This window comes from Sphingopyxis selenitireducens (genome assembly GCF_051550705.1).
In the GTDB taxonomy this organism is placed as follows: domain Bacteria; phylum Pseudomonadota; class Alphaproteobacteria; order Sphingomonadales; family Sphingomonadaceae; genus Sphingopyxis.
In genome coordinates, this window is sequence record NZ_JBPULG010000002.1 from 512,088 (window position 1) to 569,527 (window position 57,440).

50 protein-coding genes (2 of these 50 cut by a window edge) are annotated in these 57,440 nt (G+C 63.9%); 30 read left to right on the forward strand and 20 right to left on the reverse strand.

Features of this window, described 5'->3' with window-relative positions; genetic code table 11:
• The 5 genes from ACSYDV_RS08285 to ACSYDV_RS08305 form a co-directional block, all read right to left on the reverse strand.
• A protein-coding gene (locus tag ACSYDV_RS08285) for a hypothetical protein (RefSeq protein ID WP_438323320.1) crosses the window boundary here: on the reverse strand, positions 1-200 show its start. It extends 247 nt beyond the left edge of the window; 200 of the gene's 447 nt are visible here — the first part of the coding sequence; the start codon lies at positions 198-200; its stop codon lies beyond the left edge, outside the window.
• A gap of 114 nt (positions 201-314) precedes the next feature.
• A complete protein-coding gene (gene rsmA, locus ACSYDV_RS08290; protein ID WP_438323321.1) occupies positions 315-1,154 on the reverse strand; it encodes a 16S rRNA (adenine(1518)-N(6)/adenine(1519)-N(6))-dimethyltransferase RsmA in 840 nt (279 codons plus the stop codon).
• Positions 1,151-2,170, reverse strand: coding sequence for a 4-hydroxythreonine-4-phosphate dehydrogenase PdxA (pdxA, locus tag ACSYDV_RS08295; protein WP_438323322.1), 1,020 nt, complete (start codon positions 2,168-2,170; stop codon positions 1,151-1,153). Before pdxA ends, rsmA begins: the two co-directional genes overlap by 4 nt.
• Positions 2,170-3,510, reverse strand: coding sequence for a peptidylprolyl isomerase (locus tag ACSYDV_RS08300; protein WP_438323323.1), 1,341 nt, complete (start codon positions 3,508-3,510; stop codon positions 2,170-2,172). Before ACSYDV_RS08300 ends, pdxA begins: the two co-directional genes overlap by 1 nt.
• Before the next feature lie 190 nt (positions 3,511-3,700).
• Positions 3,701-5,983, reverse strand: a complete 2,283-nt coding sequence (locus ACSYDV_RS08305) for an LPS-assembly protein LptD (protein ID WP_438323324.1) — start codon at positions 5,981-5,983, stop codon at positions 3,701-3,703.
• Positions 5,984-6,142: 159 nt separating this feature from the next.
• On the opposite strand from ACSYDV_RS08305, the gene ACSYDV_RS08310 reads away from it, so the two are divergent.
• From ACSYDV_RS08310 to ndk, 4 genes are all read left to right on the forward strand, one after another.
• A complete protein-coding gene (locus ACSYDV_RS08310; RefSeq protein WP_438323325.1) occupies positions 6,143-7,600 on the forward strand; it encodes a leucyl aminopeptidase in 1,458 nt (485 codons plus the stop codon).
• A gap of 20 nt (positions 7,601-7,620) precedes the next feature.
• Positions 7,621-8,070 carry a DNA polymerase III subunit chi gene (locus ACSYDV_RS08315; RefSeq protein ID WP_438323326.1) on the forward strand — a complete coding sequence of 150 codons (450 nt, stop codon included), beginning with the start codon at positions 7,621-7,623 and terminating at the stop codon, positions 8,068-8,070.
• 91 nt (positions 8,071-8,161) lie between these two features.
• The gene (locus ACSYDV_RS08320; protein WP_438323327.1) at positions 8,162-8,689 is read left to right on the forward strand and encodes a hypothetical protein; all 528 of its coding nucleotides are present in this window, start codon (positions 8,162-8,164) and stop codon (positions 8,687-8,689) included.
• 87 nt (positions 8,690-8,776) lie between these two features.
• Positions 8,777-9,199 carry a nucleoside-diphosphate kinase gene (gene ndk, locus ACSYDV_RS08325; RefSeq protein ID WP_088473235.1) on the forward strand — a complete coding sequence of 141 codons (423 nt, stop codon included), beginning with the start codon at positions 8,777-8,779 and terminating at the stop codon, positions 9,197-9,199.
• 138 nt (positions 9,200-9,337) lie between these two features.
• On the opposite strand, the gene purN is transcribed toward ndk, so the two are convergent.
• Positions 9,338-10,288 carry a phosphoribosylglycinamide formyltransferase gene (gene purN / locus ACSYDV_RS08330; protein WP_438323328.1) on the reverse strand — a complete coding sequence of 317 codons (951 nt, stop codon included), beginning with the start codon at positions 10,286-10,288 and terminating at the stop codon, positions 9,338-9,340.
• Between the two features lie 113 nt (positions 10,289-10,401).
• Positions 10,402-11,508, reverse strand: a complete 1,107-nt coding sequence (gene purM / locus ACSYDV_RS08335; RefSeq protein ID WP_438323329.1) for a phosphoribosylformylglycinamidine cyclo-ligase — start codon at positions 11,506-11,508, stop codon at positions 10,402-10,404.
• 98 nt (positions 11,509-11,606) lie between these two features.
• Here purM and ACSYDV_RS08340 point away from each other — a divergent pair, with 98 nt between their 5' ends.
• Genes ACSYDV_RS08340 through ACSYDV_RS08355 form a run of 4 tightly spaced genes read left to right on the forward strand, consistent with a single transcriptional unit; the run spans position 11,607 to position 17,194 of the window.
• Positions 11,607-12,881 carry a heavy-metal-associated domain-containing protein gene (locus ACSYDV_RS08340; RefSeq protein WP_438323330.1) on the forward strand — a complete coding sequence of 425 codons (1,275 nt, stop codon included), beginning with the start codon at positions 11,607-11,609 and terminating at the stop codon, positions 12,879-12,881.
• Positions 12,881-13,537, forward strand: a complete 657-nt coding sequence (locus tag ACSYDV_RS08345; RefSeq protein WP_438323331.1) for an HdaA/DnaA family protein — start codon at positions 12,881-12,883, stop codon at positions 13,535-13,537. Before ACSYDV_RS08340 ends, ACSYDV_RS08345 begins: the two co-directional genes overlap by 1 nt.
• A complete protein-coding gene (locus ACSYDV_RS08350) occupies positions 13,528-15,705 on the forward strand; it encodes an RNA degradosome polyphosphate kinase (RefSeq protein ID WP_438323332.1) in 2,178 nt (725 codons plus the stop codon). Before ACSYDV_RS08345 ends, ACSYDV_RS08350 begins: the two co-directional genes overlap by 10 nt.
• A 4-nt stretch (positions 15,706-15,709) precedes the next feature.
• Positions 15,710-17,194, forward strand: coding sequence for a Ppx/GppA family phosphatase (locus ACSYDV_RS08355; RefSeq protein WP_438323333.1), 1,485 nt, complete (start codon positions 15,710-15,712; stop codon positions 17,192-17,194).
• 3 nt (positions 17,195-17,197) lie between these two features.
• On the opposite strand, the gene rnd is transcribed toward ACSYDV_RS08355, so the two are convergent.
• The gene (gene rnd, locus ACSYDV_RS08360) at positions 17,198-18,388 is read right to left on the reverse strand and encodes a ribonuclease D (RefSeq protein WP_438323334.1); all 1,191 of its coding nucleotides are present in this window, start codon (positions 18,386-18,388) and stop codon (positions 17,198-17,200) included.
• A 465-nt stretch (positions 18,389-18,853) separates the two neighbouring features.
• Here rnd and aspS point away from each other — a divergent pair, with 465 nt between their 5' ends.
• From aspS to ACSYDV_RS08380, 4 genes are all read left to right on the forward strand, one after another.
• A complete protein-coding gene (gene aspS, locus ACSYDV_RS08365) occupies positions 18,854-20,635 on the forward strand; it encodes an aspartate--tRNA ligase (protein ID WP_438323335.1) in 1,782 nt (593 codons plus the stop codon).
• A gap of 3 nt (positions 20,636-20,638) precedes the next feature.
• Positions 20,639-21,526 (forward strand): alpha/beta fold hydrolase, encoded by an 888-nt coding sequence (locus tag ACSYDV_RS08370; RefSeq protein ID WP_438323336.1) that lies wholly within the window; start codon positions 20,639-20,641, stop codon positions 21,524-21,526.
• Positions 21,527-21,587: 61 nt separating this feature from the next.
• Entirely contained in the window at positions 21,588-22,373 is a 786-nt protein-coding gene (locus ACSYDV_RS08375) for a polyphosphate kinase 2 family protein (protein ID WP_438323337.1), read from the forward strand.
• 54 nt (positions 22,374-22,427) lie between these two features.
• On the forward strand, positions 22,428-22,964 hold the full coding sequence (locus tag ACSYDV_RS08380; protein ID WP_438323654.1) for a J domain-containing protein: 537 nt from the start codon (positions 22,428-22,430) through the stop codon (positions 22,962-22,964).
• A gap of 31 nt (positions 22,965-22,995) precedes the next feature.
• On the opposite strand, the gene trpC is transcribed toward ACSYDV_RS08380, so the two are convergent.
• The 5 genes from trpC to ACSYDV_RS08405 are packed head-to-tail and all read right to left on the reverse strand — an operon-like array spanning position 22,996 to position 28,842.
• Positions 22,996-23,781 carry an indole-3-glycerol phosphate synthase TrpC gene (trpC, locus tag ACSYDV_RS08385; protein WP_438323338.1) on the reverse strand — a complete coding sequence of 262 codons (786 nt, stop codon included), beginning with the start codon at positions 23,779-23,781 and terminating at the stop codon, positions 22,996-22,998.
• Positions 23,778-24,776 carry an anthranilate phosphoribosyltransferase gene (gene trpD / locus ACSYDV_RS08390; RefSeq protein WP_438323339.1) on the reverse strand — a complete coding sequence of 333 codons (999 nt, stop codon included), beginning with the start codon at positions 24,774-24,776 and terminating at the stop codon, positions 23,778-23,780. The genes trpC and trpD overlap by 4 nt, the downstream gene beginning before the upstream one ends.
• Positions 24,773-25,363, reverse strand: coding sequence for an anthranilate synthase component II (locus tag ACSYDV_RS08395; RefSeq protein ID WP_438323340.1), 591 nt, complete (start codon positions 25,361-25,363; stop codon positions 24,773-24,775). Before ACSYDV_RS08395 ends, trpD begins: the two co-directional genes overlap by 4 nt.
• A gap of 6 nt (positions 25,364-25,369) precedes the next feature.
• On the reverse strand, positions 25,370-26,887 hold the full coding sequence (trpE, locus tag ACSYDV_RS08400) for an anthranilate synthase component I (RefSeq protein WP_438323341.1): 1,518 nt from the start codon (positions 26,885-26,887) through the stop codon (positions 25,370-25,372).
• A gap of 8 nt (positions 26,888-26,895) precedes the next feature.
• Complete coding sequence (locus ACSYDV_RS08405; RefSeq protein ID WP_438323342.1) at positions 26,896-28,842, reverse strand: peptidylprolyl isomerase; 1,947 nt, start codon at positions 28,840-28,842, stop codon at positions 26,896-26,898.
• A 177-nt stretch (positions 28,843-29,019) separates the two neighbouring features.
• On the opposite strand from ACSYDV_RS08405, the gene tpiA reads away from it, so the two are divergent.
• The 10 genes from tpiA (at position 29,020) to ACSYDV_RS08455 (ending at position 41,974) form a co-directional block, all read left to right on the forward strand.
• Positions 29,020-29,772 (forward strand): triose-phosphate isomerase, encoded by a 753-nt coding sequence (tpiA, locus tag ACSYDV_RS08410; protein WP_438323343.1) that lies wholly within the window; start codon positions 29,020-29,022, stop codon positions 29,770-29,772.
• A gap of 146 nt (positions 29,773-29,918) precedes the next feature.
• Positions 29,919-30,347: a preprotein translocase subunit SecG gene (secG, locus tag ACSYDV_RS08415; RefSeq protein WP_438323655.1), complete on the forward strand. Its 429-nt coding sequence runs from the start codon at positions 29,919-29,921 to the stop codon at positions 30,345-30,347.
• 115 nt (positions 30,348-30,462) lie between these two features.
• On the forward strand, positions 30,463-32,094 hold the full coding sequence (gene pyrG / locus ACSYDV_RS08420; protein ID WP_438323344.1) for a CTP synthase: 1,632 nt from the start codon (positions 30,463-30,465) through the stop codon (positions 32,092-32,094).
• A 27-nt stretch (positions 32,095-32,121) separates the two neighbouring features.
• Positions 32,122-32,805, forward strand: a complete 684-nt coding sequence (locus tag ACSYDV_RS08425; RefSeq protein WP_438323345.1) for a Crp/Fnr family transcriptional regulator — start codon at positions 32,122-32,124, stop codon at positions 32,803-32,805.
• A gap of 1,110 nt (positions 32,806-33,915) precedes the next feature.
• Entirely contained in the window at positions 33,916-35,166 is a 1,251-nt protein-coding gene (locus ACSYDV_RS08430) for a lipoprotein-releasing ABC transporter permease subunit (protein ID WP_438323346.1), read from the forward strand.
• Positions 35,159-35,836 (forward strand): ABC transporter ATP-binding protein, encoded by a 678-nt coding sequence (locus ACSYDV_RS08435; protein ID WP_438323347.1) that lies wholly within the window; start codon positions 35,159-35,161, stop codon positions 35,834-35,836. The genes ACSYDV_RS08430 and ACSYDV_RS08435 overlap by 8 nt, the downstream gene beginning before the upstream one ends.
• 30 nt (positions 35,837-35,866) lie before the next feature.
• A complete protein-coding gene (locus ACSYDV_RS08440) occupies positions 35,867-36,343 on the forward strand; it encodes a glutathione peroxidase (RefSeq protein ID WP_438323348.1) in 477 nt (158 codons plus the stop codon).
• 39 nt (positions 36,344-36,382) lie between these two features.
• Positions 36,383-39,871: a DNA polymerase III subunit alpha gene (gene dnaE, locus ACSYDV_RS08445; protein ID WP_438323349.1), complete on the forward strand. Its 3,489-nt coding sequence runs from the start codon at positions 36,383-36,385 to the stop codon at positions 39,869-39,871.
• 4 nt (positions 39,872-39,875) lie between these two features.
• Positions 39,876-40,283, forward strand: coding sequence for a GFA family protein (locus ACSYDV_RS08450; protein ID WP_438323350.1), 408 nt, complete (start codon positions 39,876-39,878; stop codon positions 40,281-40,283).
• A 92-nt stretch (positions 40,284-40,375) separates the two neighbouring features.
• Entirely contained in the window at positions 40,376-41,974 is a 1,599-nt protein-coding gene (locus ACSYDV_RS08455) for a long-chain fatty acid--CoA ligase (RefSeq protein WP_438323656.1), read from the forward strand.
• Between the two features lie 148 nt (positions 41,975-42,122).
• On the opposite strand, the gene ACSYDV_RS08460 is transcribed toward ACSYDV_RS08455, so the two are convergent.
• The 4 genes from ACSYDV_RS08460 to ACSYDV_RS08475 form a co-directional block, all read right to left on the reverse strand.
• Positions 42,123-43,211 (reverse strand): PA0069 family radical SAM protein, encoded by a 1,089-nt coding sequence (locus ACSYDV_RS08460; RefSeq protein WP_438323351.1) that lies wholly within the window; start codon positions 43,209-43,211, stop codon positions 42,123-42,125.
• A 125-nt stretch (positions 43,212-43,336) separates the two neighbouring features.
• Complete coding sequence (moaB, locus tag ACSYDV_RS08465) at positions 43,337-43,864, reverse strand: molybdenum cofactor biosynthesis protein B (RefSeq protein WP_438323352.1); 528 nt, start codon at positions 43,862-43,864, stop codon at positions 43,337-43,339.
• The gene (locus ACSYDV_RS08470; RefSeq protein ID WP_438323354.1) at positions 43,854-45,617 is read right to left on the reverse strand and encodes a lytic transglycosylase domain-containing protein; all 1,764 of its coding nucleotides are present in this window, start codon (positions 45,615-45,617) and stop codon (positions 43,854-43,856) included. The genes moaB and ACSYDV_RS08470 overlap by 11 nt, the downstream gene beginning before the upstream one ends.
• A gap of 3 nt (positions 45,618-45,620) precedes the next feature.
• Entirely contained in the window at positions 45,621-46,418 is a 798-nt protein-coding gene (locus ACSYDV_RS08475; RefSeq protein ID WP_438323355.1) for a uracil-DNA glycosylase family protein, read from the reverse strand.
• 118 nt (positions 46,419-46,536) lie between these two features.
• On the opposite strand from ACSYDV_RS08475, the gene ACSYDV_RS08480 reads away from it, so the two are divergent.
• From ACSYDV_RS08480 to ACSYDV_RS08515, 8 genes are all read left to right on the forward strand, one after another.
• Complete coding sequence (locus tag ACSYDV_RS08480) at positions 46,537-48,192, forward strand: electron transfer flavoprotein-ubiquinone oxidoreductase (protein ID WP_438323356.1); 1,656 nt, start codon at positions 46,537-46,539, stop codon at positions 48,190-48,192.
• A 91-nt stretch (positions 48,193-48,283) separates the two neighbouring features.
• Positions 48,284-49,852, forward strand: coding sequence for a tetratricopeptide repeat protein (locus ACSYDV_RS08485; RefSeq protein WP_438323357.1), 1,569 nt, complete (start codon positions 48,284-48,286; stop codon positions 49,850-49,852).
• Between the two features lie 7 nt (positions 49,853-49,859).
• Positions 49,860-50,711: a 4-(cytidine 5'-diphospho)-2-C-methyl-D-erythritol kinase gene (locus ACSYDV_RS08490; protein WP_438323358.1), complete on the forward strand. Its 852-nt coding sequence runs from the start codon at positions 49,860-49,862 to the stop codon at positions 50,709-50,711.
• The gene (locus tag ACSYDV_RS08495; RefSeq protein ID WP_438323359.1) at positions 50,708-51,439 is read left to right on the forward strand and encodes an N-formylglutamate amidohydrolase; all 732 of its coding nucleotides are present in this window, start codon (positions 50,708-50,710) and stop codon (positions 51,437-51,439) included. Before ACSYDV_RS08490 ends, ACSYDV_RS08495 begins: the two co-directional genes overlap by 4 nt.
• A gap of 59 nt (positions 51,440-51,498) precedes the next feature.
• Positions 51,499-53,349 carry a dihydroxy-acid dehydratase gene (gene ilvD, locus ACSYDV_RS08500; protein WP_438323360.1) on the forward strand — a complete coding sequence of 617 codons (1,851 nt, stop codon included), beginning with the start codon at positions 51,499-51,501 and terminating at the stop codon, positions 53,347-53,349.
• Between the two features lie 8 nt (positions 53,350-53,357).
• A complete protein-coding gene (locus ACSYDV_RS08505; protein ID WP_438323361.1) occupies positions 53,358-53,765 on the forward strand; it encodes a hypothetical protein in 408 nt (135 codons plus the stop codon).
• Positions 53,766-53,799: 34 nt separating this feature from the next.
• Positions 53,800-55,173: an NAD(P)H-hydrate epimerase gene (locus ACSYDV_RS08510; RefSeq protein ID WP_438323362.1), complete on the forward strand. Its 1,374-nt coding sequence runs from the start codon at positions 53,800-53,802 to the stop codon at positions 55,171-55,173.
• 1 nt (position 55,174) lies between these two features.
• The gene (locus tag ACSYDV_RS08515) at positions 55,175-56,374 is read left to right on the forward strand and encodes a class I SAM-dependent RNA methyltransferase (protein WP_438323363.1); all 1,200 of its coding nucleotides are present in this window, start codon (positions 55,175-55,177) and stop codon (positions 56,372-56,374) included.
• A 33-nt stretch (positions 56,375-56,407) separates the two neighbouring features.
• On the opposite strand, the gene ACSYDV_RS08520 is transcribed toward ACSYDV_RS08515, so the two are convergent.
• From ACSYDV_RS08520 to ACSYDV_RS08530, 3 genes are all read right to left on the reverse strand, one after another.
• Positions 56,408-56,842 carry an MAPEG family protein gene (locus ACSYDV_RS08520; protein WP_438323364.1) on the reverse strand — a complete coding sequence of 145 codons (435 nt, stop codon included), beginning with the start codon at positions 56,840-56,842 and terminating at the stop codon, positions 56,408-56,410.
• Between the two features lie 12 nt (positions 56,843-56,854).
• Positions 56,855-57,286: an MAPEG family protein gene (locus ACSYDV_RS08525; RefSeq protein ID WP_438323365.1), complete on the reverse strand. Its 432-nt coding sequence runs from the start codon at positions 57,284-57,286 to the stop codon at positions 56,855-56,857.
• Positions 57,287-57,354: 68 nt separating this feature from the next.
• Positions 57,355-57,440, reverse strand: partial view of a CaiB/BaiF CoA transferase family protein gene (locus ACSYDV_RS08530; RefSeq protein ID WP_438323366.1) — the final stretch only. 1,075 nt of this gene lie beyond the right edge of the window; the window shows 86 of its 1,161 coding nt (coding positions 1,076-1,161); its start codon lies beyond the right edge, outside the window; it ends in the stop codon at positions 57,355-57,357.

Sequence of the window (57,440 nt, forward strand, 5' to 3'; positions counted from 1 at the left end):
GCGACAGCGACTTCGAAGCTGCCAGACGGTTTTCCACGCACAACGCGACCGTTGAGAAAATCGACTTCTATCAATGCTTCTGGAGATGACGCCGCTTCGCCAAATACATCCATGGGGTAGTGCCCAATCACGAACCCCAAGCCACTGGCCATCGAATCTGCGAGATTATGCCCTATGGCGCAAAGGCGATCATGCTTCATACACTGACTTTGCCAGCATTTGCGTCCGGTTTCTACATATGCTCGCACCGAAGCAGACAGTCACCTTACCACCCCATATCTGACGTTGCTTCGCGTACCCCGCCAGCGCTTTCCTCAGACGCTCAGGGCGCGTGCCAGTGCGACCCATTCGGCGACGGTGACCGTTTCGGCGCGGCGGGTGGGGTCGATGCCGAGGGTTTCCAGCGCGGCGACCGCACCTTCGACGCCTTTCAGGCTCTGGCGCAGCATCTTGCGGCGCTGGCCGAAACCCTTTTCGGTGAGCTTTGAGAGCAATGCCGGCTTGACGCCCTCGGGCTGGTCGGCGGGCGTGACATGGACGATCGCCGACATCACCTTGGGCGGCGGTGTGAAGGCCGATCGGTGGACGCGCATCGGGATTTTGGCGGTCGTGCGCCACTGCGAAAGGACGCTGAGCCGGCCATAGGCAGAGGTGTCGGGTCTGGCGATGATCCGTTCGGCGACCTCGGCCTGGAACATCAGGGTCAGCGATTGCCAGCGCGGCGGCCAGCTTTTGGGTTCGAGCCAGCGCGTGAACAGCGCGGTGCCGACATTATAGGGCAGGTTGGCGACGATATGATAAGGCTCGCCGCCCGTCAGCGCGTCGACATCGACCGCCATCGCATCGTCGGCGATCACCTGGAGCTGGCCCGGAAAAACCTCACCCAGTTCGGCGAGCAGCGGCAGGCAGCGGTCGTCGCGTTCGACCGCGATCACCCGCGCTCCGGCACGGAGCAGCGCGCGCGTCAGGCCGCCGGGACCGGGGCCGACCTCGAACACCGTGGCGCCGTCGAGATTGCCGGGCAGCGCGGCGATGCGGTCGAGCAATTGCTCGTCGAACAGGAAATTCTGTCCCAGCGCCTTGCTCGCCGACAGGCCGTGCGCGCGCACGGTTTCGCGCAGAGGCGGCAGGTTGCGCGTCGGTTCGGCTGTCACGCGGCGGGAACGGCGTTGCGTTCGCGGCTCGCGGCGAGCGAGGCGGCGAGCGCGATGGCGGCGATCGTCGGCCGCGGATCGGCCAGACCTTTGCCCGCGATGTTGAATGCGGTGCCATGGTCGGGCGATGTGCGGATGATCGGCAGCCCGAGGGTCAGGTTGACCCCGTCGTGAAAGTGCAGCGCCTTGAACGGTGCGAGCGCCTGATCATGATAGCAGCAGAGTAGCGCGTCATAGCGGGTGCGGACATGCGGCGCGAACAGGCTGTCCGATGCCAGCGGGCCGTCGATAGCAATGCCTTCGCTTTGCAATTGCTCGATCGCCGGCTGAATGATCAGCGCTTCTTCATTGCCCAGATCGCCGCTTTCGCCAGCATGCGGATTGAGGCCTGCGATCGCCAGCTGCGGTTCGGCGATACCGAAATCGCGGCGGAGCGCACGGGCTGTGACGCGTGCCTTGGCGATGATGAGGTCGGTGGTCAGCCGTTCGGTGACTTCGGACAGCGGAATATGGACGGTGAGCGGCACGACGCGAAGGCCGGGGCCGGCGAGCATCATCACGGCATTGGTTGCGGTGACGCCGCAGCGTTCTGCGATGAATTCGGTCTGGCCGGGGTGGGTATAGCCGATGCCGTGCAGAGCGAATTTGGACACCGGTCCGGTAACCAGCGCGCAGCTTGCCTGCGTCCGGGTCATCCCGATCCCGGTCTCGAGGGCGTGGAGCGCGCAGGTGGCGCCCGCTGGAGTCGGCGTGCCGGGGGTCAGCGGGCCGCTGTCCTCCAGATGCCAGACGGGCAGCGCATCGTCGAACGTCCTCAGCGCCTCTTCCATGTCGCCGACGCGCGCGATCGGGCCGTCCCATACCGCCGCGATCGCGGCGATATCGCCGATGGCGACGAACGGAGGCAGATCATATTCGCGGCGCGCCATCCAGGCGCCACCGGTGACTTCGGAGCCGACCCCCGCCGGGTCACCGATGGTGACCGCGATCGGACGTCGAGGATTGTTACCGGGCATCAGCTATATTCGATCACAGCGTCCCGGCGCAGGTCGCGCAGATAGCGTTGGGCGCGCTTGTTGACCTTTTCTTCCAGCAGGCGGTTTTCGATTTCCTGCAAATTGGGCGCCGTCGCGGTCTGCGGCATGTCGCGGCCGCACAGGACGAGGACGCTGATGCCTTCGTTCGCCGCGCCAAAGGGCTGAGTCGTCTGGCCGATCTGCAGATTGACCAAAGTCTGCTGCAACGGCGCGGGCAGTGCGCGCATCGCCATATTGTCGCGCGATACCACATCGGCACCCAGTTTCTGGGCCACGGCGTCGGCAGCGCCGCAACCGGCGATGGTGCGCGTGGCTTCGGCGAACTGACTTGCCAGTTCGGATGCACGGGCCGGGGTCGTTCCTGCGGGGAATGCCAGCGAAAGCTGTTTCAGGCTGAGCAGCGCGTCGCGCGGATCGGCGGTCAGCACCTGACGGCGGTCGATCATCAACATGATCGACATACCGCCCGGCACCTCGATCGGGCCGACCATCTGACCGGGTTGCATCTGCGTAGCCGCTTCGGCCATCGAGGCCGGGAGCTGGCCGGCCTTCACCCAGCCGAGATCGCCGCCGACGACCGCTGTCGAAGCTTCGGAAAACTGGCGCGCATAGGCGGCGAAGCTGCCGCCACCCTGCAGCGCCTGAATGATTTTCTGGGCGTTTTCGTTCACCGCTGCGGCATTGTCGGGGGTCGCCGACAGATAGATTTCGCCGAGGTGGAATTCATCCTGTCCCTTGGCGTCGTTCATCCGCTGCACGACCGATTCCACCTCTTCGGTCGAGACGTTGGTCGTCGATTGAATGTTGCGCGACAACAGGCGGTCCCACGCGAATTCGCCGCGGATCTGTTGCTTCACCGCGGCTGCCGACGATCCCTTGGACGTCAGATAGGTGGTGAATTGCTCGGGCGTCTGCTTGAAACGCAGTGCGAGGCGCGCAAACTGTTCGTTGATCAGATTTTCGTCGATCGAGATTTCGGCTGCCCGGGCTTCCTGAATCTGCAGCTTTTCGTCGATCAGGTTGCTGAATACCTGACTGCGCAACCTTTGTTCTTCCTCAGGCGGCAATTCGGCATTGTTGTTGGCGATACGGATCAACGCCATGCGCTGCGCAATGTCGGTTGCCGTGATGATTTCGCCATTCACCGTCGCCGAAGGGCGATAGACATTGGCCTTGGCATCGCCATAAAGCTGAACATTACCCGGAATGCCGAGGCTGGTTGTCGGGACTTCGTTATCGGCAACGGTCTGCGCCAGCACTGGGGCCGCGCCGACGCTCGCTACGGCGATCAGGCCGATGATGGTCGAAAATTTGGTCATTGCTACCCTATTCGAGAAATAACGGCTTGCTCCGTATCAGCGGACACGCCCGATGGTCCAGCGCAATCCGCCAATGGGACCTTTTACGAGGCTCTGATTAGGTCTCCCACGCTGAACGCAAGCTGAGCAGAGCGGTGAAGGAACCCTGGCAAAAAGACATGAGGCTGCTTTTACTGAACAAAAGCCGCCATCAGAAGCCGAGGTTGCGAAAGGCGATGCGGAAGGAAAAGCTGTTGCCGCGCCGGGCGTCACCGGTATCGATATAGTCGCGGCGCCAGGTCAGGGCGATCGACAGGCATTCGTCGTCATAGGCAACGCCCAGCCGGTGCCGAATCGGTTCGAACCCGTCGGCCTGACTGCCCGGATCATCATGCTGACTGGTCAGGTCGACGATGGCCGAACCGAAAAGCGACCAGTTGTTCATCATGGCGACGCGCCCACCGATCCGCGCTTCTTCGCGGTCCTGCAGATCCTCTCCCAAGAGCAGGATGTCACGGTTAAGCCGCGAATAGCCCAGCACGGCATAGGTTGAACGGCCGCCGATCGTGGCGTCGAATTCATTGCGGCGAACCGCGAAATTATCCTTGTCGAGCCGGAAACGGTGGGTGAGGCGCAGGAAGTCGCGATAGGCGATCGTCGTCCGTCCGACGACGTCGGACGTGCGATCGGTCAGGCCGGTGCCGTCGGGGAACAGCGTCGGTTTTTCCGACAAGCGATAGCTTTGGCCGACGACGCTGTTGATGCTGAACCCGGGGCGGGTGAAATTCCATTCGACGCCATAGGTGATGCGTGCGCCATCCTCGAACCGGTCATAGCCGTTGAAGCGGTTGATCGAGAAGAGATTGCCGTCCTCCAGGTCGAAGGCCCGCGAATCCTCGTTCGGGATGTCCAGATTCTTGATCTGCGGGGTCGCGACGACCTGAATGCGTGGGGTCAGTGTTTGCGTGCCCCCCATGAATTCTCCAACGAACGGCCAGCGCATGTCGGCGGCGACTGCGGCGATCCCGCGCGCCTGCCAGCCCGATTTGCCGCGATAGCCGGGGATCGGGGTCAGCAGATTTTCGTCGCTGTGATACACGTCGCCGCGCACCAGCGCGGTCAGCGTGACTTCCTGTCCCAGTCCGGTCAGTCCGCGCAAATCCCAGCGTGCGCCAGCAAAGGCGCGCTGCGTATCCTGTCCGGCGGTGCGGCCGATCGCCAGCGTGTTGAGCTGAAGCTCGACCTGTCCACCGAGCAGGGGATCGGCAAGCCGCTGGCGGTAATCGATGATCGGCAATGCAATCGGCTGTTGCCCCTGCGCATCGCCCGCGCGCAGCGTTTGTGTGGCCCATCCGGCGATCGACAAATAGCTTTGGCTGCCGATCCGTTCCAGTTCGAACGTCGAGCGCAGCCGGTCGTCGCGGCTGATATCATAGCGCCGCATGAAGGTGCGGTCGGTGGTGATGCGGCCCGAATAGCTGAAGCTCCAGCGCGGATCGAACTGGAATTTGCCCGCGCTTTCCAGATAGCCGCGAAATTCCTTTCTCTGGGCGACCCCTGATCCGGTTGCCGTCAGGGGAAGGACCGAACTATAGGTCGCATAGCCGTTGACGCGGAAGGATCCGATGTCGGTCAGTGCGCGAAATTCGCCTTCGATCATCGGCGCCGCGTTGGTGTAGACATGCGGCGTGATAGTGGCATCGCGGTCGGGTGCGATGCGCAGATAATAGGGCACTGCGATTTCGAACCCGTTGGTGCGGTCGAGCCTTACTTCGGGGACCAGAAGGCCGCTGCCCGCGTCGCTGTTCGCCGGATGGCTGAGGCCGGGTAGCGGGATCAGCGGCAGGCCGAAAATCTCGACCCGCGCGCCCTTGTAGCGAATTTTGTTCTTCGTGCGGTCGTAGATCACGCGAACGGCGCGGATCTTCCAGCTCGGATTCTTGATGCACCCCGCATTATCCTCGACCGGGCAGGGGGTATAGGCGGCATTTTCCAGTTCGATATTGCCGTTTTCGAAGCGGGTGCCGCGCACTGCGGCGAGGCGCGCGCCATTGTCCAAGACGACCAGCAGATTGTCGACGACGCCGTCACGCAGCGTGTCGGTCAGCTCTATCTTGTCGCCATAGGCGGTGTCGCCTTCGGGATTGGTGATCGCGACATTGCCTTCGGCAAAGACCCGGCCGGTCTTGCGGTTCCACGTGACCTTGTCGGCGCGCATCGCAATCGCCTCGCGATTCATCGCGACATGGCCTTCCGCGACGACGATTTCGGTTTCGCTGTCGTAATTCAGATTGTCGGCGGCAAAGCCGATCTCGTCTTCGTCCGCGGACCTGGGGGCGTCGGCGATGGTCGGGACGACGTCGGGGGTTTGCAGGTCGGGCTCGCCGGAAACCTGCGGGGGAGGCGGCGAGTCGCCTTCGGTCTGGGCGTGCACCGGACTGGCGACGATCGCCAGCCCGCTGGCTGTCGCCAGCCACAAAAGCCGCCTGTTCATTGCCCACGGGAGCAAAGCCAATGTCATTGCGTTACTTTGTCCCACACCTTTGTCGCGTCCGCCCGGGCTTGGACCGGCTGCTTTGTTTTTGCAACTCGCAAGCGAAACCCCTATCGGTCCGGCACGTTCCAATCAATCATCGCATAAGAGAGTTACAGGATGGACATTCAGTTTGTCGCGCAAATCGATGCGTCTGCCGACGTCATCGCCTTTCCGGTCCGCAAGGGCGAGCTGGCGGGGGCGGGCGGAGCCCATGGCGCGTTGCTCGTCGCGGCGGCCGGGCAGGCCCGGTTCGAGGGTGCGGCGGGCACGATCGCGGAGACTGCGGCGGTCGATGGCGACCGCGCGCTGCGGCTGATTCTTGTCGGTATCGGCGAAGGCACGGTGCATGACCTCGAACGCGGCGGCGCGGCGCTGACCGCGCGGCTCCAGACCAGCGGCGTCACCGCGGTTCACGTCGATTTCGCCAGCGTCGCGCGCAGCGACGAAGATGATGTTCTGGCTTTCGCCATGGGCGCACGGCTTCGCAACTGGCGCATCGACACCTATCGCACCCGGCTGGCGGACAATGCCAAGCCCAGCCTGAAGAGCATCACCATCGCGTCGCCGCACGGCGACCTGTCGGGGCGCTGGGCCGAATCCGAAGCGATCGCCGAGGGGGTCGCGCTGACCCAGTCGCTGGTCGCCGAACCGCCGAACATTCTCTATCCCGAAACCTTCGTCGAACGCTGCCAGCATCTCACCGACCTTGGCGTCGAACTGGAAGTGCTCGACGAACGCCAGATGAAGGCGCTCGGCATGGGCGCGCTGCTCGGCGTTGCGCAGGGATCGACGCGTCCGCCGCGCCTGCTCGCCATGCGCTGGAACGGCGGCAAGCCGGGCGAAGCGCCGGTCGTGTTCATCGGCAAGGGCGTCACTTTCGACACTGGCGGCATCAGCCTGAAGCCCGGGCCGGGCATGGACATGATGAAATGGGACATGGGCGGCGCGGGCGCCGTCGCGGGCGCGATCAAGGCGATCGCGGGCCGCAAGGCGAAGGCGAATGTCGTCGGCGTCGTCGGCCTTGTCGAGAATATGCCCGACGGCAATGCGATGCGCCCCGGCGACATCGTTACCACCATGTCGGGCCAGACGGTCGAAGTACTCAACACCGATGCCGAAGGCCGCCTTGTCCTTTGCGATGCGGTGACGTGGGCGCAAAAGGCATATAGCCCGACGGTGATCGTCGATCTGGCGACGCTGACCGGCGCGATGGTGATCTCGCTCGGCCATGAATATGCCGGCATTTTCGCCAATGACGATGGTCTTGCCGCGCAGCTGATCGCGGCGGGCGATACCAGCAACAACCGGCTGTGGCGCTTCCCGCTGTCGCCCGCTTACGACAAGCTGATCGACAGCCCGATCGCCGACATGAAGAATATAGGCCCGCGCGAAGGCGGGTCGATCACCGCGGCGCAGTTTATCAAGCGCTATGTCGACGAGGGCGTCACATGGGCCCACCTCGACATCGCGGGCACGGCTTGGGCCGACAAGGATGGTCCGGTGTGGGCAAAGGGCGCGACGGGCTATGGCGTTCGCCTGCTCGATCGCTTCATTGCCGCCAACCACGAAGGCTGAAGAGAACAGGGAAGGGGAGCATGGCGCGCGTCGACTTTTACCGGCTGACCCGCGATCCGGTCGAACGGGTGCTCCCCGCCCTCGCGACGCGCATATTGGGCGCGGGCGACCGCCTGCTCGTGGTCGCCGCGCCTGCGATGCAACGGCAGGCGATCGATGAGGCACTGTGGACGCTGCAACCCACCAGCTTCCTGCCGCACGGCGCTGCGGGGTCGCCCGACGAGGCGATCGAACCGATATTGATTGCGGGCACGCTGGGCCCCGCGCCCGCCAATGGCGCGCGGCTGGTTGCGCTTGCCGACGGCGAATGGCGCGACGAGGCGCTGGGTTTCGATCGCGTCTTCCTGCTGTTCGATAACAGCCGCATCGACGATGCGCGCGCGACATGGCGCACCCTCGCGGCGCGCGACGATGTCGATAACCGCTTCTGGAAACAGGACGAGAATGGCCGCTGGTCGGAGGGGCCATAGAGCGTCGGGGCTGTGACATCTGTCACCGACAAAGGGGGAGGACGCCGCCAATGCGGCCCGAGATGTTCCAGCCCTGACAGGAGTTCCGGCCATGACGACCCGCGTAACATTTCCCGCTCTTGCCGCCACCATCGCAGCCGCACTGCTCATCGCCGGTTGTGGATCGCAATCGGAAAAGGAGGTTGCCAGCGGCACCTATACCGACCCCGAAACCGGCAAGACCACCGATTACAAAATCAGCAGCGGCGGTGACGGCGAAAATGACAAGGTGACGATCAAGACGGAGGAGGGCGAGGTCGAGTTCGGCGGTGTCGCCAAGCTGCCCGCCGGTATCACGCCCTATCCGGGGTCGAAGATGACCGGCGGCTTTGCGGGGTCGGGCAAGGACGGGAAGGGCGGCCTCGCGAGCTTTGAGGTGAAAGGCAAGGCCGCCGATATCATCTCCCATTACCGCAAGCAGATCGAGAGCGCCGGGATGAAAGTGACCTCCGAAATCGCCGCCGAGGATACGATGATCCTCGGTGCCGAAAAGCCCGGCGACGCCAAGACGACAATCCAGATCAATGCGATGCAGAATGGCGGCATGGTGGAAGGCGCAATCACCTATAGCGGGGGCTGACCCCGTTCGCGCTCTGTCCTTGCGGTGCAGCCAAAGCGCCGCTAGAGGCGCGCCCATCGCAACAGATAATAAACCAGGAGCTTTCCCATGGCGGTTACCCGCACCTTTTCGATCATCAAGCCCGACGCCACGCGTCGCAACATCACCGGCGCTGTCACCAAGATGCTGGAAGAAGCCGGTCTGCGCGTCGTCGCATCGAAGCGTATCCACATGAGCCGCGAACAGGCCGAAGGCTTTTACGCGGTCCACAAGGAACGCCCCTTCTTCGGTGAACTCGTCGAATTCATGATCAGCGGCCCCGTCGTCGTCCAGGTCCTCGAAGGCGAAGACGCGATGCAGCGCAACCGCGACATCATGGGCGCGACCAACCCCGAAAACGCCGAGCCGGGCACGATCCGCAAGGAACTGGCCGAAAGCATCGAAGCGAACACGGTTCATGGTTCGGACAGCGACGAGAATGCGGCGATCGAAATCGCTTACTTCTTCAAGCCGGAAGAAATCGTCGGCTAAAAACGCGTCGCCCCGCGAAGGCGGGGCCGCTGGCGGCGTAAATCGGCAGCGATGCGTGAAACGACGGCGGCCCCTGCCTTCGCAGGGGCGACGAGCTGAAACAAAAAGGCCGTCGGAGCGATCCGGCGGCCTTTTTCGTCAAAATTCGTCGGCGACGCCCATCAATCCCGCCAGCTTCTTCGGCGCCACCGCTAGCCAGCTTTTGCGCAGCCACTCGCCGATCGCGTCCCAGTCATTGTCGCCCGCGTCGAGCCGCACGCCGACCCAGCCGTCGCCGAAATAGGCGGGGCGGTAATAGCGGTCTTCGTCTAGTTCGATCAGCATCGCCTGTTCCTCGGCGCCGCTGATCTTTACGAGGATCGCGATCTTGCCGTCGCCATGATGGTCCTGCGTGAAATAGGCGAATTTCTTGCCCTTCACGATCCCGAAGCACGGCATGCCGTGCGAGGTGACTTCGTCGGCTTCGGGCAGCGCCATCGCCATTTCGCGGACGCGGCCGAGCAGATAGTCGGGGCTGCGTTCGCGCATCACAAAGGCGGCAAGGGTGGGCGGATAAAGCTGATGCTCGGCGAACTGGACCCGCTTGGCGAGGCTTTCGGCGGTATCGCCGGGCGCGATCGCGACGGGGGTCTGCGCGAGCACCGGGCCGTCGTCGACCCCCGGGGTGACGATATGGATGCTGCACCCGCCGAAGGCATCGCCCGCATCGATCGCACGGCTGTGGGTGTCGAGCCCCTTGTAGAGCGGCAGCAGGCTGGGATGGATGTTGATCATCCGGCCTTGCCAGCGGGCGACGAAATCGTCGCTGAGGATGCGCATATAGCCTGCGAGCGCGACGAATTCGGTTCCCGCCGCGCGGAGTTGTTCGTCGACCAGCGCGTCGAAGGCGTCGCGCTTCATTCCCTTGTGCGACAGGCTCCAGGTCGGGATGCCTTCGGCCTCGGCGAGCTTGAGCCCCTGCGCGTCGGGGACGTTGCTCGCGACGAGGATGATTTCATACGGGCAATCGGCGGCCTTCGCGGCGTAGAGCAGCGCCGCCATATTAGTTCCGGTGCCGGAAATCAGGACGGCGACTTTGGCCTTCGTCACAGAGCGACCCCTTCAATCCGTTCGTGCCGAGCTTGTCGAAGCACTGTTCTTGTTTTTCCAGCCGCGCAAGGCAGGACGGCCCTTCGACAAGCTCAGGGCGAACGGAATATGGATTAACCGTTGTGCGTCGCGGTCCACGCCTCTCGCGCGCTCCACGTTTCGGTGCTGCCGGTCACGGTGCAACCCTTCGCGCCCTCGGCGATATGGCCGATGCGATGGACGGTCTCGCCGGCTTCGGTCAGCGCCGCAGTCACCGCGTCGACATCGGCTGCCGCGACGACAACGGCCATGCCGATCCCGCAGTTGAAGGTGCGCGCCATTTCCTCGGGCTCGATATTCCCCTGCGCCTGCAGGAAGGCCATCAGCCGCGGCTGCGCCCATGCATCGGCATCGACATGCGCATGGAGGTTAGCGGGCAGGATGCGCGGGATATTCTCCAGCAGCCCGCCGCCGGTGATATGTGCGAGCGCGTGAATCTTGCCGGCCTTCACCAGCGGGAGCAGGCTCTTCACATAGATGCGCGTCGGCGCCATCAGCGCGTCGATCAGCAGGATATTCTGGTCGAAGAGGGCGGGGCGGTCGAGTTTCCAGCCCTTGTCGGCGGCGAGGCGCCGCACGAGCGAGAAGCCGTTCGAATGCACGCCCGACGAAGCGAGGCCGAGAATGACGTCGCCCGCGGCGAGCTTGTCGGCGGTCAGCACCTGGTCGCGTTCAACCGCGCCGACGCAGAAGCCTGCGAGGTCATAGTCGCCCTCGCTGTACATCCCGGGCATTTCGGCGGTTTCGCCACCGATCAGTGCGCAGCCGGCCTGTTTGCAACCCTCTGCGATGCTCGCGACGACTTCGGTCGCGACGTCATTGTCGAGTTTGCCCGTGGCATAATAGTCGAGGAAGAAGAGCGGTTCGGCGCCCTGAACGATCAGGTCGTTGGCGCACATCGCGACAAGGTCGATGCCGACGCCGTCATGCTTGCCCGATTCGATCGCGAGTTTCAGCTTCGTTCCGACACCATCATTCGCCGCGACAAGCAGAGGGTCGTTGAACCCCGCTGCCTTCAGGTCGAAGAAGCCGCCGAATCCGCCGAGGTCGGCGTCGGCGCCCGGGCGCCGCGTCGCACGGGCGAGCGGAGCGATGGCACGGACCAGCGCATTGCCGGCGTCGATGGAGACTCCGGCTTGGGCATAAGTATAAGAGGCGGGCGGGTTCTGCTTGGCATCCATGGCTCGCGCGCCTAACGACTCCAGCCGACAATTGCCACGATTTCCTTGTCGGGCACCTTGCGTTTCACCCCGGTTCGGGGGCAAAGCATAGAGAAGATATGATTTCGACCGCTTTCCCCCGCTTCATGTTTCGGTCCGCTCCGGGCTCCACGCAACGTCGTGACTGGCGCTGGGCTGCGCTTTTCGGCCTGTTTTTGGCGATTCTTGTCGTCGGCGTGGTCGAAGGGCAGATCAGTCGCGGGAATCGCGGCATCACCCCGATCAACAGCAGCGGCGATTTTCTGGCGAGCGGCATCCTGGTCGACGTCACCGGCGACAATGCCGAAGATGCGCGCGAAAAGGGCTGGCGCGAGGCGCAGCGCAAGGGCTGGGCGCAGCTTTATCGCAAATTGAATGGCGGCGAGGGTCCTGCGCTGGGCGATTCGGTCCTCGACGGCATCGTCACCGCGATCGTCGTCGAACAGGAACAGATCGGGCCGCGCCGCTATGTCGCTCGGCTTGGGGTGCAGTTCGACCGTGTTCGCGCCGGTCAGATATTGGGCGTCAGCGGGCGGACGCTGCGGTCGCCGCCTTTGCTCGTCATACCCGTCTATTCGATCGACGGCATCCCGCAGGTGTTCGAACAGCGCAGCGCATGGCAGCGCGCGTGGGCCGAATTTAATACGGGACAGAGCGCGATCGACTATGTGCGCACCGCGGGCACCGGCGCCGACACGCTGCTGATCAACGCCGGACAGACCGGCCGCCGCGGCCGTGTGTGGTGGCGCGTGATTCTGGATCAATATGGCGCAGCCGACGTGCTGACCCCGATCGCGCGGGTCGAGTACAGCTATCCCGGCGGGCCGATCAAAGGCACCTTCACCGCCCGCTTCGGCCCCGACAGCAAGCTGATCTCCAGCTTTACCATGACCGGGCCGAGCCCTGCGGCGCTGCCCGACATGATGGAAAAGGCCGTCGCGCGGATGGATCGCATCTATATCGACGCGCTGGCGGCGGGCACGCTCAAGACCGACCATTATCTTGTCCTCGAAAAGCCGGTCGAAAAGGCGGATTTGCCCGAGGAGACGGCGGCGACCGACACAGAGGTTATGCCGAGCGAAACCGATGCGAGCGTGCCGACCACGGCACCCGCCGGGGCGCAGAGCTTCACCGTTCAATATAGTTCGCCCGATGTCGAATCGGTCACGGCGACCGAGCGCGCCGTCGGCGGGATCGCGGGGGTTCAGTCGGCATCGACCACCAGCCTCGCGCTTGGCGGAACCTCGGTCATGCGGGTGAGCTTCCGCGGCGATATGGCCGCGCTCAAGGCGGCGCTGGCCGCGCGCGGCTACACGGTGCAGGAAGGCGGCAACACGCTGCGGATCAGTCGCTGATGGCGCGGGCATCCGGCCAGATCGCCCTGCCGCTCGACTGGAGCGCGGGCGGAACGAACGACGGGCCGCTGATCGTCGGGACGAGCAACGCCGATGCCGTGCGCTATCTGCGCCATGTTTCAACATGGCCGGTTCGGACCGCCGTACTGGTCGGTCCGCGTGGTTCGGGGCGCAGCCTGATCGGGCGCCTGTTCGCCAGCGAAACGGGCGGGCGGGTGATCGACGGTCACGACAGCGTCGGCGAAGAGGATCTCTTCCACGCCTGGAACGCTGCGCAGGCCAGCGGCGCGCCGCTGCTGATCATCGCCGATGCGCCGCCTTCCGAATGGGACATTGTTTTGCCCGACTTGGCCTCACGGCTGCGCGCGGTGCCGGTGCTGACGATCGGCGAGCCCGACGATTGTCTGGCCCGCGACCTGATCGAGGCGTTGTTCGCGCAGCGCGGCATGGCATTGTCGCCCGATGTCGCATCCTATATCGTGCCGCGAATGGAGCGCAGCTACGCGATGATCCACCGCGTCGTTGCGGCGCTTGATGCAGCATCGCTCGAGCAGGGGCGGCGGCTCGGCATCCGTCTTACTCGTGAAACATTACTGTCACAGGGGCTGATCGATCCCGATCTCCTCGAACGACAGGATGTAGATATATGTCGCTAACCGGACGACCTCTGCGCGCTGACAATGACGCCAATGGGGCGGCGCAAATTCCCTTCGGTCCTGACCGCTTTTTCAATCGCGAACTGAGCTGGCTCGCGTTCAACCGGCGGGTGATGGAGGAGGCACGCAATCCCGCGCATCCGCTGCTCGAACGGTTGCGCTTCCTGTCGATTTCGGGGAGCAATCTCGACGAATTTTTCATGGTCCGCGTCGCGGGTCTGAAGGGGCAGCAATTGCAGGGGATCGACGATCCCTCGGCCGATGGCCGCTCGCCGGGGCAACAGCTCGCCGAGATCGAGGCAGAAGTGAACCGCCTCGTCGACCAGCAGCAGTCCGAATGGCGGTTGCTCAATCGCCTGCTCGCCGAACAGGGCATCGTCGTTCATGGCACCGACACGGGTTCCGATGCCGAGAAACTGCGCGCCTCGTTGCGCCAATATTTCATCGACCAGATTTTCCCGATCCTGACCCCGCAGGTGCTCGATCCGGCGCATCCCTTTCCTTTCATCCCCAATCGCGGTCTGGGCGTGATCTTCGACCTCGAACGCAAGGCCGGCGGCGAGCATATTCGCGAACTGGTGATGATCCCGGGCTCGCTCGCACGATTCGTTCCGGTTCCGGGTGAGCCCGGTACGTTTGTTCCGATCGAATATCTGGTCGAATTGTTCGGCGATACGCTGTTCCCCGGCTATCGTATCCGCTCGCGCGGGGTGTTCCGGATCATTCGCGACAGCGATATCGAGCTGGAGGAAGAGGCCGAGGATCTCGTCCGCCTGTTTCGCACTGCGATCCGCCGCCGTCGCCGCGGCCGCGTCATCCTGCTCGAACTCGAAGCCGACATGCCCGGCGAACTCGCCGCGGTGCTCAACGCCGATATTCAGGGGCATGAGGCGATCGTCGCCAAGATCGACGGCTTTGTCGGGCTCGCGGCGCTGTCGGCGCTGGTGGACGTCGACCGTCCTGACCTCAAATTTCCAGCCTTTTCGGCGCGCTTCCCCGAACGCATCCGCGAGCATGGCGGCGATTGTTTCGCGGCGATCCGCAGCAAGGACATCCTCGTCCACCATCCCTATGAAAGCTTCGACGTCGTCCTGTCCTTCCTGCGTCAGGCGGCGGCCGATCCCGATGTCGTCGCGATCAAGCAGACGCTCTATCGCGCCGGCAACCAGTCGCCGGTGATCCGCGCCCTGATCGAGGCGGCCGAGGCGGGCAAGTCGGTCACCGCGGTCGTCGAACTCAAGGCGCGCTTCGACGAAGAACAGAATCTTCTCTGGGCGAACCAGCTGGAACGCGCCGGGGTGCAGGTCGTCTATGGCTTCATCGAGTGGAAGACCCACGCGAAGATATCGATGGTCGTGCGCCGCGAAGGTCAGGGGTATCGCACCTATTGCCACTTTGGCACCGGCAATTATCATCCGGTGACCGCGCGCATCTATACCGACCTCAGCTTCTTCACCGCCGACCCGCGCGCCGGGCGCGATGCGGCGCAGCTGTTCAACTATATCACCGGCTATGTCGAACCCGAGCGGCTCGACATGATCACGATGTCGCCGCTCAACATGCGCGCGCATCTGTGTGATCTGATCGACGCAGAAATCGCGGCGGCGAAGGCTGGCGTGCCGTCTGGCGTGTGGGCGAAGATGAACAGCCTCGTCGATCCCGACATCATCGACCGCCTTTATGCCGCGAGTGCCGCAGGGGTGCCGATCGAGCTTGTCGTGCGGGGCATCTGCTGCCTGCGTCCCGGCGTTCCCGGCCTGTCCGAGACGATCCGCGTCAAATCGGTCGTCGGCCGCTTCCTCGAGCATAGCCGCGTCTGGGCGTTTGCGAACGGCGCCGCGCTGCCGCACCGCACCGCCAAGCTCTATATTTCGAGCGCCGACTGGATGCCGCGCAACTTCGATCGCCGCGTCGAATATATGATCCCGATCGAAAATCCGACGGTCCACGACCAGATACTGGATCAGGTTCTGGTCGCAAATCTGATCGACAATGAACAGAGCTGGGTGTTGCAGTCCGACGGAACCTATATGCGGCTAACTCCCGGTGACAAGCCGTTCAACCTGCACCATTATTTCATGACGAACCCGTCGCTGTCAGGGCGCGGCACCGCGCTGCACAAGCGGCAGGACGTCCCGACACTTGCTTTTAATACATACGGGGATTGACGCCTTGGGTTCGCAGCGCTCCTCCCGGCAGGCGGTCCATCGCTCTGCCGTCATCGACATTGGCTCGAACTCGGTTCGTCTGGTCGTTTATGAAGGGCCGGCGCGCGCGCCGGCGGTGATCTTCAACGAAAAGGTCGCTGCAGGACTTGGACGCGGACTCGCGCTCGACGGCCGTATCGCCGACGAGGACGCGACACGCGGGTTGGTGGCGCTGCGTCGCTATGCGCTCCTTGCACAGCATATGGAGGTCAAGGACCTGCAATGCGTTGCGACCGCGGCGGTTCGCGATGCGGTCAACGGACCCGATTTCATCGCCTGTGCGGCCGAAGCGGGGCTCGATATCCGCCTGTTGTCGGGCGAAGAGGAGGCCGCCGCCGCCGGCTATGGCGTACTCGCCGCGATTCCCGATGCGCACGGCATCGCCGTCGACCTTGGCGGCGGAAGCCTTGAACTGGCCGAAGTCGCAGCCGGTGAGGTCGGGCGCCGCGCGTCTTTCCCGCTTGGCGTCCTGCGCTTGCCGGCACTCCGCGCGGGCGGGCAGCAAATGTTCGAGCGCGCAGTACGCAAGATGCTGAAGGCGGCGGGTTGGCCCGGCAAGCTCAGCGGGTTGCCGCTCTATCTGGTTGGTGGATCGTGGCGAGCATTGTCGCGACTTGATCTCGAACTCACGCATGATCCGCTCGCGGTACTCGATCAGCATCATCTACCGCGCAGCGCGCTGCGCCGCCTCGTCCGTGCGACCAAGCGGCTGAGCTTCGAGGAATTGCGCGCGATCCCCGGCATGGCATCGAACCGCGCCGCGAGCCTGCCCGACGCGGCGGCGCTGCTCTCCGCGCTCGTCAACATCATGGATGTTCCCGCAATGACGGTGTCGTCGTCAGGGCTGCGCGAAGGTCTGTTGTATCAGTCGCTCGACGCCGAGACGCGGGCGCAGGACCCGCTGATCGTCGCCGCCGAATTCGAAGGTCGCCGTCTTGCGCGCTTCGCGCCGCACGGCCGCGCGATCGCCGACTGGATCGCGCCGCTCTTTGCGAGCGAAGCTCCTGCCGACAGCCGCGTTCGTCTTGCTGCCAGCCTGCTCAGTGATGTCGCCTGGTCAGCCAATCCCGATTTCCGCGCCGAGCGAGGGACCGAGATCGGCCTCCACGGCAACTGGCGCGGGATCGATATTCCGGGGCGCGTCCTGCTCGCCCGTGCGCTTCATGCGGGCTTTGGCGGCGCCGATGGCGATTTCCCGGCGATGGGCGAGCTGGTTGCCCCCGACCGGCTGGAGCGCGCGCGCCAATGGGGGCTGGCGATACGCCTCGCCCAGCGATTGACCGGTGGGGTCGAAGCACCGCTGCGGGCAAGTTCGATCGCGCGTAACAACGGGAAACTGGTGCTCAGCCTCGATCCCGACTGGCATCATCTTGCCGGGGAATCGGTCGAGCGCCGCCTGCGCTCGCTGGCGCACGCGTTCGACATCAAGGCCGAACTCGCGCTGCTTTGACGGTCAAGCGTCGGCGATCGGTGCCGCGTTGTCGATTTCGCTCATCACCAGCTTGCCGTCCTTGACCGCGAAGCCCATCCGCCCTTCAACCAGATCGAGCGCGGCGTGGCCGAACACGTCGTTGCGCCAGCCCTGCAGCATCGGAATGCCGTCGCGGCGTCCGGCTGCCAGCGCTTCGAGATCGTCGCTGCGCGCGATCAGCCTTGCGGCGACATTCAGCTCGCGCGCGCGAATTTTGAGCAACAGTTTCAACAGGTCGGCGACCAACGTGCCTTCCTTGCCGAGCCCCGGGCCACGCGGCGCGCGGTCGGGCATATCGTCCTTGGGAAGCGGATTGGCGTTGGTCAGGGCGTCAATCAGCCGCGCGCCGATATCGTTCGCTTTCCAGGTCGCGGACAGCCCGCGCACGCGGCCAAGCCCTTCCTGATCCTTTGGTGGGTGAGCGGCGAGGTCGGCCAGCGTCTCGTCCTTGACGATGCGGCCGCGTGGCAAATTCTTTTGCCGCGCTTCGCGCTCGCGCCATGCGGCGAGCGCCTTGAGCCGGCCGAGGACATCGGGCTTGCGTGAAGGGATCTTGATCCGGTGCCATGCATTGTCGGGATCGACATTATAGTTTGCGGGGTCGGCCAGCTTTTCCATTTCCTCGTCGAGCCAATGGCCGCGGCCGGTCTTGACCAGCTTTTTCAGCATCATCGGGAAAATCACGGCGAGATGGGTCACATCGCCCACCGCATAGTCGATCTGACGCTTGTCGAGCGGGCGGCGGCTCCAGTCCGTAAAGCGCGCACCCTTGTCGAGCTGAATTCCCAACCAGGATTCCACGAGGTTGGAATATCCGACCTGTTCGGCCTGACCCAGCGCCATCTGACCGATCTGGGTGTCGAAAATCGGGTGCGGCGTCTTGCCGGTCAGGTTGAAAATGATTTCGACATCTTGGCCGCCGGCATGAAAGACCTTCAGCACATCTTCATTATTCACGAGCAGGTCGAGTAGCGGCTGCATGTCGATGCCATTCGCCATCGGATCGATGGCCGCGGCATGTGCGCTGTCGGCCACCTGTATCAAGCAAAGTTCGGGCCAAAAGGTGTTTTCGCGCATGAACTCGGTGTCGACGGCGATGAAATCGCTGTCTTTAATGAGGTCGCAGAAGGCGGCGAGCGCGGCGCTGGTTTCGATGAGCGGATGAACTTGCATAGCGCGCCTATACAGCTAGTTGGTTAGGACGGGCAGGAAAAATTGTCGATACTCTTCGGGAGACGAAAGCCGGAACATCGGTTGGCGAGAACGCGACGGGGGCGATAGCCACGATGTCGGAGAGTTAAGCGCTTGCGGCGCCCAGTTTTGCGTTGCTTTTCGAGCCATGTAGCGCGGGGCAGGCCGATGTTTTCTGTTGATCGCGAACCCGTGCCAACGGGCAAAAAGCTGCCGCATCGATGCCGCGCGGGTCGCCGCCGATTATAGGCAGGATTTGCGCCCCTAGCGACCGGCTGTTTCCCGATGCCGGGCATCGCGCGTCGTTTCGCGGCGCGGCATTCGACGCTGGCGCCAACCGGCTGAATCGACCGTCAACCCTTGACAAATCGCTCGCCGACCTGCCTTAGGCGCGGCCATAACGGCGCGGTTTTCGGCCATGCCTCTCCAGCTTTGAAAGACGATCCCATGCACGCCTATCGCACCCATAATTGCGGCCAGCTTCGCGCCGAACAGGTCGGTCAGACCGTCCGCGTCTCCGGCTGGGTGCATCGCAAGCGCGATCATGGCGGACTGCTCTTCGTCGATCTTCGCGATCATTATGGCCTGACCCAGATCGTTGCAGACTCAAGCGATGCGGTTTTCGCGACGCTTGACGGCCTGCGCGCCGAAAGCGTTGTGACGGTGACCGGCGACGTCGTCGCGCGTTCGGCCGAGACGATTAATTCGAACCTGCCGACCGGCGCGATCGAAGTGCGCGCCCGCGAGGTCAGCGTCCAGTCGGCGGCGATCGAACTGCCGATGCCGGTTGCGGGCGAACAGGAATATCCCGAGGATATCCGCCTGAAATACCGCTTCCTTGATCTGCGCCGCGAACGGCTCCACGCCAACATCCTGCTGCGTTCGAACGTGATCGCCAGCCTGCGCCGCCGCATGACCGATCAGGGCTTTACCGAATATCAGACCCCGATCCTGACCGCCTCGTCGCCCGAAGGCGCGCGCGACTATCTGGTGCCCAGCCGCGTCCATCCCGGCAAATTCTATGCGCTGCCGCAGGCGCCGCAGATGTTCAAGCAGCTGTTGATGGTCGCGGGCTTCGACCGCTATTTCCAGATCGCTCCCTGCTTCCGCGACGAAGATGCGCGCGCCGACCGTTCGCCGGGCGAATTCTACCAGCTCGATTTCGAAATGAGCTTTGTGACGCAGGACGATGTGTTCAACACCATCGAGCCCGTGCTCGCGGGCGTGTTCGAGGAGTTTGCGAACGGCAAGTCGGTGACCCCGGCGGGTACCTTCCCGCGCATCCCGTACCGCGAATCGATGCTGAAATATGGCAATGACAAGCCCGACCTCCGCAACCCGCTGATCATCACCGATGTTTCGACGCACTTCACCGGGTCGGGCTTCGGCCGCTTTGCCGATATCGTCGCGGCGGGCGACGTCGTCCGCGCGATCCCCGCGCCGGGCACCGCCGAGAAGAGCCGCAAATTCTTCGACGACATGAACAGCTGGGCGCAGGGCGAAGGCTTTGCCGGCCTTGGCTATGCGACGCGCAAGGGCGGCGAATGGGGCGGCCCGATCGCCAAGAACCATGGTCCCGAAAAGATGGACGCGCTGGCGAGCGAACTCGGCCTTGGCCCCGACGACGGCATCTTCTTCGCCGCGGGCAAGGAAGCGATGGCGGCGAAGCTCGCCGGCCTCGCGCGCACCCGCGTCGCCGAACAGCTTGAGCTGATCGACGCCAACAAGTTTGAAATGTGCTGGATCGTCGATTTCCCGATGTTCGAGGCTGACGAAGACACCGGCAAGATCGATTTCAGCCACAACCCGTTCAGCATGCCGCAGGGCGAGCTGGAGGCGCTGGAAACCAAGGACCCGCTCGACATTCTCGCATGGCAGTATGACATCGTCTGCAACGGCGTCGAACTGTCGTCAGGCGCGATCCGGAACCATCGCCCCGACATCATGTACAAGGCGTTCGAAATCGCCGGCTACAGCCAGGCCGATGTCGACGCGAACTTCAGCGGCATGATCAACGCCTTCAAATATGGCGCGCCGCCGCATGGCGGTTCGGCGCCGGGCGTCGACCGCATCGTCATGCTGCTCGCCGACGAACCGAACATCCGCGAGGTCGTGATCTTCCCGATGAACCAGAAGGCCGAAGATCTGATGATGAACGCCCCGGCGGCGGTCAGTGACAAGCAGCTCAAGGAACTCGGCATCCGAATCGTCGACGGCCCCAAGGGCTAAGGCGTGGCGGAGCCGCGGGAGCACCGGCTGGAAACGCCGGAGGGCGACATCTGCTGGTTCGAATGGGGCGCCCCTTCGGACCGGCCCTCGGTCCTGCTGCTCCACGCGACGGGCTTTCACGCGCGATTGTGGGATCGGGTCGTCGCGGCGCTGCCGCCCGGCACGCATGTCGTCGCGCCTGATCATCGCGGCCATGGGCGCAGTTTCAAACCCGCGTCGCTGTCAGATTGGGCCGCGACCGCGGATGCGCTGCTGCCGCTGGTCGATCGCTTCGCGGGGACATCGCTGATCGGTTGCGGGCACAGCATGGGCGGATATGCGTTGACCCGCCTTGCGGCCGAGCGGCCCGATGCGTTTCGGCACCTGTTCCTGATCGACCCGGTGATCATGGAACCCGGTCTCTACGTCGGCGGAGCGGATCAGCCCGTAGCCGACCCGGCCGTGCACCCTGTTGCGCGGCGCCGCGCTCTGTGGGACGGCTGGGAAGCGATGAACGCCCATTTTGCGCAGCGCCCGCCCTATATGCACTGGCAGCCTCAGATACTCGCCGATTATTGCCGGCATGGCCTGCTTGTCGCGGCAGATGGCGAAGGCTGGGAACTGGCCTGTCCACCGGCGCTCGAGGCTTCGGTTTATTTGAACGCGGTCCGCACCGACCCGCGCGACTGGCTGGGGCGCATCGCGGCGCCGGTGAGCGTCATTCGTGCCCGCAATGGCGAACGCGCCAATGCCATCGATTTCTCCCTCAGTCCGACCTGGCCCGAGCTTGGAGCTGCAATTGGCGCGGTGCGTGACGAGCAATGGAGCGAACACAGCCATTTCATCCCGATGGAAGCGCCGGAGCGTCTGGCGGCGCTGCTCGCGGGCGAAATGGCAGGGGATCAGGGTTAATCGCGTCGCTTCGGGGGCGCCGCTATGTTAGCAACGACGCCAGACCTCCAGGGGACACGCGATGACGATCAGCCTTTCCGACTATGAAGCCGGCGCCAAATATGACGGTGACTATAGCGACGCGCTCGACGCATTGCAGGAACGGCTGGAGCGGGTGCAGGCGGCGCATATCACCCATGGCCACCGCAGCATCATCATGTTCGAAGGCTGGGACGCGGCGGGGAAGGGCGGGGTCATCAAGCGGATGACTGCGCTGCTCGACCCGCGCTATTTCGAAGTCTGGCCGATCAGCGCGCCGACCGAGGAGGAAAGTGCGCGCCACTTTCTCTGGCGTTTCTGGAAACGCCTGCCCGGCAATCGTGAAATCTCGATCTTCGACCGCAGCTGGTATGGCCGTGTGCTGGTCGAACGCGTCGAGGGTTTCGCGAGCGAGGCCGAATGGCGCAAGGGCTATGACGAGATCAACGAGTTCGAGGCGCAGCTGACCGGCTCGAACACCAATCTCGTCAAGATTTTCCTCCACCTGACGCAGGAAGAGCAGGACAAGCGCTTCGCCGACCGGCTCGACGACCCGTGGAAGCGTTGGAAGACGGGCAAGGAAGATTATCGCAACCGGTCAAAGCGCAAGGATTATCTGGCGGCGATGAACGATATGTTCCAGCAGACGGATACGCGCTGGGCGCCTTGGAAAGTCATCGACGCCAATAACAAGAAGGCTGGGCGCATCGCCGCATTGACCTATATCGTCGAAGCGCTGGAAAGCGCCGTTCCGATGATCCCGCCCGGTCTGGACCCCGCTGTGGCAAAGCTTGCGGGGAAAGCGTTCGGTTACAAGCCGAAAGCCTAGGTTTTTCGGCCCGCTTGGCTAGCAATCTTCGGCCTCAGCAGCTACATGACTGTGATGAGCCGCGCCAGACGATCCGATGATTGGGGTTTTCCCCGCTGGCGCCCCTATGGCTCGGGCCGGGAGGCGCAGCAGGTTCGCCTGTGCGACCGTCACGGCTGTACCAACCCCGGAAACTGCCCGGCGCCCAAGTCGCCGAACAGCCCTGAACGCTGGTATTTCTGCGAAACCCACGCCGCCGAATATAATCGTGGCTGGGACTATTTCGAAGGCCTCTCCGCCGAAGACGCCGCAGCACGCGCGGCCGAGGAAGAGCGCGGCGCGCGCAGCTATGCCAAGGCACAGCATTATGCCTGGGGCGGCGCCGGCGATGGCAGCCGCAGCAGCGACGAAATGCTCGCGCTGGAAGTGCTCGACCTTGAAGCCGACGCCGATTTCGAAACGATCAAAAAGGCGTGGCGCGCACTCGCCAAGGAAACCCATCCCGATGTGAAGCCGGGCGATGCCGAGGCCGCGAAACGCTTTGCGGCGGGGCAGGCGGCGTTCGACGTGTTGAAACAGGCCGAAGAGCGCAAGAGCTGGAAGCCGGCGTAACGCCGCGCGCAGCTTCGCAAAGCACTCCGCGCTAGCCCTCGAGCAGCGCCTTTGTTGCCGCCGTGACGTCATCCTGCCGCATCAGGCTTTCGCCGACGAGAAAGGTTTTGACGCCGCTTTGCGCAAGGCGCTGGCAATCGGCATGATTTGCGATGCCGCTTTCGCCGACGAGCAAAGTACCGGGGGGGACGAGCTTTGCGAGGCGTTCGGTGACGCCGAGATCGGTTTCGAAGCTACGCAGGTCGCGGTTGTTGACGCCGATCAGACGCGAGTTGAGCTGTGACAGCGCACGATCGAGTTCGGCCTCGTCATGCACTTCGACCAGCACGTCCATCCCGCGTTCGACTGCGGCGGCCTCGATGTCGCGCATCATGGCGTCTTCGAGCGCGGCGACGATGATGAGGATCGCGTCGGCGCCGATCGCGCGGGCTTCGGCGACCTGCCAGGGATCGACCATGAAATCCTTGCGCAGCACAGGGAGGTCGCATGCGGCGCGCGCGGCGATCAGATAATCCTCATGCCCCTGAAACCATGGCGCATCGGTAAGCACCGACAGGCAGGCGGCGCCGCCCGCAGCATAGGCGCGGGCATGATCGGCGGGGTTGAAATCTTCTCTTATCAAACCCTTGGATGGCGAAGCTTTTTTGATTTCCGCGATCAGCGCGAAGCCGCCAGCGTCGATCTTCGCCTGCAAGGCGGCGGCGAAGCCGCGCACCGGGCTGGCTTCGACGGCATCAAGGTCGCCAAGCGAGCGCAACGCGCGGCGTTCCGCAACTTCTTCAGCCTTGGTGACAAGAATCTGCGTCAACTTGTTCATTTATAGGAGATCCAGCAATTGAGCAGTGCGTTGGCAAGGCCCTTGTCGATGGCTTCGGCGGCCTCTTCGACCCCGTCGATCAGATTGTCGACGGTGCCTGCGACGACGAGCGCCTCGGCGGCGTTATAGAGCACGGCGTCGCGATAAGCCCCCGGCTCGCCTTGAAGCAAAGCGCGGAGCGCCTTGGCGTTAAAGGCCGCGTCGCCCCCGCGAATCTCGGAGATCGCGCGGGTGGGGAGGCCAGCGTCCGCGGCGTGGCTGCGCTGCATCCGCACACCGTCGGGGGTGATGACCGCAACCTCGTTTCCGCCTGCGAGCGAAAGTTCGTCGATGCCCTCGTCGCCCGAAATGACGCGCGAATGCTCTGTTCCCAGCCGGTGCAGCGCCTCGGCGTAGACGGGAACATAGGTGGGGCGTGCGATGCCGATCAGCTGGCGGGTGACGCGTGCCGGATTGGCGAGGGGGCCCATCAGGTTGAAGATGGTGCGGCGGCCGAGCGCCTTGCGGATCGGCATGATGCGCTTCATCGCGGGATGATGATGCGCGGCGAAGAGGAAGCAGATGCCGAGGTCGGCGAGTTGGGCCTCGGCGAGGAGCGAGGCGCGCTCCATGTCGAGGCCGAGGACTTCGAGCGTATCGGCAGCGCCGGATTTGGAAGAAGCCGCACGGTTACCGTGCTTTGCGACTGGAACTTCACATGCTGCAACGACGATCGCGACCGCGGTGGACACGTTGAGCGTATGATGGCCATCGCCGCCGGTGCCGCACACGTCGATAGCGCCTTCGGGTGCCTCGATGGGGATCAGCCGGTCGCGCATCGCCTGCGCCGCAGCGGCGATTTCGATCATTGTTTCGCCGCGATCCGACAGCGCGCTCAAAAATTCGGCGATATGTTCGTCGCTTGCGCCGCCGTCGAGCATCGTCGCGAAGGCCGACGTGGCCTCGTCATCGGTAAGCAGGTGCGACGGATCGGGAAAGGGGCCGAAACGGCTCATGCCGCTTTCCGGGCGCTTACGGGCAATCCTGCCAGCCGCATGAAATTGGCGAGCATCGCATGACCATGTTCGGTGGCGATGCTTTCGGGATGGAATTGCACACTGTGGATCGGCAGTTCGACGTGGCGGAAACCCATCACCGCACCGTCGTCGCTGGTCGCGTTGATCGCTAGGCTGGCCGGAATATCGACGACCTCGAGGCTGTGATAGCGGGTGGCGGTGAGCGGCGAGGGCAGGTCTGTGAAGAGCCCGGTGCCGTCATGACAGACGGGTGATGTCTTCCCATGCATCAAATGGCCGCGCTGGACGGTGCCGCCGAAGTGCTGGCCGATGGCCTGATGGCCGAGGCATACGCCGAGCAAGGGGCGCTGGGTTTCGGCGCAGGCGGCGACGAGATCAAGGCTGATTCCGGCCTCGTTCGGGGTGCACGGACCGGGCGAGATCAGCATTGCGTCGGCGCCTGTCGCGAGCGCTTCGGCCGCAGTCAGTGCGTCGTTACGCTCGACGCGCACCTCGGCGCCCAGTTCGATCAGATAATGAACGAGGTTGAAGGTGAAGCTGTCGTAATTGTCGATGACGAGGATCATGGCGTCCTACTGCCCATAACCGGGGGTGACGGCAAGTCGCACCGCTTCGCGTGCGGCGGCGAAGAGGGCGCCGGCCTTGGCTTCGCACTCGCGCTGTTCGTAGGCGGCTTCGCTGTCGGCGACGATCCCGGCACCCGCCTGGACGTGCATTTCGCCGTCCTTGACGATCGCGGTGCGCAGTACGATGCAGCTGTCCATATTGCCGTCGGGGGCGAAATAGCCGACGCCGCCAGCGTAAGCGCCGCGTGCGTCAGCCTCCAGTTCGGCGATGATCTGGCACGCGCGAACCTTGGGCGCGCCGCTGACCGTGCCTGCCGGGAAGCCCGCGAACAGCGCGTCGATCGCGTCCTTGTCGGGGGCGATGCGGCCGATGACGTTCGACACGATGTGCATGACATGACTGTAAAATTCGACCGTGTAGCTGTCGGTCACAGCGACTGTTCCGCCCGTCGCAGCGCGCCCGACGTCGTTGCGGCCGAGGTCGAGCAGCATCAGATGCTCGGCGCGTTCCTTGGGATCGGCGAGCAGCGATTCGCGGTTCTGGACATCCTCTGCGCTGGTCTTTCCGCGCGGGCGGGTTCCGGCGATCGGGCGGATGGTGATTTCGCCGTCGCGCACGCGGACCAATATTTCGGGTGACGAGCCGATGAGCGCGAAGCCCGGCAGGTCGAGGAAATAGAGGAAGGGCGAGGGATTGATGCGGCGCAGTGCGCGATAGAGATCGAACGGCGGCAGGTCGAAGGGGGTCGAGAAACGCTGCGACAGCACGACCTGAAAGATATCACCGGCAGCGATATATTCCTTTGCTGTCCCGACCATCTCGGCAAAGCGTTCGGGGGTTGTTGCGGGGTTGGCGGTGATATCGGCGGGCAGCGCGTCGGTCGTTGCGCGTTCGGCGTGGGCGCTGACGCGCGATAGCCGCGCGGCGATATCCTCGAGCCGGTCTTGCGCTGTGTCGATCATCCGGTCGATCGGTGCATTGGCGTCGGGCCAGATCGGCGCGATCAGAAAGAGTTCGTCCGCGAGGCGGTCGAAAACGAGGATCGTCGTCGGTCGGACGAAGACCATGTCGGGCAGGCCAAGACCGGTACCCGGCGCGCGCGGGATGCGCTCGACAAGGCCGATGGTTTCATAGGCGAAGAAGCCGACGAGCGTCGCGAGCGCCTTGGGCAGACCCTCGGGCACGTCGAACCGGCATTCGGCGACGAGATCGCGCAGCGCCTGCAGCGCCGGAACCGCCATGGGCTCGAACGCCTCGCGGTCGCGGCGCCAGTCGCGGTTGATCCGCGCGGCGTCGCCGGTGACTTCGAACATCAAATCGGGGTCGAGTCCGATCAGGCTGTAACGTCCGCGCGTTTCGCCGCTTTCGACCGATTCGAGTACCCAGTCGCCGCGGCCCGGTTCTATCAGCTTGAGCGCCGCCGAAACCGGGGTTTCAATGTCGGCGATCAGGCGCTGCCACACGACCGCGCCGCGCCCCTGCGCCAGCGCCCCGAGCGCTGCAGCTCTACCCTCCAGTGTCACGAGCGGGTCTATTCGGCGGCTTGCGCGGTGCCGGTGAGTTCGCGGCGCAGCTGTTCGACCAGATCCTTGTTGATCTTCACATTCGCGCGGCGCTTTGCCTCTCCGACAAGTTGCTCGACCAGCTCATTACCAAATGCCGACGCGAGCGGACGACCGATTGCGGCAACGCGGGCCGGCTCGATGCTCTTCGGATCGGGGCGCCGCACTTCGTCGAGTGCAATCACCATCCAGCCGCGATTGCCGGGGATTTCCAGCGTCTTCACGCTGCCCTGCGCCATGGAGAAGAGAAGCGCGAGTTCGGGCGGGACGGGCTGACCATTTTGGCCAAGCTCGGCACGGGTGCCGCCGATCGACTGGACGCCGCCGATATTGGGGCCCGCGACCGTGACGGCATCGGCAAGGCTCTTGCCGCCTTCAACGCTCTTCACGATCGCGCGTGCCTTGTCGCGGGCGACCTTCTGCCCTTCGGCAAAGCGCCAGTCGGCGAGCAGGTCCGCGCGAATCTGTGCGAAGGGCGGCGGCGCTGCCGCGACGATCGTCTTGACCGCATAGACGGCGAATTTTTCATTATCGACGAGCGTCGCAAGATGGCTGTCGCCTTCGCCATCGGACTGGAATGCCTGTGCGATCATCGGGGCGAGTTCGGGGGGCAGGGCAAAGCCCGGCTGACCCGGCGCGCGGCCATCGGCCAGCAATGCGGGCGTTTCGGCGAGCGCGAGCTTGCGGTCGGCCGCGACCTCCTGGATCGAGGCGCCACCGTTCACGGCATCCTGAAGCGCGTTATAATAATCGACGATCGCCTCATTCGCTTTGTTCTTGGCGAGCTCGGTACGGATTTCTTCGCTGGCATCGGCAAGGCTGCGCGCGGGCTTGGGAGTCACATTCTCGACCCGCGCGATCGCCCAGCCGAGACCGGTCTGCGTCGGTCCGAGCACGTCACCGCTCTTGGCGGCAAAGGCGGCTTTGGCGACGGCGGCGCTGGTGGTTGCGGCATAGGATGATTGCGTGAGGTCACCCGTGGTCGCGGCCGACAGGCCCGCGGCCTGCGCGGCTGCGGCGAGCGGCGTGCCAGCGCGGACTTTGGTCGCGATCGCGTTGGCAGTCGCCTGATCGGGAGCGATGACCTGCGCAAAGCGGCGCGTTTCGCTGGCCGCGAACTGCGGGGCATTATCCTTGTAGACCTTGGCGATTTCGGCGTCGGTCACGGCGGGGACGGGCACCGAGGCGCGGTCGAACTGGGCATATTGGATCACGCGGCGTTCGGGCACGGTGAATTTTGCCGCATGTCCGGACAGATATTTCTTCAATGCTGCATCGCCGGGATCGGTGGCGGGGGCAAAGCTGCTGGCGGGAATGAAAGTCGCCTGACCGCGACGCTGCTCCATCAGCAATGCTGCATAGGGCTGCGCCATTGCAGATGCGATCGCGGGCATCGTGCCGACGGGATTGCCGAGCTGTTCGGCCAGCAATTGCTGGCGAATGTCGCGGCGAAGCTGTGCCTCGCTCATGCCATTGTCGCGCAGGAAGGTTTCGAAGCGCGTCTGGTCGAATTTCCCCGAGACGCCGGCAAAGACGGGCAGGTCGGCGATGCGGCCGTCGATCAGTCGCTTGCTGACGCCAAAGCCAAGGTCGGTAGCAAACTGCTCGAAGGCTGCGCCCTCGATCAGCTGATTCAGGACCTGATCGAGCCCGCCCGATTCGACGAACGCCGCCATCGTCAAGGTGGGTTGTTGCTGCCGCGCCTGGTCATAGGCCTGCTTCACGCGCTCGCGCAGTTCGCCAACTCCGATATCGGTGTTGCCGACCTTGGCGGCATTGGCCCCGCCGATGCCGCCAAAATTGGCGTTGCCGGTGACGTCGCCGAGCGCGAAGGCGAGGCCCACGAGAACAACGAAGCCGAGAGCAACGACCTTACCGATCGTGGATCCGAAGAGGCGGCGAAGGGCGGTGATCATGGAACGAATATTCTTTCGGCGAAGGCGCTCGTCAAAGCGCGGTTGCGCGATGCTTTAGAGTCTGTCCCGGCGAAATGGAAGTATCGTGATGGCAGGAACGCGCACCCGGCTTGCCACTTCGCCCCGCGCGCCGCTAGGGCAGCGTCCATCGATATCGCGAACAGGAGAAGCAGGACAATGGCACGGCGCAAATATGTGGTCGGCAACTGGAAGATGAACGGCCTGTCGGACGCGATCGGCGAAGCGCGGGCTATTTTTGCCGGGGCAAAACAGCATGGCGCGGTCGATGTTGCGCTATGCCCCCCCTTCACCTTGATTGGCGCAATGGCGGCAGCCGCGCCGGGTGCAGCGGTTGGTGGGCAGGATTGCCACAGCGCCACCTCCGGCGCCTTCACCGGTTCGGTTGCGGCCCCGATGCTGGCCGATGCCGGCGCGACGCTGGTGATCGTCGGGCATAGCGAGCGGCGCGAAGGTTTCGGCGAAAGCGACAGCGACGTGCAGGCGAAGGCCGTGGCAGCGCTGGGTGCCGGCCTGTCGGTGATCTTGTGCGTCGGCGAGCCGCGAGGCGTTCGCGAATCGGGCGATGCAATTAATTATGTACTGGCGCAGGTCGCGGGATCTTTGCCCGGCGAGTTTGATGCGGCTCGACTGGCGATCGCCTATGAGCCGATTTGGGCGATCGGTACCGGGCTTGTTCCGACCATCGATGACGTCGCGGCGATGCATGGTGCGATCCGTGACAAGCTGACCGAACAGGTCGGCTCAGCGGCCGCAGGGGCTATGCGCATCCTTTATGGCGGTTCGGTCAATGGCGAGAACGCCGCCGAACTGCTGGACGCCGGCGATGTCGATGGCGCGCTGGTCGGCGGTGCGAGCCTGACGGCTGGGAAGTTTGTGCCGATTGTGGCGGCTGCGGCGGCTTTGGGTTGATCATATGATCGTCGCTCCCGCCTTTGCGGGGGCGACGTGGAGCGTCGCGAGAGCAATGGGTTGAAGCGAAGCGCCTTCGTCTCTATGTGCGCGGCGGGCATGGTCCATGTGAGACCGTGCAAGTTCGGGAAATTTCGATGTCCAATCTGTTCACCTTTGTGCTTGTCGTTCAGGCTCTTGTTGCGGCCGCGATGATTGGCGTCATTCTGATGCAAAAGTCGGAAGGTGGCGGTCTGGGAGTCGGAGGCAGTCCGGCTGGCCTGCTTTCGGCGCGTGGCGCGGCCGATTTCATGACCCGGGCAACGACGATCCTGGCGACGCTGTTCGTCGGCCTTTCGATCCTTCTCGCGGCGATGGCCTCGGTCGGCCGTGGCGGATCGAACATCGACACCACCCTGTCGAAAACCGCTCAGCAGCAGAGCGGCGGGGCCGCAACGGGGCCGTCGTCGCTGACGGGGCCTGCACAGCCTGCCGCCCCGGCGAGCGATGATCCGCTGGCGGCCGCTGCTGCGGCGGCTGCGACGCCTGAGGCTCCGGCCCCGGCGACGCAAACGGACGCACCGGCCAAGAAATAATCCGGTGGCGGCTTCGGCCACCCGACTTCACCCGCAAGGCGGCGGAATTTATTTCCGCCGCAAGCGATTCGACGGCTTGCGCCGTCCCCCTCCTGTTGAGTAAGTCTTTCCTCCCATGGCGCGGTTCATTTTTATCACCGGCGGCGTGGTCTCCTCCCTTGGCAAAGGTTTGATGGCGGCTAGCCTCGCGGCTCTGTTGCAAGCGCGGGGTTATCGCGTTCGCATCCGGAAGTTCGATCCCTATCTGAACGTCGATCCGGGCACGATGTCGCCCTATCAGCATGGCGAGGTCTATGTGACCGACGACGGGGCCGAAACCGACCTCGATCTCGGCCATTATGAACGCTTTACCGGGGTTGCGGCGCGGCAGAGCGACAATGTCACTTCGGGCCGCATTTATCAGCAGATCATCACCAAGGAGCGCCGCGGCGATTATCTGGGCGCGACGGTGCAAGTCGTTCCGCACGTCACCGATGCGATCAAGGCTTTTGCGCGCGCCGATATCGACGATCTGGATTTCGTGCTGTGCGAGATCGGCGGAACCGTCGGCGATATCGAATCGCTGCCGTTCATCGAAGCGATCCGCCAGCTCCGGAACGAAGAAGGCCGCGACAAGACGCTTTCGGTCCATGTGACGCTGGTGCCCTATATTGCGGCCGCCGGCGAACTGAAGACCAAGCCGACCCAGCATAGCGTGCGCGAACTGGCGTCGCTGGGCGTGCAGCCCGAAATTTTGCTGTGCCGCTGCGAAAAGCCGCTCCCCGACAGCGAGCGCGCGAAAATCGCGCAATTCTGCAACGTCCGCAAGGAAGCGGTCATCCCCGCACTCGACGCGGACAGTATTTATTCGGTGCCGGTCCAATATCATGGCGAAGGTCTCGATACCGAAGTGCTGCGGCATTTCGGCATCCATGACGCGCCCGATCCCGACCTGACGCGCTGGTACGACATCATGGATCGCAAACAGCACCCCGAGGGTGAGGTGACGATCGGCGTCGTCGGCAAATATGTCTCGCTGCCCGATGCGTATAAGTCGCTGAACGAGGCGCTGGTCCATGGCGGGCTGGCGCACCGGGTGAAGGTCAATATCCGCTGGCTCGACGCGGAAATCTTCGAGCAGGAAGAGGAACTGGCCGCAAATCTTGAGCCGATGCACGGCATTCTCGTGCCCGGCGGGTTCGGTGAGCGCGGATCGGAAGGCAAGATCGCCAGCGTGCGCTTTGCGCGCGAACGCGGCGTGCCTTTCTTCGGCATCTGCCTCGGCATGCAGATGGCGTGCATCGAGGGCGCGCGGAACACGAGCGGGATCGAAAAGGCGTCGAGTACCGAATTCGGTCAGACCGACGAGCCGATCGTCGGCCTGATCACCGAATGGATGAGCGCCGAAGGCCTGCAAAAGCGCGGCGCCAACACCGATCTGGGCGGAACGATGCGGCTGGGGGCTTATGAGGCCAAGCTGTCGCCGAATAGCCATGTCGCAAGCGTTTATGGCGCGAACGACATCAGCGAGCGCCATCGTCATCGTTACGAAGTGAACGGCGCCTATCGCGAGAGCCTCGAAAAGGGCGGGTTGGTATTTTCGGGCATGTCGCCCGATGGCATGCTGCCGGAAATCGTTGAGCGGCCCGACCATCCGTGGTTTATCGGGGTGCAGTTCCATCCGGAACTCAAGTCCAAACCCTTCGATCCGCATCCTTTGTTTGCGGGGTTCATCGAAGCGGCGGTGAAGCAGAGCCGCCTCGTCTGAGGCGGGGTGACAGGGAAGCACAGGGTCATGGATCACGCGAAACTCGCCGCATTGCAGGGCCCCGACAGCATTTTTTCCGGCCTTAGCCTTCAGGACTGGGCGGACCTTGCGGGTCGCGCCGTGCAGGTCAATTTCACGAAGGGCAAGGAATTGCTCAGTCAGGGTGATGCCGGCGACAGCCTGCTGATCCTGACCGAGGGCAGCGCGCGGGTATCGATGCTGAGCCCCCATGGGCGCGAAATTGTGCTGGCCTATGCCGAACCCGGCGCCGTGCTGGGCGAGATTGCGCTGCTCGACGGCGGCGAGCGCACCGCTTCGGTCATCGCGACCGGCGCGGGTGCGGCGCTTCAGCTTGGTCGTAATGCGCTGCGCGATTTCGCCGCGAGTCATCCCGATTTCGCCTGGTCGCTGATGCAGCAGCTTGCCCGGCGGCTTCGCACCGCCGACCAGACGATCGAAAGCGACCGCGCCTATGCCTCGGGCCCGCGTCTTGCGCGCTATTTGAAGCGGCTGATCCGGCAGGACGTCGAAGCAACGCACCGCGTCGAATTGTCGCAGACCGAACTGGGCAATTTCGCGGGCATGAGCCGCGAGCATATCAATCGCCAGCTCAGGAGCTGGGAAGAGTCGGGGGTTATCTCGCTCGAGCAGGGGCGCGTGCGCGTTCTCGATACGGATATGCTTGAGGATATCAGCGAATCCGAGGGGTGATGGCTGGCCGTTAGCGGCCAAAAGTCGACCTCGCCTGACTCGTCATCCCGGACTTGATCCGGGATCCACAGCAGCATCGAAGTCATGGACCCCGGATCAAGGCTGTCCTGAGCATGTCAAAGGGGCCGGGGTGACGAAATGGAAATGGCAGCTCACCGACCGATTGTTGACGCCTAATTTCCGTCACCCTGGGCTTGACCCGGGGCCTGCCTTATTTTTCGCCGCTGGAAAGTAGGAAGGCGGGGCCCGGGTCAAGCCCGGGATGACGCAGGGCTGGAATCGACCGATTGCGGACACGTGCCAACTCCATTACCTTAATATGATGCACAAGGCGCTATTGCTCATCGCAGCCGTCGCAGCGTTGAACGCATGCAATGCGGCAGACACGCGCGCAAAGCGGCTGGCGGCCATAGAAGAAGTTGAAAGAGCGTGCCGCATACCTAAAGGCACTATTGATCGAATGGCAGCGGATGAACCAGCAAGCGAAGGACAATCTTGCGATCCAATAAAGAAACAATGCCAACAAAGTCGTTTTATTCACTTGGGCAATGCTAATTTTGAACCGAATCTCTTATGTCGTTTCTCCTGTATTAAAGGTTACAGATCTAGCGACGGATATAATTTCGGCCTTTATCTCCATAGCATAAATGTCAGAGACGAACCTCAGACCGATAATTGTTGATCCGGCCAGAGATTGCTGACGCGACAATTACGTAAAAGCTTGAGAGTCCGCTTCCCACCCCAAAGCCGACATCTTCCGACTGCCGGCCCCGGAATCACAACGCCCGGGCCTCTTGCGAGACCCGGGCGCCTGTGACGAACTTCGCCATCCCCCTTTTGCGCAGGTCAGGCGAATGACCATGCACTCCCCAGAACCGGGCCTTTCGCCGCGTGATCCAGAAGCAGATGGGCTAGGACGCCGATGGGGGTTTGTCACCCTTCCGCAAGCGTCGGGTCATGCTTTTGCCGGGTGCTGTGGCCATCGGGCAACAGATTTTGCGAATCGTTCGCAAAATGCTTCGCGGGCCGCCCCATTGCCAGCCCCGTCCTGTCTCCCTAAAGCAGCGACATGACCGCAATGCGCATCGCGCCCCAAAGGCCGCCCGCTCCATGATCCTGCGTCCCTATGAGCGCACCATCTTCAAACGCTATATGCTCCCGCAGCGCGGCGAAGGTTTCATCTTCGTCGCAGCGGCGTTCAGCTTTATCGCCGTGACGCTGGGCGTCGCGGCGCTGGTGATCGTGATGAGCGTGATGAACGGCGTTCGCGCCGACCTGTTCGACAAGATCGTCGGGCTGAACGGCCATGCGGTGGTTCAGGGCTTCGGCGGCCGGCTTGACGACTGGCAGGATGTGCTCAAGCAGGCAAAGGCGACCCCCGATGTGGTGTCGGCGACCCCGCTGATCGAACAGCCGTTGCTCACGACCTTCAATGGCCGGGTCGAGGGGATTTTGGTGCGCGGGATGACCGTGGCGGATATTCGCAAGAATGAAACGCTGGGCGGCAAGGTGCTGCAGGGCAGCCTCGATACGCTGACCGCCCATTCGGGCAATGTCGCGATCGGGACCGAACTGGCCCGCAATATTGGTGCCAGCGTCGGGTCGAACATCACGATCATCAATCCCGCGGGACGATCGACCCCGTTCGGGACGGTGCCGCGCGAGATCAGTTATCGCGTATCGGCGGTTTTCGAGATCGGCGTCTATGATTTCGACAAGGCCTATGTCGTGATGCCGATGGAGGATGCGCAATTGCTCCTCCTCACCGGCGATCAGATCGGGATGATCGAGGTCAAGGTGACCGATCCCGACAAGGTGGGCGAAATATTGAAGCCGCTGGCCGAAAAAGTGGCGGCGCAAGCGGTGATTTCGGACTGGCGATCGATGAACTCCAGCCTGTTCGAGGCGCTGTCGATCGAGCGCGTTGCGATGTTCGTCATCCTTTCGCTGATCGTACTGGTCGCGGCGTTCAACATCGTGTCGTCGCTGATCATGCTGGTGCGCGCGAAGACGCGCGACATGGCGATCCTGCGCACGATGGGCGCCCCGCGCGATTCGGTGATGCGCATCTTCATGGCGATTGGCCTGTCGATCGGTATTGCGGGCACGATCATGGGGATGATCTTCGGTTTTGGCCTGCTCTATTTCCGGCAAGGCGTGCTGCGCGGGGTCGAGTTTCTGACCGGGCAGCCGCTGTGGGATCCCTCGATCCGTTTCCTCACCGAACTGCCGTCGAAGCCCGATCCGTTCGAAATTACCGGAATTGCGGTGATGGCGGTCGTTTTCAGTTTCCTCGCGACGCTTTACCCGGCGCTGAAAGCGGCGAATACCGATCCGGTGCAGGTGCTGCGTTATGAGTGACAATATTCTCGAGCTTCGTGCGCTGAAGCGCAGCTTTACGCAGGGCGACGTCACGATTGACGTGCTGCGCGGGGTAGATGCCCATCTGAAGCGCGGTGAGATTGTTGCGCTGCTCGGCCCTTCGGGCTCGGGCAAGTCGACGATGCTGCAAGCCGTGGGCCTGCTCGAAGGCGGGTTTCAGGGTAGGATCATGATCGACGGCCACGACGTCACGCAATATGATCAGGGTGAGCGGACGAAGACCCGGCGTGAGAAGATCGGCTTCGTCTATCAATTTCATCATCTTCTGCCCGATTTCAACGCGATTGAGAATGTCGTGCTGCCGCAGCTCATCCGCGGCGCCGGGCAGGCCGATGCCGAGGAACGCGCCGCCGACTTGCTCGGGCGGCTGGGACTGGGCGAGCGCCTGCATCACAAGCCGAGCAAGCTGTCGGGCGGCGAGCAGCAACGTGTCGCAGTCGCGCGCGCACTGGCGAACCGGCCTTTGCTCGTCCTCGCCGACGAGCCGACAGGCAATCTCGATGAGGCGACCGCCGACCGTGTTTTCGACCAGTTCGTCAAACTGGTGCGCGATCATGGCTCGGCGGCGCTGGTCGCGACCCATAACGAACGGCTTGCGGCGCGGATGGACCGTGTGCTGCGCTTGCACGACGGGCATATCGCGGCGTAGGCTGCGCCCAAACAGCGGAAGGGGGAATTTATGGCGCTTTACGATCTTTCGGCACCGCTACCCGGCGGAGGCCGGCTATCGATGGCAGATTATCGCGGCAAGGTGCTGCTGATCGTCAACACCGCGTCGAAATGCGGCTTCACCCCGCAATATGAAGGGCTGGAGGAATTGTACCGCGACTATAAGGATCGCGGGCTGGAGATATTGGCTTTCCCGTGCAACCAGTTCGGCGCGCAGGAGCCGGGCGATGCTGCTGAAATCGCGAATTTCTGTTCGCTGACCTATGACGTCAGCTTTCCGGTGATGGCGAAGATCGACGTCAACGGCAGCGATGCCGATCCGATTTTCAAACATCTGAAGAGCGAAAAGACCGGACTGCTCGGCAGTGGAATCAAGTGGAATTTCACCAAATTTCTGGTCGATCGCGATGGCAAGACCGTGTCGCGCCATGCACCGACGACCAAGCCCGAGCAATTGCGCAAAGAGATTGAGGAGCTGCTGGGTTAACCCTTGGCAGAATCACCGCTGTCACTGTAGCGTCATCTGATGGCCTACAGCCCCTTTGTCCCCCTTCGCGTCTTCTCCAGTTTCACCATGCTGGAGGGGGCGATCGAACCGAAAGCGGTTGCGAAAGCAGCACGCGATCGGGGGTTTCCGGCGATCGCGGTCTGCGATCGTAACGGGCTTTATGGTGCGATGGCCTTTGGCGATGCGTGCAAGGCGGCGGGAATCCAGCCGATCGTCGGCACGCTGCTCAGCGTTGCGCGGCCCGGGCAGCGACTGGCGAGCGGCGCACCGCTGATCGACTGGCTGGCGCTCTATGCGCAGGATGAGGACGGCTATAATAATTTGTGCGCGCTGGTGTCGGCGGCGCATCTTGGCCGGCCGGTCGAGCAGGATCCGCATGTCACATTGTCCGACCTTGCCGGCAAGACCGATGGCCTGATCTGCCTGACCGGCGGCGGCGAGGGCGCGCTGGCCCGGCTTCTCGCTGGGGAACAGGCGACCGCGGCCAATGACTATGTCGAGCAATTGGAGGCGCTGTTTTCCGGGCGGCTCTATATCGAATTGTCGCGCCGCGGTGACGCGGCGGAAATGGCCGCAGAAAAAGCGCTGATCGACCTGGCTTATGCGCGTGCTCTGCCGATCGTCGCGACCAATCCCGCAAGTTTCGTCGAACCCCAATTCCACGCGGCGCATGACGCGATGCTGTGCATTGCGCAATCGGCCTATGTCGAGAGCGAGGACCGGCGCGTCAGCAGTCCCGAAGCCTGGCTGAAGCCCGCCGAGGCGATGGAGGATGCGTTTTCGGACCTCCCCGAGGCGATGCGGAATACGCTGGTCGTCGCGCAGCGCTGCGCCTTCATGGCGCCGAAGCGCGCGCCGATCCTGCCCAGCCTTGCCGGTGACCGCGAGGGCGAGGCGATGCAGCTGGCGCAGGACGCGCGCGCGGGGCTGGAGGCGCGGCTCGCGCATTATGACGATCTGAGTGAGGACGACCGGCAGGCTTACATCGAGCGGCTCGATTTCGAGGTCGGCGTGATCGTTCAGATGGGCTTTCCCGGTTACTTCCTGATCGTTGCCGACTTCATCAAATGGGCGAAGATGCACGATATCCCGGTGGGTCCGGGGCGTGGTTCGGGTGCGGGCAGCGTCGTGGCATGGGCGCTGACGATCACCGATCTCGATCCGCTCAAGCTCGGCCTGCTGTTCGAACGCTTCCTCAACCCCGAACGCGTGTCGATGCCCGACTTCGATATCGACTTCTGCGAAACGCGGCGCGGCGAAGTGATCCGCTATGTGCAGGAGAAATATGGCCGCGACACCGTTGCGCAGATCATCACCTTCGGTAAGCTGAAGGCGCGCGCGGTTCTGAAGGACACCGGACGCGTGCTCCAGATGAGCTATGGCCAGGTCGACCGGCTGGCGAAGCTGGTGCCGAACCATCCGACCGATCCGTGGACGCTCGATCGCGCGCTGAACGGCGTCGCCGAGTTGATGAGCGAATATAAGCAGGACGACGGGGTGCGCCGCCTGTTCGACATGGCGAAGCAGCTTGAGGGTCTGCCGCGTCACAGCTCGACCCACGCCGCGGGCGTGGTGATCGGCGACCGTCCGCTGGACCAGCTTGTCCCGCTCTATCGCGACCCGCGCTCGGACATGCCGGTGACCCAGTTCGACATGAAATATGTCGAGAGCGCGGGGCTGGTGAAATTCGACTTTCTGGGTCTCAAGACACTGTCGGTGCTGCGGGAGACGCGCCGCCTGCTCGCGCTGCGCGGGATTGATGTCGATCTCGATACCCTCGCGTGGGACGATGTGGGGGTTTACGAGCTGCTCCAGCGCGGGGAGACCGTCGGGGTGTTCCAGCTGGAATCCGAAGGGATGCGGCGCACGCTGTCGGCGGTGAAACCGACCAATTTCGGCGATATTATCGCGCTGGTCGCACTTTATCGGCCGGGGCCGATGGACAATATCCCGCTGTTCGGTGCGCGCAAGAATGGCCGCGAGGTTATCGCCTATCCGCATCCGTTGCTCGAAGGCATTCTTGCCGAAACCTACGGCATTTTCGTCTATCAGGAACAGGTGATGCAGGCGGCGCAGATTCTCGCCGGTTACAGCCTTGGCGGCGCCGATCTGCTGCGCCGCGCGATGGGCAAGAAGGTCCAGGCCGAGATGGACGCGCAGCGTGAAACTTTTGTGCAGGGCTGCGGCGAGCATAACCAGATTGCGCCCAAGGCCGCGAACGAACTGTTCGACTTGATCGACAAATTCGCAGGCTATGGCTTCAACAAGAGCCATGCGGCGGCCTATGCCCTGCTGTCCTACCAGACGGCGTGGCTGAAGGCGCATTATCCGCACGAGTTTTTCGCGGCATCGATGTCGTTCGACAGCCATCAGACCGACAAGCTTTCGATCTTCATCGACGATATGCGGCGGCTGGGGATCGATATCGCACCGCCCTCAATCAACGAGAGCGAGGCCGATTTCTCGGTCGGGCAGACGGGCGACGAGCTTGCGGTGCGTTTCGCCCTCGGCGCGCTGAAGGGCGTTGGCGAGAAGGCGATGGAGGCGCTGGTTGCCGAACGCAACGCCAAGGGCGATTTTGCAAGCCTCGACGATTTTGCCAATCGCATCGACCCCAAACAGCTCAATCGGCGCCAAATCGAGGCGCTGGCGGCGGCGGGGGCTTTTGATGCGATCGAGCCCGACCGGCCGCGCGCCTTTGCGGGATCCGAAAGCCTGCTCGCCTGCGCCAACTCCTCGGCGCGCGAACGCTCGACAGGGCAGGGCGGGCTGTTCGGCGGCGATGTCGATATCGCGCCGGTGCTGCAATTGCCCGCTGCCGAGCCGTGGACGCTCGCCGAGCGGATGACGCGGGAGAAGGATGCGTTCGGATTCTACTTCTCGTCGCATCCCGTCGAACAATATGAAGCGATCGTCGCGGCGCGCGGCGCGCGCAGCTATGGCGAGATTTGCAGCAACGTCGAAATGACGCCGGGAACGCGCATCCCGATGACGATGGCGGCGATGGTCGAAAGCGCGCGGCCGCGCGTTTCGCAGCGCGGCAATCGTTTCCTGAACCTGACGCTGTCGGACCGCAGCGGACAGTTCCAGTCGAGCTGTTTCGACGAGGGCGCGAGCAAGACGCTTGAAATGCTGGCGGAAGATGGCGGCTGCGCAATTCTGGCTGTCGAACTCGACCTGCTGGAAGGCGAGGAAACCCCGCGCGTGACTGTGCGTGGGGCCCAGCCACTGGCGGAGATTGCTGCGACCGCGCTGTTGGAACTGCGTTGCCGGGTCGAATTGCCGGGCGCGATCGACGACATGCGAAAGTTGCTGGAGCGGCGTGATGATGCGCGCGGGCGGGTGTTCATTGTTACCGGTGATCCCGCGACCGAAGAGGATATCATACTGGACCTGGGCCGCGGCTTTGCGCTCGGGCCCGATGCGGTCTCCCGGCTCGAAATGGTCCCGGGTATCACCGAAGTGGGCCTGTCGCTGTCGACGCCGCGCGAATTCCGGGTTCGCTGAGGCTATGTCCGCGACGATCGCCGGTTCCTGTTTGTGCGGCGTGGTCCGGTTCGAGATTGCGGGGGCATTCGAGGCATTTTTCCTCTGTCATTGTTCGCGCTGCCGGAAGGATAGCGGATCGGCGCACGCGTCGAACCTGTTCTCGACGACGGCGAGCATCACATGGCTGGCGGGGCAGGACCGGGTTCACTCCTATCGGCTGCCGGACACGCGCCACCAGAGGAGCTTTTGCAGGGAATGCGGGTCGGCGCTACCGAGTCACCAAATGGAGGGCGCGCTGCTGGTCGTTCCGGCGGGAAGCCTCGATACCGCGATCGACATCCGGCCGACCGCGCATATCTGCTGCGATGCCCGCGCGGAATGGGACGCGGATTTGGACAATATTCCGCGAATGGACGGTCTTCCGGGCTGATAGCGGACCTTTTCCTTCTTTGGTCTTGCACTTGATACGGTCCCGATCCTATTCCGAAAGGAAACACAGAAGAGGGATGCCAAATGTCGGGAATGCAAGGCCAGCCGCTGCTCGTAACGAGTCTGATCGATCACGCGGCGCGCGAGCATAAGGACCGCGTGATTGTTTCGCGCTGGGCCGACGGCAGCCAGACGCGCACGACATGGGGTGAGGTTGGGCATGACGCGCGCCGTTTCGCCGCCGCTCTGACCCGGTTGGGGATGGTGAAGGGCGACCGGGTTGCGACGCTGGCGATGAACCATGGGCATCATCTGGTGAGCTGGTACGGAAGCGCCGGAATGGGCGGTATTCTCCACACCGTGAACCCGCGACTGTTCGACGAACAACTCGTCTATATCGTCAACCATGCCGAAGACCGGGTGCTGTTCCTTGACGCCGCTTTCCTGCCGATTATCGAACGGCTGCGCGACCAGTTGCCGACGGTCGAGCATTTTGTCCTGTTCGACGCCCCGGCGCGGGAAGGATATCTGTCTTATCGCGACCTGATCGATGCCGAGGACGGCAGCTTTCAGTGGGTCGAACTCGACGAGCGCGATCCCGTGGGGCTTTGCTACACCAGCGGGACGACGGGCAATCCTAAGGGCGTGCTGTATGAGCATCGCTCGAACGTTATTCATGCGATCACCGAGATTCAGCCCGACGTGTTCGGCATGTCAAATCGCAGCGTCATTCTGCCGATCGTGCCGATGTTCCATGCCAACAGCTGGGGCATTCCCTTTGCCGCTGCGACAGTCGGCGCAAAGATTGTTTTCTCCGCTACCAATGAAGCCCAGGTCTTGTGCGACCTGATGCAGCAGGAAGATGTCACCCACAGCGCGGGCGTCCCGACCGTCTGGATCGCGATGTTCGCGCATATGGACGCGACGGGCATCGGCTATGGCAAGCTGGAGCGCGTCATCATCGGCGGGTCGGCGGCGCCGCGCGCGATGATCGAGCGTTTCATGAAGGCGGGGATCGTCGTGGGCCATGCGTGGGGGATGACCGAAACCAGCCCGATCGGGACGATGGGCAAGCGCCCGTGGAACTGGGATGCGATGAGCTTCGACGAGCAGGTTGATGTCGTCTGCCGCCAGGGCTGTCCGCCCTTTGGCGTAGAGCTGCGCATCGTCGACGACGAAGATCAGGTCCTGCCGCGCGATGGCGTGACCAGCGGGCGGCTGCAATGCCGCGGGCCATGGATCATTCAACGCTATTTCCGCGCCGATGACGATGCCGCCGACGCCGAGGGCTGGTTCGACACCGGCGACGTCGCGGTGCTGCACCCCGACGGGGTCATGCAGATCACCGATCGCGCAAAGGATGTGATCAAGTCGGGCGGCGAATGGATCAGCTCGATCGAACTGGAAAACGCTGCAGTTGGCGCGCCGGGGGTACAGGAAGCCGCAGCAGTGGGCGTCTATCACCCCAAATGGGACGAACGGCCGGTGTTGCTGATCGTCAAGAAGCCGGGCGTCGAGGCGAGTGAGGCTGCAATCATCGACTATCTGCAAGACAAGGTCGCGAAGTGGTGGCTGCCCGACGAGGTCGTGTTCGTCGACGCGCTGCCGCACACCGCGACGGGCAAGATTTTGAAGCGCCAGTTGCGCGACGATTATAAGGATTATCAGCTGAAGTCGTTGGCGGAGGCGTAGGAAAAACCGTCGCTATTTGACGTTTATTGTCATTGCGAGGAGCGTAGCGACGAAGCAATCTCCAGCTATCGGCCAGAGCGGAGCTTGATAGCTGGAGATTGCTTCGCTTCGCTCGCAATGACGATTATTGGCAGGCCGTGACGGGCTGTCAGAACAGCTCCATCTGTCTGTCGCGTTCGGGGGGCCTGAACAGGTCGTTGCGGATTTGTGGAAAGCTGCGGTCCATCCCGTTCGCCTTTGCCGCGCGTTTGACGCGGATGCGGATCAGTTGGGCCCAGACGCCGTGGCCTTTCATCCGCGAAAAGAAATTCGGATCGTTGTCGCGGCCGCCCCTGATATCCTGCACCATGTGCATGACCTTGTCGGCGCGGTCGGGATAGTGGGCGGCGAGCCACGCGCGGAACAATGGGGCGACTTCGTGCGGCAGGCGCATCAGGATATAGGAAGCGCGGATTGCGCCGGCTTCGGCTGCTGCGGCCATGATCGCCTCAATTTCGTGATCGGTGATCGCGGGGATAATCGGCGAGATGTTGACCTGCGTCGGCACCCCGGCGTCGATCAGCTTGCGGATGGCTGCGAGGCGGCGGCGCGGGTGCGGGGCGCGGGGTTCGAGCGTGCGCGCGACGGCGGGATCGAGCGTGGTGACCGAGATGGCGACACCGACCAGATGGTCGCGCGCCATGTCGGCGAGCAGGTCGATGTCGCGCAATATCCGGTCGGACTTGGTGGTGACGATCAGCGGATGGCGCGTTTCCGCCAGCACCTCGATTATTGCGCGGGTGATGCCCCATTCACGCTCGACCGGTTGATAACCGTCGGTGTTGGTGCCGATCGCGATCGGGGCGGCGGTGTAGCCGCGTTTGGCGAGTTCGGTGCGCAGTAGCGTCGCGGCGTCTGGTTTGGCGAAGAGCCTGCTTTCGAAATCGAGTCCCGGCGACAGGTCATGGAAGGCGTGAGTCGGGCGCGCAAAGCAATAGATGCAGCCATGTTCGCAACCACGATAGGGGTTAATCGAGCGGTCGAAGCTGATGTCGGGGGACTTGTTGCGCGAGATAATGGTCTTGGGGTTCTCGACGGTGACGGTCGTGCGCAACGGGGTTGCCGTGCCGTCGATGTCTTCCGCCGCGTCGAGCCAGTCGCCGTCGGCAACGCGTTCGGCCGATCCGGTGCGGGTCGGGCGCGGGTTCGACGGGGCGCCGCGGCCGGTGATCGGGGGCAGGGGCTTGGTTGGTTCCACCGGCGGACAATATCGCACCGGATAGAACAAATAAAGAACAAAACGTCGTCGCCCCCGCGAAGGCGGGGGTCGCCATCGGCCTTGCTCCAGGTTGTCAGCGGCCTCCGCCTTCGTGGGGGCGACGTTTACGACTCCATCAAACGCGGCATCAGTTCGACGAAATTGCACGGGCGGTGGCGACTGTCGAGCTGGGTCGCCAAAATGCCGTTCCATGCGTCCTTGACCGCGCCCGTAGAGCCGGGGAGGGCGAAGATATAGGTGCCGCGGGCGACCACGGCGCAGGCGCGCGACTGGATCGTCGACGTGCCGATGCTCTGATAACTGAGCCAGCGGAACAACTCGCCGAACCCCGGGATATCCTTGCCGTCGAGGCGGCGCAGCGCCTCCGGCGTCACGTCGCGGCCGGTGAGGCCGGTGCCGCCTGTGGTGATCACGACATCGACCTCTGGATCGTCGATCCAGTTGTGGAGCCGCGAAACGATCAGGTCGGCCTCGTCGCGGATGATCGCCCGCGCGGCGAGAATATGGCCCGCGTCGGTCAGCAACGATTCAAGTGTGTCGCCCGATTTGTCCTCGGCTGCGGTGCGGCTGTCCGAAATCGTCAATATGGCGATGCGGACGGGCTTGAACGTCAGACTCTGGTCAATCGGCATTCGAGAGGCTGCCGGCGTAGGACAGGCGCGTCCGTTCCTTGCCATCGGGGAAGCGCGGCCATTTGCCCTGCGCCAGCGCAGCGCGGCTGACTGACGGCTTGCCCTGCTGCGCTTCGTACATCCAGTAATTGCGAAGCACGATGCCGACATAGCCGCGCGTTTCCCAATAGGGGATCGATTCCATATAGAGCAGCGGGTCGCCGCCGTCGCGGATTTCGGTCTGCCAGCGGGCAACGGGGGCGGGGCCGGCGTTGTACGCTGCGATCACCTTGGGCAGAAGTCCGCCGGTTGCGGATTCGCGGCTGAGATACTGCAGATAGCTCTGCCCGAAATCCATGTTTACTGCGGGAATGCGCAGATCGCCGGTGCCGCTGTCGCCGCGCCAGCGCGCCACATCGCGCGCGGTGCCCGGACGGACCTGCATCAGGCCGAAGGCGCCTGCGGGGCTGACGACGGTGCGCTGGAAGCGCGATTCCTGAAGCGTGTGGGCGAAGACGAGCGCAGGGTCGACTTTCCACCCGCCATTGGGTTCCCATTTCGGCTGCGGATAGCGGGTCTGCGCACCGGGTTTGCGGCCCTGCGGGGTGTTGTGCGCGAGATAAAGCTGCGTTTCGGGCAGGCTCAGAGCGCCCGCCATGGCGATCAGCTGGGCATGCTGGTCGCTCCGGCCGATGCGGGCCTGATGGCGCAGCAGATCGCCGGCATATTTATCCTCGCCGATTTCAGCGAAGCCCATTGCGGCGCGGACGTTCGGCAGATCCTCGAGCGCCCGCCAGGCGCGGCGGTCGGCGCGGACGCTTTCGCGCTGGCTGATGCCTTCCTGTCCGAGCATTTCGGCCGCAAGCAGGCCGTAGAAGGTTTCCTCATTGGCCGCGGCGGCGCGCAGGCGCGGCTGGACCGATGCGGGCTGCCCGGCGGCAGTCGCGGCGCGGGCGGCCCAATAATGGGCGGCGGCGCGCAATTCGCTATCCGGGGCCTCCTTGGCGACGCGATCGAAGGCCGCGAGCGCGGTGCGATAATCATGCAGGCGCCACGCGGCGAGCCCCTGCACCCACGCACCCTGTGTCGCCCAGGCGCTGCGCCCCTCGGTGCAGGCGAGTGCGAGACGCAGCGCATTATTATCGTCATTCTCGATATAATAGGACCATGCGATCTTCTGCCGCCATTCGTCGCGCGAATCGGGCGACAAACGGTCGATGACGTTGTTCAGCAGCGCTTCTGCGCCCGCCGGGTCGTCATTCTTGATGCGGTCGGGAATCGAACTGGCAAGGCCGGCGGCGAAGGGGTCGCCGCTGACCGAGTCCGCCCCTATCCGCCGCGGCGCGCTTCCGGCCCAGTCCAGCCGTATCTGGGCGGGGAAGCTCGGCAGCTCGGTGGCACCGCGCTTGGCGGCGAGGCGGCCGAGTTGTTCGGCCTGCGGCAATTGCGGCGAGCGCGATAGGATCGGCATGATGTCGGCGACTTCGGCGCGCGGACTGTTCGCCGCGGTCAGCAGTTCGGCGCGCAGGAAATCGTTCAGCGGGCCATTGTCGGCGCCGTCCAGCAACGCCTTGGCATCGGCCCACCGCTGGCCGCGGATCGCGGTGATGACCTGCGTATAAAGCTGTTTCTGTTTCGACGAGAGGATGTCGGGCACCGTCTGCGGTGCGGTCATAAGGTCGCGGTCGCCCACATCGGCCGCCATCGCGGGCATCGCAGCGATCGCGGCGGCGGCGATGGCGCACGAAAGAAGATTTCTGGTTGTTTTCATCATCTGTCAACGTCCCTGGTTGAGCAGTTTAAGGCTATCCCAGGCGGCCGCTTTCTGGGCCGGCCGGGCCAGCAGCATCGCGGGATGCGCGACTGCCACTGCCTCCATCTTGCCGCCATCTTGGTTAATATTCAGTAACCTTCCGCGCGCATCGGCGAGCGGCATGGCGGCGGCCATGCGGACAATATCGCTGCCGATCAGCAGCAGGCGGCCGGGCCGCGCCAGACGCAGATGATGCCAGAACAACCGATCGAGGTCGGCCGTCTCTTCCTCGTCGCAGCGCCCGCCGGGGGGGCGCGTGACCGCGAGGCTGGCGAGATAGCAATCGGCGCGGGTCGTACCGACGGCACGAAGCATCGCGTCGAGCAGCGTTCCGGCCGCACCGGTAAAGAGCGTCGTTTCGCGCTGGTCGTCGATTTCGGGCCAGGCGGTGAGCAGCATCAACGGCGCTTCGGGCTTGCCGACCGGCAGGACGCGGCGCGCGTCCCACTGGCTGCCCGGAACATCGGGGTGCTCGGCGAGCCAGCGCTGGAAATCGTCCCATTCGGCCGGCATCTCTACCGGCCCCTTGGCAACGGGGGCTTCAACCGCTTCCTGGCGTTGCAGCGCGGCGGGAAGGGGTGGGGGCGGTTCGGCCTCAATCGCGCGTCTTGAGGTCGGTTTCGGCCGCTCGGCCGCAACGTCATTTGCCGCAGGCAGGTCCAGCCAACCCGTCGGCGTCTCGCCAACAAGCGTATCGACGCCCGCCAGCGACCACCAGTCGCAATAGCTTTCCGCCAGTAAGGCCGATTTTTGCCCACCCATGATTTTGTTCAAACAGGCTGTTGACGGATACGTCAATTGGCGGGCATCGCAATTCGTGACAGAATGAGCGCCGCTTACGATGAATGTCGGCGTCGGGATGGCAGAAAGGGTGAGTCTGGTGAGCGAACGGGAATCGATGCCTTATGACGTAGTTATCGTCGGGGCAGGTCCGGCGGGGCTTTCGGCGGCAATTCGGCTCAAGCAATTGGCCAATGAAGCAGGCAGCGAATTATCCGTTTGTATCCTTGAAAAAGGATCCGAAGTCGGCGCGCATATCCTGTCGGGTGCGGTGATCGATCCCAAATCGCTCGACGAACTGATTCCCGAATGGCGTGACCAAGGCTGTCCGCTCGCCCAGGTTCCGGTCAACGACAACCAGCATTGGGTGCTGACCAAGAACAAGAAGTTCGGCCTTCCCGAGTTTATTTCGCCCGGCTTCATGCACAATAAGGGCACCTATACGGGCAGCCTCGGCAATTTGTGCCGCTGGCTCGCCGAGCAGGCCGAAGGGCTGGGCGTCGAGATATTCCCCGGCTTCCCCGCCGCTGAAATTCTGTACAATGAAGATGGTTCGGTCAAAGGCGTTGCCACCGGCGACATGGGCATCGCGCGTGACGGCAGCCATAAGGGCGACTATGCGCCGGGGCTCGAACTCCACGCAAAATACACTTTCTTCGGTGAGGGTGTTCGCGGGCATCTGACCAAGATGATCAAGCCGCAGTTCGCGCTGGATGCCGATTGCGAGCCGCAGGTTTACGGACTGGGCGTCAAGGAATTGTGGGACATCAAACCGGAAAACCATGCCGAGGGCCGCGTCATCCACACGCAGGGCTGGCCGCTCGATGGCAATTCGAACGGCGGCGGTTTCCTCTATCATCAGGCCAATGGGCAAGTCGCGCTCGGCTTCGTGACATGGCTCAACTATCGCAACCCGCACACCTCGCCCTTCCAGGAAATGCAGAAGTGGAAGACGCACCCGGAGATTGCGAAGATCCTGAAGGGCGGCAAGCGCGTCTCCTATGGCGCGCGCGCCATCAGCGACGGCGGCTATCAGTCGGTGCCGAAGCTGGCCTTCCCGGGCGGCGCGCTGATCGGCGATAGCGCCGGTTTCCTGAACGTCCCGCGCATCAAGGGCACGCACACCGCGATGAAGACCGGGATGATGGCGGCCGAAGCCGCCTTTGCCGCAGTCGCCGCTGGACGGGGCAGCGACACGCTCGACGCCTATCAGGCCGCCTATGACGACAGCTGGGTGAAGAAGGAACTGAGCGTCGTCCGCAACGTCCTGCCGCTCGTCGAGAAATATGGCGATCTGGCAGGAACGCTCCTGTCGGGCATTACGATGTGGCTTGAGACGCTGAAGATCAAAGTGCCCTTCACGATGAAGCATCATCCCGACAATACGACGCTCTATCGTGCGGACATCATGCCGAAGCCGGATTATCCGAAGCCCGACGGCGTGCTGACCTTTGACCGTCTGTCCTCGGTGTTCCTGTCGAACACGAACCATGAGGAAGATCAGCCGGTCCATCTCCAGCTGAAAGACCCGACGATCCCGGTCGAATATAATCTGCCGCTCTATGACGAGCCCGCGCAGCGTTATTGCCCGGCCGGGGTGTACGAGATTGTCGGCGAGGCGGAGGGCGACCCCAAATTCGTGATCAACGCGCAGAATTGCGTCCATTGCAAGACATGCGACATCAAGGACCCGACCCAGAATATCAACTGGGTCACCCCCGAAGGCGGCGGAGGCCCCAATTACCCCAATATGTAAGTCCGCATTCGCCCTGCTGCTGGCGGGAAGCATCACAGCGCTTTCGTCGCCAGCGCAGGCCGTCGACCAGAACGGGGCAGCATTGCATGCCTTGGTCAAGGCCCGGCTTGCCGAGGAAAGCGGGCAGCCTGCTGCAGCTTTGACGGCGTTGACGACGCTGGCCAGCACGGCGCCGGGGCTTCCGGGCGTGCGCGGGCGGATGCTTGAGCAGGCGATCGGAGCGGGCGACCTCATCGTTGCGCGCGATGCCGCAATGCAGTTGTGGCAGGCGGGCGAACGGCGCTTCGATGCGCAGATGGTGTTGCTGGTCGATGCGATGCGCCGGTCCGACTGGAAAGCCGCGCGCGAATATATCGGCGGGCGCGCTGACAAGACCGGCGGTGACGCCATGTCCCGGCTGATCCAGCCGCCGATCAACGCCTGGATCGATGCGGGATTGCGCGAAAAAATGCCCGAGCGGCATTTGCTGATTGCGAACGCCCGGGGACGGACCGAGCCCGCGATGGCGCTGGAAGCAGTGCTCGTCCAATTGGTTGCGAAGCGCCCGGCCGATGCGGTTGCCTTGGCCGACAGCATCGTCCTGACCGACCGGATGAGTCAGCTTGTCGCGCTGCGCGTTGCTGCGACACTCGACAAGGCGGGTGAAGCTGCCGCTGCCGGGCGGCTCCGCGGGCGGATCGCTCTGGCCGCGGGGACACGCGACGACCCCATGCTGTTATTGCCCGACCAGGCCATATCGACACCGCGTGAGGGGACCGCGCAGTGGCTGGCTATGCTGGGCGACGGCTTCGCGCGAACGCCGAACGGCGGAACCAAGATACCGATGCTGTTCGCGCGCGCGGCTTTCTGGCTGGACGATCAGGACTGGACGGTGCGGAGCGCTTTGGTCGAGGCGCTCGATCGCGACGGGCGGGCGTCTGCCGCAGCTGCCTTGCTCGAAAGTAAAAATACGCCATTGCCCCCGGTGCTCCAGATGCGGCGTGCCGAGTTCATGGCCGATGCCGGTGATCTGGCCGGAGCGGTGAAGCTGGCCGAAGCCGCGATGGTCGGCGAAGCTCCGGCACGCAGTATGCTGGTCCGGTTCGCCGACATCGCGCGGCGATCGGGGGATAAGGCCGCAGCGGCGCGGGCCTATGCACAGCTGGAAGCGACGCTGGGTGAGGGCGATGAGGAACAGGCGCTCCGGGGAACCTTGCTGATCGCACGCGCCCAATTGTTGCTGGAGGCGGATGACTGGGATGCGGCCCACCCGCTGATCGAGAAAGCGGTTGCGTTACGGCCGGGCGATGCGTCGGTACTCAATTTCGCGGGCTATTCGGCGATCGAGCGCCGCAAGGACGTCGAGAAATCGCTCGCACGGATCGAGGCGGCGTGGAACGAGGAGCCACAAAGTCCGAGCATCACCGACTCGCTCGGCTGGGCCTATTTCCTGACCGGCCGCGCCGAAGAGGCGGTGCCGCTGCTTGAAAAGGCGCAGGGCGGCGAACCCGACAATGCGGTCATCGTCGAGCATCTCGGCGACGCCTATTGGCAGGTCGGACGGAAATTCCAGGCGCGTTATACTTGGCGCGCGGCGGCACTGCTCGCCGAGGCGGATATGGCGACGCGACTGGAAACCAAATTGCGCGACGGGCTGACGCCGGCGACGATTGCGCCTTGAACTCGTCATGACCGATGCGATGTACGAAACCGGCTGGGCCAAGATCAACCTCGCGCTCCACGTGCGCGCGCGGCGGCCCGATGGCTATCACGAGATCGAGACGCTGTTTGCCTTCGTCGATGGCGGTGATGAACTGCGCGCCACGGTCGCCGGGAAGGACAGCCTCGCGATCGACGGTGAATTTGCCGCTGCGCTGAGTCTCGACGGCGACAATCTGGTGTCGCAGGTGCTGGCGTTGCTCCGCGACCGCTATGGCGCCGACCGGGTGCCTCCGTTGGCGGTGACGTTGACCAAGAAGTTGCCGGTCGCAGCGGGGATCGGTGGAGGATCGGCTGATGCCGCAGCGATGGCGCGACTGGTACAGCGGCATTTTCTGCCCGAGATCGGTGATGCGGCGCTGGCACGGCTCGTCGGTTCGCTTGGTGCCGATATTGCTGCGTGCGTTGCCAGTGCGACCTGCCTTGGTGTCGGGGTCGGCGCGGAATTGAGCCCGGTGCCCGAACTGGCAATTGCGGGAACGCCGCTGCTGCTCGTCAATCCGCGTGAGGCGGTGGCGACTGGGCCCGTTTTTGCCGCGTGGGATGGCGTTGATCGCGGGCCGCTGTTCACCGGCGCCGATTTGCGTGCGCAACTGTTCGCATCACGCAACGATTTGCAGCGCCCTGCGATCGCGGGCTGTCCGGCGATTACCGACGTGTTGACCGCGCTCGGCGAACTGCGGCCGTGGCTCGCGCGTATGTCGGGATCGGGCGCGACTTGCTTCGCGCTGTTCGACGCGGCGGGCGAACGCGATGCCGCTGCGCAGCGGCTGGCCGCGAGTCACCCGCATTGGTGGTTGATGACGGGAGTATTGCGATGAGTGAAGCGTGGCGCCAACTGGGTGAAGCGCGCGCGGGCGGCATTTTGCTGATCGCCGATCATGCGTCGGCCCATGTTCCCGATGACATTGATCTGGGCATCGATCCAGCGCTGCTGGGCAATCACATCGCGATTGATATCGGCGTCGCCGAAGTTGCGGCCTTGCTCGTCGAAAGCGGCGCCGTCGATGCGGCCATACTCGGCGGGGTGTCGCGCCTCGTCGCAGACTGCAACCGTGATGAAGAATCGCCGGGGGTGTTGCCGATCGCCAGCGACGGGCATGCGGTTCCGGGCAACGCGCTCGACGATGCGGCGCGCGAAGCAAGGCTCGCGCGCTTTTTCCGGCCCTATCATAATCATATTGCCGCGACGATCGCAGCCCGTCGCCCGGCGATGATCCTGTCGCTGCACAGCTTTACCCCGGCGCTCGCGGCGCATCCCGATCAGGCACGGCCCTGGCATGTCGGAGTCCTGTACAACGAGGACGACCGGCTGGCGGCGGCAGCCATCGCGGCGCTGGAGGCTGAGGGGCTGAATGTCGGTGACCAGCAACCCTATTCGGGCAAATTGCTCAACGCGACGATGAACCGTCATGCCGAGGCAAATCATATCCCCTATGTCGGGATCGAGATGCGGCAGGATCTGGTTGCTGATGCCGCGGGTCAGCGCTTGTTTGCCGATCACCTCGCGCGCATGTGTACGAAAGTGGCGTTGAACATCGGGCAATAGGCGTGTAGACGCGCTGATAATCGCAATTTCATGAAATAATATTTCTCGGAGCCCGCAAAATGCCTTCTTATCGTTCGCGCACCACCACCCATGGCCGCAATATGGCGGGCGCGCGCGGCCTGTGGCGCGCGACGGGGATGAAGGATAGCGATTTCGGCAAGCCGATCATCGCGGTGGTCAACAGCTTCACCCAGTTCGTGCCGGGGCATGTTCATCTGAAGGACCTGGGTCAGATGGTCGCGCGCGAGATCGAGGCTTCGGGCGGGGTTGCCAAGGAATTCAACACGATCGCGGTCGATGACGGGATCGCGATGGGGCATGACGGCATGCTCTATTCGCTGCCGAGCCGCGACCTCATCGCGGATTCGGTCGAATATATGGTCAACGCGCACTGCGCCGACGCGATGGTGTGCATCTCCAACTGCGACAAGATCACGCCGGGCATGTTGATGGCGGCTCTGCGGATCAATATCCCTGTGGTGTTCGTGTCGGGCGGGCCGATGGAAGCGGGCAAGGTGGTCCTGAAGGGCAAGGAAGTCGCGCTCGATCTGGTCGATGCGATGGTCGCCGCCGCCGACGAAAAATATTCCGATGAGGAAGTGACCGAGATCGAGCGCGCGGCGTGCCCGACCTGCGGTTCCTGCTCGGGCATGTTCACCGCCAATTCGATGAACTGCCTGACCGAGGCGCTGGGCCTGTCGCTGCCGGGCAATGGCTCGACCCTCGCGACCCACGCCGACCGCAAGCAATTGTTCCTGCGCGCGGGCCGCATCGCGGTCGAAATGTGCAAGCGCTATTATGAGCAGGACGACGAGAGCGTCTTGCCGCGCAATATTGCGACCTTCGAAGCGTTTGAAAATGCGATGAGCCTCGACATTGCGATGGGCGGATCGACCAACACGGTGCTGCATCTGCTCGCCGCGGCGTTCGAAGCCGGGGTCGATTTCACCATGGCCGACATCGATCGGTTGTCGCGCCGCGTGCCGTGCCTGTCGAAGGTCGCGCCGGCGAAGAGCGACGTCCATATGGAGGATGTCCACCGTGCCGGCGGGATCATGGCGATCCTTGGCCAGCTCGAACGCGCGGGGCTTCTTCACGCGCATCTGCCGACCGTGCACAGCGGAACGCTCGGCGATGCGCTGAACAAATGGGATATTTCGCGGACCAACGATCCCGATGTGCAGAAATTCTTCATGGCGGCGCCCGGCGGGGTGCCGACACAGGTCGCGTTCAGCCAGGAACGGCGCTGGGAGGAGCTCGACCTCGATCGCGAAAATGGGGTGATCCGTTCGGCCGAACATGCGTTCAGCAAAGACGGCGGGCTGGCGGTGCTGTCGGGCAACATTGCAATCGACGGCTGCATTGTGAAGACCGCCGGGGTCGATGAATCGATCCTGAAATTCAGTGGCCCCGCCAAAGTCTATGAAAGCCAGGACGCCGCGGTTGCGGGAATCCTGACCGGGCAGGTCGTCGCGGGCGATGTCATCGTCATTCGCTATGAAGGACCCAAGGGCGGGCCGGGAATGCAGGAAATGCTCTATCCGACCAGCTATCTGAAATCCAAGGGGCTCGGCGCCGCATGCGCGCTGATCACCGACGGGCGCTTTTCGGGGGGCACATCGGGGCTGTCGATCGGCCATGTCTCGCCCGAGGCGGCCGAAGGCGGGACGATCGGTCTCGTCGAAAATGGCGACCTGATCGAGATCGATATTCCGAACCGCACCATCGAACTCGCTCTGCCCGAAGGCGAGTTGGCGAAGCGCCGGACGGTGATGGAGGCGAAGGGCGATACCGCATGGCAGCCCGAAAAGCTGCGCCCGCGCAAGGTTTCGGTAGCACTTCAGGCCTATGCTGCGATGACGACGAGCGCTGCGCGCGGCGCGGTGCGCGACCTTTCGCAACTGAAATAGGGGCCAGGATGAAGCAAGCAGGGAAGACCGGAGCGCGGGGCGCTGTCCTGCTGGCGTTGTTGTCGCTCGCGGGATGCGGTGAGGCACAAAAGCCCGACACGCCGGTCGCGGCCGATGCGAAGTCGGCGAGCGCGGCGGCGAGCGATGGCCGCATTGCCTGCGCGCTCGAGGGCGCGAAGGCTTATGACCGCAGTTGCACGATAGAGGAGATGGCCGGCGCCGATGGCGATGTGCTGATCGTCGGGCGCCGCGACATCGGCTACCGCCGTCTGCTGATCGCGACCGACGGACGCGGGCTGGTTTCGGCCGATGGTGCTGAACCCGCGAAGGTGGCGATTGTCGGCGACGGGTTAATCGAGGTCGCTATCGCTGGCGATCGTTATCGCCTGCCGGCGAATACGGGCGGCGCGAAGTAGCGCCTTCTTATGCGGGCATGCTAGATTGAACCGCATGTCCATACCCGCCGATGCCCCGATCCTGACCGCCGAGGCCATGCGCGCTGCAGAAGCCGCGTGCGCGGCGTCGGGGATATCGCTGTCGGAATTGATGGATCGCGCGGGTGCGGCGGTTGCCGATATCGCGTGGCGCATGGCGGCGGGCGCGCCGGTCCTGATCCTGTGCGGTCCGGGAAACAATGGCGGTGACGGCTATGTCGCGGCGCGGCTGCTGGCCGAGCGTGGGGCAGAGGTGCGGGTTGCGACGCTTGCAGACCCGGCGACCGATCTTGCCCGGGCGGCGCGTGCGTTGTGGACCGGGCCGGTCGAACTGCTCGATCGCGATTTGGCCCCGGCGGCGCTGATCGTCGACGCGCTATTCGGTGTCGGCCTGTCACGGCCATTGTCCGATGAACTTGCCGCGATTTTGCATGGCTTTGCCGGGCGGCGTGTGTTGGCCGTCGATATCCCCAGCGGTGTCGATAGCGATGGAGTGCAGGTCTGGTTGCCGCCGCTTCCGGCCGATGTGACGGTGGCGCTTGGCGCGCTGAAGCCCGCGCACGTCCTGCTGCCCGCCGCGCAGCACTGCGGCAAGATTTTGCTGGCACCCATCGGCATAGCGGCGAGCGGGACCATACGAACGCTGCCGCCTGTTTTATCGACCGCGCCCGATGCTGCCTCGCACAAGTTCAGCCGGGGCATGGTTCTGGTGCGCGCGGGCCCGATGCCCGGAGCGGCGGGGCTGGCCTCGGCTGCGGCGTTGCGGGCTGGTGCGGGCTATGTCGTTCTGAGCGGGGCAGATCACGCGCCTTTTTCGGCCATCATTGCCGAGGAGGGGACGGATTACGCCAACCGGCTGGGCGATGGGCGCGTCGGTGCGGTGATCGTGGGTCCCGGCTATCCGGCGGGCGATGCGCTGGATGGTAACATTATGGCGACGCTCGATGCGGGCAAGCCGATTGTCCTCGATGCTGCGGCGATTGCTGCAGCGCTGCCGCGTCTGCGCGGGTTGGGCGGAGCGGTTCCTGCTATCCTGACCCCGCACGAAGGCGAGTTCGTGCGCGCTTTTCCGGATTTGTCGGGCAGCAAGATCGATCGTGCGCTCGCCGCTGCTGCGTTTGCGGGCGCAGTCGTCGTCTATAAAGGCGCGGATACGATCATTGCCGCGCCCGATGGCCGCGTGGTCGCGGCGTGGCCTGGAAGCCCGCGGCTCGCGACGGCGGGGACGGGCGACGTGCTGGCGGGAGCATGCGGCGCGATGCTCGCAAGAGGCGGCGATGCCTTTGATGCGGCGGTCGCGGCGGTGGGCTGGCATATCGCGCGGGCGGCGCGTATAGGCCCCGGCCTTGTCGCTGACGATCTGGTCGCCGACGATCTGGTTAGGGAATGAAATGACTGAAGCAGCGCTGATCGAGCGCATCGCCGCGCGCGGCGATGGCGTGACCGCCGATGGTCGCCATGTTGCAGGCGGCGTTCCCGGGGACCGTGTCCGCGACGACGGGATACTTATTCCCGGCCCGAACCGTGCTGCGCCCGCCTGCCGCCACTTCGGCAAATGCGGCGGCTGCCAGCTTCAGCATGTCGCCGAACAGGCGCTCGCCGATTTCGTCCACGACCGCGTTGCGGGCGGGCTCGCGGGGCAGGACATGCCCAGCGATATGGTGCTGCCCGCGCTGCTGTCGCCGCCGCAAAGCCGTCGCCGCGCCGTGCTCACCGCGCTGAAAATGGGGAAGCAGGTCACGATCGGTTTCAATGCCGCGCAGACTAACCAGATCGTCGACATGCGCGAATGTCCGCTGTTGTTGCCCGAACTGTTCGCGCTGATCGCGCCGCTGCGCACCCTGCTGGGGGTGATCGCGCTGCAAAAGCGTCCGGTGAAGGTCAAGCTGCAGATGCTCGATCAGGGTGTCGAAGTGATTTTGGAGGGCGTGAAGGCCGAGGGGCTTGATGCCGCAATGGGGCTGCAGGATTTTGCCGCGGCGCGCAAGCTGGCGCGCCTCGCGATCGATCAGGGCGACGGACTGGAAACCGTGTGGCAGCCCGAACCGCCGACGATGCGCTTTGGTAATATTTTGGTCGAAGTTCCGCCCTTCGCCTTCCTGCAGCCGACGGCGGCAGGGCAGGCGGCGCTGGTCGATGCGGTGCGCCGTGCGATTGGCGATGCTCCGGCGGTTGCTGACCTGTTCGCCGGGGTGGGCACCTTTGCGCTGTCGGTGGCGGCGGGTCGCAAAGTCTATGCCGCCGAAGGCGCGCGCGATGCGATCGCGGCGCTGACCGGCGCCGCAAACCGTGCCCGGGCGCTGGTGGCGACCGAGCATCGCGACCTGTTCCGTCGTCCGCTGGTCCCCGCCGAACTCGACCGTTTCGGGGCCGTCATCATCGATCCGCCGCGTGCGGGAGCCGAGGAGCAGGTGGCGCAGCTGGCGGCATCGGCGACGCCGGTGATCGCCTATGTCAGCTGCAACCCCGCGAGCTTTGCTCGCGATGCCAAGACGTTGATCGAGGGTGGGTACAAACTCGATTGGGTACAGCCGGTGGGACAGTTTCGCTGGTCGACCCATGTCGAACTGGCGGCGCGCTTTTCGAAGTAATGTATCGCCCCGCCTACGCGGGGGCGACGTGATTTAATGCACCACAAATCCCAGAAATGCATGCACGCATAGGGCCAGCAACGCGAGGCTGGCGAGAGCGAAGACCCCAAAGCGCCACATCACGCGGTTGACCGTCACCTGAATCAGGCTGTGGAGGATGCGCAGGCCGACATAGGCCCAGGCAAGCTGCGCGTTCAGTCCGCCGCCCATGCCGCCGATCGCGAGCGCCAGCGCGACGGCATAGAAGACAGTCGGCTGTTCCATCAGGTGATTATAATTGTGCGCCTTCCACTGGACTTCGGCAGGCAGTAAATCGTCCAGTCCCTTGCCGGTACCGCCGACCATAGTTTTGGCGTCGATCTTGGCGCGCTGCATCGCGGGGATGCGCGTCACGTACATCCACACCCAGATCACCATCGACCAGAGTGCCAGCGTGGCGACCGGGCCCAAAATTGCGTTGGTTTCCATGACTATCTCCTCTCAGCCCAGGGTGGCGATGACGGCGAGCAGCGACAGGGCGATCAGGCACAGGCTCGACAGCGCGAAAAGGGCGAGGCGCACCGGGATGCGGTTTACCGTTGCCTGCCACAGGCTGTGGGCGATGCGGAGGACGACGTAGGCCCAGGCGAGGCCGCGAGTGAGGTCGGTGTTGCCACCCGACAGGTGCAGGAAGACGATCACCGCATAAAAGAGCGTCGGCTGTTCCAGCAGATGGGTGTAATTATGCGATTTCCAGTTGGCGAGCGGCGGCAATACGCCCTCGAGATTGGCGCCGCGGCCGCCCGGAGGCGCGGCCTTCAGATCGATTCCGGTCTTCGCCAGCGCCGAGAAGCGCGAGACGAGAACCCAGCCGAGCATGACGAGCGTCCACAAAACAAGCACCGCACCGGGTGCTAACAGACTGGCAGGCATATTGATTTCCCCCTCTTCAGATTGCGCGCGATGCTAGGGCGTGCGCGCCAATATGCAACGGCCGATGTTCAGGCCTTCCCGCCCGCGATTTCGCCGCGGATCGCGTCGCCGTCGGCATCGATGCGCGGCGCGAAGCCCAGGTCGCGGGGCTCGG

Excerpts from the sequence above, each read along its gene's own strand:
- pdxA (WP_438323322.1), bottom strand. The coding sequence starts at position 2,170 with ATGCCCGGTAACAATCCTCGACGTCCGATCGCGGTCACCATCGGTGAC.
- ACSYDV_RS08300 (WP_438323323.1), bottom strand. The coding sequence starts at position 3,510 with ATGACCAAATTTTCGACCATCATCGGCCTGATCGCCGTAGCGAGCGTC.
- ACSYDV_RS08305 (WP_438323324.1), bottom strand. The coding sequence starts at position 5,983 with ATGAACAGGCGGCTTTTGTGGCTGGCGACAGCCAGCGGGCTGGCGATC.
- ACSYDV_RS08310 (WP_438323325.1), top strand. The coding sequence starts at position 6,143 with ATGGACATTCAGTTTGTCGCGCAAATCGATGCGTCTGCCGACGTCATC.
- ACSYDV_RS08315 (WP_438323326.1), top strand. The coding sequence starts at position 7,621 with ATGGCGCGCGTCGACTTTTACCGGCTGACCCGCGATCCGGTCGAACGG.
- ACSYDV_RS08320 (WP_438323327.1), top strand. The coding sequence starts at position 8,162 with ATGACGACCCGCGTAACATTTCCCGCTCTTGCCGCCACCATCGCAGCC.
- ndk (WP_088473235.1), top strand. The coding sequence starts at position 8,777 with ATGGCGGTTACCCGCACCTTTTCGATCATCAAGCCCGACGCCACGCGT.
- purM (WP_438323329.1), bottom strand. The coding sequence starts at position 11,508 with ATGGATGCCAAGCAGAACCCGCCCGCCTCTTATACTTATGCCCAAGCC.
- ACSYDV_RS08340 (WP_438323330.1), top strand. The coding sequence starts at position 11,607 with ATGATTTCGACCGCTTTCCCCCGCTTCATGTTTCGGTCCGCTCCGGGC.
- ACSYDV_RS08345 (WP_438323331.1), top strand. The coding sequence starts at position 12,881 with ATGGCGCGGGCATCCGGCCAGATCGCCCTGCCGCTCGACTGGAGCGCG.
- ACSYDV_RS08350 (WP_438323332.1), top strand. The coding sequence starts at position 13,528 with ATGTCGCTAACCGGACGACCTCTGCGCGCTGACAATGACGCCAATGGG.
- rnd (WP_438323334.1), bottom strand. The coding sequence starts at position 18,388 with ATGCAAGTTCATCCGCTCATCGAAACCAGCGCCGCGCTCGCCGCCTTC.
- aspS (WP_438323335.1), top strand. The coding sequence starts at position 18,854 with ATGCACGCCTATCGCACCCATAATTGCGGCCAGCTTCGCGCCGAACAG.
- ACSYDV_RS08375 (WP_438323337.1), top strand. The coding sequence starts at position 21,588 with ATGACGATCAGCCTTTCCGACTATGAAGCCGGCGCCAAATATGACGGT.
- ACSYDV_RS08380 (WP_438323654.1), top strand. The coding sequence starts at position 22,428 with ATGAGCCGCGCCAGACGATCCGATGATTGGGGTTTTCCCCGCTGGCGC.
- trpC (WP_438323338.1), bottom strand. The coding sequence starts at position 23,781 with ATGAACAAGTTGACGCAGATTCTTGTCACCAAGGCTGAAGAAGTTGCG.
- trpD (WP_438323339.1), bottom strand. The coding sequence starts at position 24,776 with ATGAGCCGTTTCGGCCCCTTTCCCGATCCGTCGCACCTGCTTACCGAT.
- ACSYDV_RS08395 (WP_438323340.1), bottom strand. The coding sequence starts at position 25,363 with ATGATCCTCGTCATCGACAATTACGACAGCTTCACCTTCAACCTCGTT.
- ACSYDV_RS08405 (WP_438323342.1), bottom strand. The coding sequence starts at position 28,842 with ATGATCACCGCCCTTCGCCGCCTCTTCGGATCCACGATCGGTAAGGTC.
- tpiA (WP_438323343.1), top strand. The coding sequence starts at position 29,020 with ATGGCACGGCGCAAATATGTGGTCGGCAACTGGAAGATGAACGGCCTG.
- pyrG (WP_438323344.1), top strand. The coding sequence starts at position 30,463 with ATGGCGCGGTTCATTTTTATCACCGGCGGCGTGGTCTCCTCCCTTGGC.
- ACSYDV_RS08425 (WP_438323345.1), top strand. The coding sequence starts at position 32,122 with ATGGATCACGCGAAACTCGCCGCATTGCAGGGCCCCGACAGCATTTTT.
- ACSYDV_RS08430 (WP_438323346.1), top strand. The coding sequence starts at position 33,916 with ATGATCCTGCGTCCCTATGAGCGCACCATCTTCAAACGCTATATGCTC.
- ACSYDV_RS08435 (WP_438323347.1), top strand. The coding sequence starts at position 35,159 with ATGAGTGACAATATTCTCGAGCTTCGTGCGCTGAAGCGCAGCTTTACG.
- ACSYDV_RS08440 (WP_438323348.1), top strand. The coding sequence starts at position 35,867 with ATGGCGCTTTACGATCTTTCGGCACCGCTACCCGGCGGAGGCCGGCTA.
- dnaE (WP_438323349.1), top strand. The coding sequence starts at position 36,383 with ATGGCCTACAGCCCCTTTGTCCCCCTTCGCGTCTTCTCCAGTTTCACC.
- ACSYDV_RS08450 (WP_438323350.1), top strand. The coding sequence starts at position 39,876 with ATGTCCGCGACGATCGCCGGTTCCTGTTTGTGCGGCGTGGTCCGGTTC.
- ACSYDV_RS08455 (WP_438323656.1), top strand. The coding sequence starts at position 40,376 with ATGCAAGGCCAGCCGCTGCTCGTAACGAGTCTGATCGATCACGCGGCG.
- moaB (WP_438323352.1), bottom strand. The coding sequence starts at position 43,864 with ATGCCGATTGACCAGAGTCTGACGTTCAAGCCCGTCCGCATCGCCATA.
- ACSYDV_RS08470 (WP_438323354.1), bottom strand. The coding sequence starts at position 45,617 with ATGATGAAAACAACCAGAAATCTTCTTTCGTGCGCCATCGCCGCCGCC.
- ACSYDV_RS08475 (WP_438323355.1), bottom strand. The coding sequence starts at position 46,418 with ATGGGTGGGCAAAAATCGGCCTTACTGGCGGAAAGCTATTGCGACTGG.
- ACSYDV_RS08490 (WP_438323358.1), top strand. The coding sequence starts at position 49,860 with ATGACCGATGCGATGTACGAAACCGGCTGGGCCAAGATCAACCTCGCG.
- ACSYDV_RS08495 (WP_438323359.1), top strand. The coding sequence starts at position 50,708 with ATGAGTGAAGCGTGGCGCCAACTGGGTGAAGCGCGCGCGGGCGGCATT.
- ilvD (WP_438323360.1), top strand. The coding sequence starts at position 51,499 with ATGCCTTCTTATCGTTCGCGCACCACCACCCATGGCCGCAATATGGCG.
- ACSYDV_RS08505 (WP_438323361.1), top strand. The coding sequence starts at position 53,358 with ATGAAGCAAGCAGGGAAGACCGGAGCGCGGGGCGCTGTCCTGCTGGCG.
- ACSYDV_RS08510 (WP_438323362.1), top strand. The coding sequence starts at position 53,800 with ATGTCCATACCCGCCGATGCCCCGATCCTGACCGCCGAGGCCATGCGC.
- ACSYDV_RS08515 (WP_438323363.1), top strand. The coding sequence starts at position 55,175 with ATGACTGAAGCAGCGCTGATCGAGCGCATCGCCGCGCGCGGCGATGGC.
- ACSYDV_RS08520 (WP_438323364.1), bottom strand. The coding sequence starts at position 56,842 with ATGGAAACCAACGCAATTTTGGGCCCGGTCGCCACGCTGGCACTCTGG.
- ACSYDV_RS08525 (WP_438323365.1), bottom strand. The coding sequence starts at position 57,286 with ATGCCTGCCAGTCTGTTAGCACCCGGTGCGGTGCTTGTTTTGTGGACG.